This is a genomic window from Lysobacter sp. HA35, from assembly GCF_054061195.1.
The window spans coordinates 2,501-57,755 of sequence record NZ_JBSSDY010000001.1; the positions used below are offsets into that span (position 1 = coordinate 2,501).

Genomic DNA, 55,255 nt, shown 5'->3' on the forward strand with positions numbered 1-55,255 from the left:
ACCCGGAGAACTGAAATATCTAAGTACCCGGAGGAAAAGAAATCAACCGAGATTCCCTAAGTAGTGACGAGCGAACGGGGACCAGCCCTTAAGCTGGATTAGTTTTAGCAGAACAACCTGGAAAGGTTGGCCATAGACGGTGATAGCCCGGTACGCGAAAAGGCTTTTCCAGTGAAATCGAGTAAGGCGGGGCACGTGAAACCCTGTCTGAACATGGGGGGACCATCCTCCAAGGCTAAATACTACTGACCGACCGATAGTGAACCAGTACCGTGAGGGAAAGGCGAAAAGAACCCTGGTGAAGGGAGTGAAATAGATCCTGAAACCGTGTGCGTACAAGCAGTCGGAGCCCGCAAGGGTGACGGCGTACCTTTTGTATAATGGGTCAGCGACTTACTGTTCGTGGCGAGCTTAACCGTATAGGGGAGGCGAAGGGAAACCGAGTCTGATAAGGGCGCATAGTCGCGGGCAGTAGACCCGAAACCGGGTGATCTAGTCATGCCCAGGGTGAAGGTCGGGTAACACCGACTGGAGGCCCGAACCCACTCCCGTTGCAAAGGTAGGGGATGAGGTGTGATTAGGAGTGAAAAGCTAATCGAACCCGGAGATAGCTGGTTCTCCTCGAAAGCTATTTAGGTAGCGCCTCATATGTATCCTCTCGGGGGTAGAGCACTGTTATGGCTAGGGGGTCATTGCGACTTACCAAACCATTGCAAACTCCGAATACCGAGACGGACTGTATGGGAGACACACGGCGGGTGCTAACGTCCGTCGTGAAAAGGGAAACAACCCAGACCCACAGCTAAGGTCCCAAATTCATCGCTAAGTGGAAAACGATGTGGAAAGGCACAGACAGCCAGGAGGTTGGCTTAGAAGCAGCCACCCTTTAAAGAAAGCGTAATAGCTCACTGGTCGAGTCGGTCTGCGCGGAAGATTTAACGGGGCTAAGCGATGAACCGAAGCTTGGGGTGCATACTTCTGTATGCGCGGTAGAGGAGCGTTCCGTAAGCCGTTGAAGGTGACTTGAGAAGGTTGCTGGAGGTATCGGAAGTGCGAATGCTGACATGAGTAACGATAATGCGGGTGAAAACCCCGCACGCCGAAAGCCCAAGGTTTCCTTGCGCAACGTCAATCGGCGCAGGGTGAGTCGGCCCCTAAGGCGAGGCTGAAAAGCGTAGTCGATGGGAAGCTGGTTAATATTCCAGCACCTCGCGTAAGTGCGATGGAGGGACGGAGAAGGTTAGGCAGGCCCGGCGTTGGTTGTCCGGGTGAGAGAGTTGAGGCGGTTCCCTTTGGCAAATCCGGGGGAGCAACGTTGAGACTAAGGACGAGCCCATTAGGGCGAAGCTGCCGATATCACGCTTCCAGGAAAAGCTCCTAAGCTTCAGCTTACGCAGACCGTACCGTAAACCGACACAGGTGGGCAGGATGAGAATTCTAAGGCGCTTGAGAGAACTCGGGTGAAGGAACTAGGCAAAATAGCACCGTAACTTCGGGAGAAGGTGCGCCCTTTTTGGTTAATAGCTGAGAAGGGCCGCAGTGACCAGGCCGCTGCGACTGTTTATCAAAAACACAGCACTCTGCAAACACGAAAGTGGACGTATAGGGTGTGACGCCTGCCCGGTGCTGGAAGGTTAAGTGATGGGGTTAGCCGCAAGGCGAAGCTCTTGATCGAAGCCCCAGTAAACGGCGGCCGTAACTATAACGGTCCTAAGGTAGCGAAATTCCTTGTCGGGTAAGTTCCGACCTGCACGAATGGCGTAACGACAGCGGCGCTGTCTCCACCCGAGACTCAGTGAAATTGAAATCGCTGTGAAGATGCAGCGTTCCCGCGGCAAGACGGAAAGACCCCGTGAACCTTTACTATAGCTTTACACTGAACGTTGAGTTCGTCTGTGTAGGATAGGTGGGAGGCTATGAAACCGAGGCGCTAGCTTCGGTGGAGCCATCCTTGAAATACCACCCTGATGTGCTTGACGTTCTAACCTGGCGCCGTTATCCGGCGCGGGGACCGTGTATGGTGGGTAGTTTGACTGGGGCGGTCTCCTCCCAAAGAGTAACGGAGGAGCACGAAGGTACGCTCAGCGCGGTCGGACATCGCGCACTGTGTGCAAAGGCATAAGCGTGCTTGACTGCAAGATCGACGGATCAAGCAGGTACGAAAGTAGGTCTTAGTGATCCGGTGGTTCTGTATGGAAGGGCCATCGCTCAACGGATAAAAGGTACTCCGGGGATAACAGGCTGATACCGCCCAAGAGTTCATATCGACGGCGGTGTTTGGCACCTCGATGTCGGCTCATCACATCCTGGGGCTGTAGTCGGTCCCAAGGGTATGGCTGTTCGCCATTTAAAGTGGTACGCGAGCTGGGTTCAGAACGTCGTGAGACAGTTCGGTCCCTATCTGTCGTGGGCGTTGGAGATTTGAGAGGGGCTGCTCCTAGTACGAGAGGACCGGAGTGGACGAACCTCTGGTGTTCCGGTTGTCACGCCAGTGGCACTGCCGGGTAGCTATGTTCGGAAGCGATAACCGCTGAAAGCATCTAAGCGGGAAGCGCGCCTCAAGATGAGATCTCCCGGGAGCTTGACTCCCCTAAAGGAACGTTGAAGACTACGACGTTGATAGGCAGGGTGTGTAAGCGCAGCAATGCGTTGAGCTAACCTGTACTAATGATCCGTGCGGCTTGACCATATAACCTCAAGACGCTTTGGGTTAACCAAAGCACCTTACCCTCGTGACACGTCACGACATTCACTGCTCGCTACATCCAACTTATTCCGCTCAGATCGCAAGGTCTGTCCGGTAACCGTCGAGAGCGTGGCGCCGAAAGGCGACCCTCCACCCTCTCCCTGGTGACCATAGCGGTGTGGAACCACCCGATCCCATCCCGAACTCGGAAGTGAAACGCACCCGCGCCGATGGTAGTGTGGCATTTGCCCATGCGAGAGTAGGTCATCGCCAGGGTCTTTATCCCGCAAACCCCCGCCTGTACATACAGGCGGGGGTTTGTCTTTGCGCGGGCGGAAATGTTGAACGGCTACCTCGGCAAAAGTAATGTTGAGCGGCAGGCTTAGGTAATGCGTACGGGTTCCGATGTCGTCCTGAGCCTGTGACGCGCCGCGGTAGCTGGCGACGCCGCATCTAATATCCCAAGGCGGCTTAGCTAACTGTTCTCGGTTCAGCCACTTGGTCGTGCATTGTGCTCGACCGCGCGTCGAGCTATCGGCGGCACCGATGTCTTACCGGGCGGCAACTACGCTTCGGAACAGACCCCAGCGCAGCCGTACCGAGGCTCATGAAGCTGCTGGCTCAAAGCCCGAGCCAATGGCGCGGTCGGCGGAAAGCACCGCTGCCGGCATGCTGTGGACCATGGTTACGCAACGAACATTGCCAAGCGCGCGCGATTTTGACGAGACGTCGCCTAGCGCGGGTCCGGCGCTCCGGGCGGCCAGGCCGAGTCGATCAGAGCTGTCAGAGAACGCGCGGCGTCTCGCCGCCGACGATGACAATGTCCGCGGCCCGACGTGCGAACAGGCCAACGCTGACGACGCCGGGCGTCTGGTTCAGCGCCGTCTCCATCGCGACGGGGTCGCTGATGCGAAGGCCGTGCACGTCGAGGATCCAATTGCCGTTGTCCGTGGTCACGCCCTCGCGCCAGACCGGCTGGCCGCCGGTGGTCGCGACGATCGCGCGTGCCACGAGGCTGCGTGCCATCGGGATGACTTCGACGGGCAACGGGAAACGGCCGAGGACGTCGACCTGCTTGCTCGGGTCCACGATGCAGACGAATCGGCCGCTCGCCTGGGCGATGATTTTTTCGCGCGTTAGCGCTGCGCCACCGCCCTTGATCAACCGTTTGGACGGGTCGCACTCGTCGGCGCCGTCGACATAGAGCGCGAGTGGGCCGGTCGCGTTGAGATCCAGCACTTCGATGCCGTGGGATCGCAGGCGTTGGGTGCTTTGGTCGGAGCTCGAAACCGCGCCACGGATGCGGTCGGGCTCACGGCCCAGCGCATCGATGAAGTAAGCGACGGTCGAGCCGGTGCCGACGCCGACGATCATGCCGTTCTCGACGTAGTCCATCGCCTTTTCGGCGGCCAGGCGTTTCGCTTCGGTCACGGGCTTACTCGAGGGAAAGAAGAAGTTTCCACTGCGCGGCGGAGACCGGCAGGACGGACAGGCGGCTGCCGCGGCGAATCAGCTCGAATTCCTCGCCGAGTTCTTCGGCGTGCAAGCGAATTTCGTCGAGCGGAATGATGCGCGAAAGCTTGCGCTCGAAGCTCACGTCGACGTTGAACCAGCGCGGTTCTTCCTGCGTGGCCTTCGGATCGAAGTAATGCGATTTGCGCTCGAACTGCGTCGGGTCGGGGTACGCGTTCGTCGCGACCGTCGCGACACCGACGATGCCCGGGGGGCTGCAATTCGAGTGATAAAACAGCACGCCATCGCCAACGCGCATGCCGTTGCGCATGAAGTTGCGTGCCTGGTAATTGCGCACGCCCGTCCACGGTTCGGTGCCGACACGCTGGAGATCGTCGATCGAAAAAGCGTCGGGCTCGGACTTCATGAGCCAGTGTCGGCGGCGGGTCGTCATTCGTGCGCCATGTAGGTATCGGATTCGGTGCAGACCGCATCGAGTGGGACGTCCCATTCGGCGGGTGTGAGCGCGTCGACGCGCTGGAGCTCGTAGGCAACGCCGACCAGCAGCGGACGCGCCGCACGTTCGCGCAGGCCTGTGAGGCTGCGGTCGTACCAGCCGCCACCCATGCCGACGCGATTGCATGCGGTATCGAACGCGACCAGCGGCATCGCGATCAACGCGAGGTCGGCGGGTTCTAGCAGCGACGATGCCGCAACGTCGGGCTCCGGAATACCGAAGCGATTGGAGACGAGTGCATCGCCACTGCACCATGGTGCGAAGCGCAGCCGTGAATCGTCGCCGAGCACGGGCAGGCAGTAGATGCAGTCGGCCGGCAGACCGAGCTGCCACACATGCAAAGGCATTTCGCCATCGACCGCCCAGTAGCCCGCGACGTAACCCGACGACGGATGAGCAGGCAGCGCGCGCAATCGCGCAGCGACCTGCTGGGCCGCAGCGATGCGATGAGCGGGAGAGAGTGCCGCGCGGCGTGAGCGGATGTCGCGCCGGAGACGACGCAGATCGTCGGTGGCGACGGTCATCGCGCGGCGCCCAGGAGGGCGCGACGCGACGAGCGGAAAAGAGTGTCCTCCACCATGCCGATGCGTGCGAAACGACCTTGAACCCTGGGTTCAAGTGGGAACGCTCGGTCACCTTCGGGCTTCCCGCTCGCGGGCGGGCATGCACTCCGGATGACGGTCACGTTCCCAGTGTCGTTTTTAAGGGCCAAGGCGAATGTTTGCACACGCCGTCGCACACAGCAGAGGACGTGCGAGAAGTATACCGCCCGATGTCGTGTGCAACCGGTCATTCGTCGTACCGACTCGGGTGTAATTCAGTCGCGTCGTGAAACGCGGGCGCGGCGCGGGATGACCGTCGCTCAACCGGCCGGAAGATCGAGCAGATCGTCGAGGCGACGGTTCAGCATGCCGAGCGAATGCGCGATATCGCGCTCGCTGTGCGTGTCCTGCTTCACCTGCAGCAGCTCGTGCGCGATGTTCAATGCCGCGAGCACCGCGATGCGATCGACGGCCGCCATCTTGTTACTGCCACGGACTTCGCGCATCTGCTTGTCCAGCAATTTCGCCGCCGCGAGCAGGCCTTCGCGCTGTTCTGGTGTGCAGCCCACGGTGTACTCGCGATCGAGCACGCGGATGTTGACCGGCTCTGTCGGATTCGCGGTCATGTGTGCTGCTCGAGCGAGCGCAGGCGCGCGATCATCGCTTCGACGCGCACGCGTGCCTGTTCGTTCTTCGCAAGCAGCGACGCGCGTTCTGCGACGAGTTCGTTCTGCTGATGTCGCAGACTTCGGTTCTCGTCCTGCAATCGACGAAGACGATCGCCGAGTTCGTCGATGCGCCGGGCCAGCCGGTGGATCAGCTCGAGCGTCTGGGGCCTGTCATCCATGCCGCCACGATAGCAGCGCGACCGGCCGAATCAAGGCGCGGGCGGCACGCCGTCTTCCCAGCGCCATTCGCGCATGAAGCGCTCGCAGTCGTCGGGCAGCAGCGGACGCGCGAGCCAGTAGCCCTGGATCTCGTCGCAGCCGTGGCGGCGCAGGAATTCGAGCTGGCCGTCCGTCTCGACGCCCTCCGCGACGACATTAAGGCCCAGCGAATGGCCCATCGCGATGACCGCACTGGTGATCGCTTCGTCGTCCGGGTCGCGGGTGAGATCGCCGATGAATTCGCGGTCGATCTTGAGCGCGTTGATCGGCAGGCGCTTGAGGTAAGCGAACGACGAGTAGCCGGTACCGAAATCGTCGATCGACATATGCACGCCGAGGTCGCGGATCGCCTGCAGGGCCGACCACGTTTCCTCGGCCATGATCACGCTCTCTGTGAGCTCGAGTTCCAGGCGGTCCGGCGGCAGGCCGGTGTCGGTAAGCAGGCGTTCGATGACGCCGGCGAGATGTCCGCGTCGCAACTGCAATGCAGAGACATTGACCGCCATCGCGATGTCGAGACCGCCTTCGCGCCAGGCCTGCAGTTGCTCGCAGGCATTGCGCAGCGCCCATTCGCCGATCTCGAGGATCAGGCCCGACTCCTCGGCGAGCGGAATGAACTGCGCGGGCGATACCGCGCCGAATTCCGACGAGTTCCAGCGCAGCAATGCTTCGACGCCGACGATGCGCTGTTGCGACAACGACAGCCGTGGCTGGTAGACGAGATGCAGTTCCTCGCGATCGATCACCTTGCGTAGCGCCGCGGACAACGTGGCGCGACGCCGGATGTCCATGTCCATCGCGCCGCTGTAGCGCATGTAGGTGCGACGCCCGAGCGCCTTCGCCTGGTACATCGCGGTGTCGGCGTGCTTCAGCAGATCCGACGGCGTGTCCGAATCGTCCGGATACAGCGCCACACCGATCGACGGCGAGATGATGACGTCCCGCAGGTCGCCTGCGTCGAGCGGTGCTTCGAAGGCGGCAAGCAGTTGTCGTGCGACGGTTTCGGCTTCCTCGGCGTCCTCGACGTGTTCCATCACCACGGTGAACTCGTCGCCGCCGAGTCGCGCCACCACATGCCGGCCGCCGAGTGCATGACGCAAACGCCCCGCGGTGGCGCGAAGAATCGCGTCGCCCGCCGCGTGGCCGAGCGAATCGTTGATGTCCTTGAATCGGTCGAGATCAAGGAACAGCACCGCGATGCGCGTTTCCTGGCGCTTCGCGCGCGCGATCGCACGTGACAGGCGTTCCAGTAGCAATGCGCGATTCGGCAGGCCGGTCAGCGTGTCGTAGTTGGCGAGGTAGCGAAGTTCCTGCTCGGCGCGCTTCTGGTCGGTGATGTCCGACAACACTGCAACCCAGTGACCGCGCTGGCCCGCGTTGTCGAGCACCACGCTCGCCTGCAGCCAGCAGAGGAATTCGCTGCCGTCCTTGCGACGCTGCCACAGCTCGCCCGACCACCGGCCTTCGCGCTGCAATTCATCGCGCATCTGCCGGTAGACGATCTCGTCGTGCTGGCGGCTGTCGATGAGGCTGGTTTTCTGTCCCGCGAGTTCGGCTTCGGTGTAGCCCGTCATGCGGGTAAACGCGGGGTTGACCGAAATGAAGTTGAAGTCGTCGTCGAACACCGCGACGGCTTCGGCCATGCTGCGCAACACTTCGCTGGCGACGCGGCGATCGCGTTCGGCGCGGCGTGTGGAGGTGATGTCGCGTGCGGTGCCGGCGATGCGCAGCGCGCGTCCCGTATCGTCGCGCTCGACCACGCGGCCGCGTGCACGCACCCAAACCCACTCGCCGTTCTCGCCGATCACGCGGTGCTGCGATTCGAACACGGGCAACTCGCCGCGGAGGTGTCGACGCAACTGGCCGAGCACGCGTTCGGCATCGTCCGGATGGATGCGATGCGCCTGTTCCTCGATGGTGTCGACCCCGATGTCCGCTTCGCCGACGTCGCCCACGCGGGCCTGCGTGCGATGCATCAGTTCGCGTTCGAGGTCGTAATCCCAGAACTGTTCGCCGGAGGCCCACAACGCGAGCTTGAGGCGCTCCTCGCGTTCGCGGAGATCGGCGAGGTGCACGCTTTCGCGGCGACGACGCTGCACCCACTGCCACGCGGCGAACACGAGCGGAGCGAGCAGGAGGAACGATGCGAACGCGATGACCAGCGGGTGCCGCCACAGCGGACGCGCGACGTCGAGCGGCAGCGTGAGTTCGCCCGGCGACCAGCGTCCATTGCGATCAGTCGCCTGCGCGCGGAACGTGTAATGGCCCGGCGGCAGATGCGTGTAGGTGATCTCTCGCTGCGTGCCGTTGTCGATCCAGTCGGCGTCGAAACCGTCCATGCGGTAGCGGTAGCGCGGACGCGTCGACGGTGCGAAGTCGAGCGCGCCGATGCGCAGGCGCACAATGTCCTCGCCGGCGCCGATGTGCAGCGACGTCGGCGGCCATAGCGCGCCTTCGGCGCTTTCGCGATTGCCGACGCGTACCGACAGCAGGCGCAGCGGCGCGGCGTAGGCCGGTGCGTCGGGACGGCGTGGGTCGACCAGGTTGATGCCGCGCACGCCACCGAATGCGAGGCGGCCGTCGGCGAGCGTGCCGGACGCGCCGCCGTTGAACTCCAAGTCCTGCAGGCCTTCGCCGAGGCCGAATAGTCGCGCATCGCCGCGGTCGGGACGGAAGCGCAGCAGGCCGGCGTCCGTACCCGCCCACAGCGTGCCGGCGGGCGCCTCGCGCAGCGAGAAGATGGTGACGGTGCGCCGGTCGGGCAGGGCGGTGTCGAGCGGCCGACGGAACAGCAGGCCGTTCGCGACATCGGGCACGGCTTGGCTGAGGCCCGCATGCGTGCCGACCCAGATGCGTCCCGCGGCGTCCTCGTACAACGCGCGCACGACGTTGCTCGGCAGGGAATCCTCGCGATCGGGGTCGTGACGGTAATGACGGATCGTGCCGTCAGATGCGCGCACGTCGAGACCGTCGCCGGTGCCGAACCACACGCGGCCTGCGTGGTCGACCAGCAGCGCATGCACGTTCGGATGCGAGAGCTGCGTGCCGGGCGCAAGGTGATCGATCGTCGCGTGGACGGGGTAGTAGCGATAAGCGCCGTCGCCCGACGTTCCGATCCAGATCACGCCGTCGGCACCGCGATAGATCGAGCGTGCGACCAGCTGCACGCCGTTCGGCAGAGTGATGCGGCGGATGCTCCGGGTCGCGGGATCGAGATCCATCAGCCCATTGGCGGCCGCGAGCAGCAGATGGCCGTCGGGCTGGCGAAGGAAGGCGGCGACGCGTGTCGGCCCGCCCGGCAGGCGGTCGGTGATGTCCTGCGGCGTGCGTGTCGCGAAGTCGTAGCGGACCAAGCGGTCGCCGTCGGTGCTGTACCAGAGCGCGCCCGGCGTGCCGATCACCGAGCGCACGCTGTCGTCGGCCGCCGCGTTGGCGTCGTTGTGCGGCGTGGTGTCAGTGATGAAGGCGAACTCGGCACCGCGCGGATCGCCGACCGCCGCACCCCGGAACTGCCCGCCCAGCCACAGCAGCCCACTGCGGTCGACCAGCATCGTATTGACGCTGTTCTCCGGCAGCGTGCCCGCGACGGAGCGATCCTCGTTGAGTGCGAGCGACTCGCCGGTGGCGGGGTCGAAGCGGCGCAGGCCGTGCGGGTAGACGGAGAGCCAGAGGCGGCCGTCGGGCGTCTGCACCATCGCGCGAATCTGCGCGGGCTGGTTGTCGGCCGGCCAGACGTGAGTGCGGCCGGCCGCGGTCACGAGGTCGAGGCCGTTGTCGCCGCCGACCCAGATGCGACCGTCGCGGCCTTCCTGCGCGGCATAGGCGGGCTGCGCGCCGGCCACCGAGATGACCTGCGTGCCGTCGATGCGGAACAGCCCGGCGCCGGTCGCGTACCAGAGGTGCCCGGCGCGGTCGCGCACCAGTCGCTGGTTGGCGACGCCACCCGGGTTGCGGCGGGGTAGGTCCAGGACGCGTCGACGCGTCCCGGTCTTGGTGTCGAGCCGATCCAGACCGCTGACCGTGCCGATCCACAGCGCATCGCGATCCGCATGCAGCGCGAGCACCTGGCGGTCGTCGCGACGATCGGGCACCACGCCGAGGTAGCGCCGGATCTCGCCGGTACGCAGGTCGAGCCGCGCCACGTACTGCGAAAACGTGCCGACCCACAGTGCCGGCGACTCGTCGACCGCGAGCGCGGTGACGAAGCTGTCGGGCAGGCTCCTGGGGTCGCGCGGGTCGTGGCGGTAAACGCGATAGCGCTCGCCGTCGTAGCGATGCAGGCCGCCCTGCGTGCCGACCCAGACGAAGCCCAGCGGGTCCTGCGCGATCGCGCCGACGGAGTTCTGGGTCAGGCCACGGTCGCTGCCGATCGGTTCGAAATAGAACTCGCGCGTCGCCGCGGTAGCCGGCCCCTGCGGCACACCCAGCAGCGCGGCGATGAGCAGCGGAGCGAGGAAAGCCCGGAGCCGAACGGTGACAGGCGTGCGCACGGCACTCGCGACCGGGAGGATGAGCCAGTGTAGGCGTCGCCAGCGCGCAGCCTCAACCGGCAAACGGGTCGGGGTTGTTACACTCGCGAACCCCGTCGCGCTTTCGTTCGCCCGTGTCCGAATCCGAACTGCCGTCCGTTGCCGACATCGATGCCGAATCCGTTCGCTACGGGCTCGCGACGTCGCCTTTTGAACTTCATGGTGCGCTCTGCGGCTGGCTCGCCGGTGGCGGCCAGAACGAACGCGCCTGGCTCGCGCCCGTCTTCGCCGACCCGCAGCTGCCGGCGCCTGGCGCGGGTTCGCCGCTGGATCGCCTCCGCGAAGCCACCGCCGCCCAGCTGGCCGATCGCAGCTTCGAGTTCGAACTGCTGCTGCCGGATTCCGACGCGCCGCTGATCGAGCGAAGCGGTGCGGTCTTCGACTGGTGCCGCGGCTTCGTCAGCGCGTTCGGGCTGGCTTCGGGCGCGAAAGCGCCGCTGTCCGACGAAAGCAGCGAAGCGCTCGCCGACCTCGCCAAGCTCGCCGCCGCCCAGCCGCAGGACGAGGGCGACGAAGAGGACGAGGAAGCGCTGGTCGAGATCGAGGAGTTCGTGCGGGTGGCCGCGCTGCTGCTGCATGGCGACTGCGTGCTCGCCCGCGAACATCGTCAGCGCCTGAACTGACCGCGTAGCCATCCGCGCCGCGCTGGACCTACCATCGGCGCGATGGCCAAACCGTCCACTCCCCGCACGACGACGCGAACGCCCGCGTCCCCGTTCGCCCGCCGCCGTCGCCAGCTGATGCGCATGGCGGGCGACGATGCGATCGTGATCGTGCCCGCCGCGGCTGAGCGCGTGCGCAGCCGCGACACCCATTTCCCGTACCGGCAGGACTCCGACCTGCTGTACCTCACGGGCTTTCCCGAGCCTGACGCGGTGCTCGCGCTGATTCCGGGCCGCAAGCACGGCGAGGCGATCCTGTTCTGCCGCGAGCGCGATCCGGAGCGCGAAGGCTGGGACGGCCCGCGTTTTGGCCCGGATGGTGCCGTCGATGCATTTGGTCTAGACGACGCGTATCCGGTCACCGATCTCGACGACATCCTGCCGGGCCTGCTCGAAGGCCGGTCGCGCGTCTACTACCACTTCGGTCGCGACGCCGAGTTCGATCTCAAGCTCATCGGCTGGCTCAACCGCGTGCGCGCGCAGGTGCGCAGCGGTGCACAACCGCCGCACGAGTTCCTCGAACTCGGCCATCTGCTCGACGAGCTGCGCCTGTTCAAGGACGCCGGCGAATTGAAGCTGATGCAGAAGGCCGCCGACGTCAGCGTCGCCGCGCACCAGGCCGCGATGCGCGCCGCGCGGCCCGGCATCACCGAGTACGAGTTGCAGGCGGAAGTCGAATACGTTTTTCGTCGCCATGCCGCCGTGCCCGCGTACAACAGCATCGTCGGCGCCGGCGCGAATGCCTGCGTGCTGCACTACAACGCGAACCGCGGCAGCGCGCGCGATGGCGACCTCGTACTGATCGACGCGGGCGCCGAAGTCGACGGTTACGCTGCCGACATCACTCGCACGTTTCCCGTCAGCGGACGCTTCACGCCCGCGCAGCGCGCACTGCACGACCTCGTGCGCGATGCACAGTCGGCCGCGCTTGCGAAGGCGATGCCGGGCGCACCTTGGGATGCGATCCACGAAGCGGCGGTCGCGACGCTCGCGGAAGGCCTGCTTCGACTCGGTCTGCTCAAAGGCAAGCTCGAGAAAGTTATCGCCGACGGCAGCTACAAGCGCTTCTATCGCCACAAGACGGGTCACTGGCTCGGCCTCGACGTGCATGACGTCGGCGACTATCGCGTCGATGGCCAGTCTCGCGTTCTCGAGCCGGGCATGGTGTTCACCATCGAGCCCGGTCTCTACGTCGACGCGGACGACGCGACGGTCGATGCGAAATGGCGCGGCATCGGCATCCGCATCGAAGACGACGTGTTGGTGACGAAATCCGCGCCGCGCGTGCTCACCGATGCACTCGCACGCTCGGCAGACGAGATCGAAGCCTTCATGGCCGACGCGCGCAAGGTCGGCTGATTGCATGGATTTCGCGATCCGCGCCGCGACGGAACACGATCACGACGCGATCCTCGCGCTGGTTCCGCGACTTGCGGCAACCGGAACGCCGGCCGGTCGCGATACCGAACAGGTGCGCAGCGCTGACATTGCCGCCGTTACCGAAGCTCTGCAAGAAACCGACGGGCGCAGCGCATTCTTCGTCGCCGAACTCGATGGCGCGATCGGCGCATTCATCCACGTGCGCCGCATCCGCGACTACTACACGCAGTCGGACATCGCGCATGTGTCCGATGTGGTCGTCGGACCGCATGCGGAAGGTCACGGCATCGGTCGTGCATTGATGGCGACGGCGGAAGACTGGGCGAAGGCGCAGGGCTTCGCGCTGATCCAGCTCTATGTGTTGCCGGAGAACGACTCCGCGCGCCGGCTGTACGAGCGCGTCGGCTATACGCCGGAGTGGCTGAAGTACGTCAAGCCGCTGGACTAAGCGTCACCAGCTCGCGCCATCGGCGACCAGCGCGCCTGCATGCGCGGCGGCCGATTCGGCGAGCGCCTGCAGGTCATAACCGCCTTCGAGCATCGAGACGATGCGGCCGTCGCAATGGCGACGCGAAATCTCGCGCAGCTGGCCGGTGATCCACAGATAGTCGACCGCCTCGAGTTCGAGCTGTGCAAGCGGGTCGCGTTGGTGCGCATCGAACCCCGCCGAGATCAGCAGCAGCTGCGGCGCGAACGCATCGACTGCCGGCAGCAGCGTTTCGCTCCACGCGCGACGGAAGCCTTCGCTGCTCGTGCCCGGCGGCAGCGGCGCATTGAAGATGTTGCCGATGCCGCGCTCATGCGCATGCCCGGTCTCCGGATACAGCGGCAGCTGGTGCGAGCTGCAGAACACGACGCGCGGATCGTTCTCGAAGATCGCCTGCGTGCCGTTGCCGTGGTGCACGTCGAAGTCGACGATCGCAACCCGGTCGAGCCCGTACGTATCGAGTGCATGCGCGGCGGCAACCGCGATCGAGTCGAAGAAGCAGAAGCCCATCGCGACGTCGCGCGTGGCGTGGTGGCCGGGCGGGCGCACCGCGCAGAACACACGACGCGCCTGGCCTGTCATCACCGCATCGACCGCGGCGACGCCGGCACCGGCGGCGCGCAACGCGGCTTCCGCGGCGCCGGGCGAGAGGAAGGTGTCGGGATCGAGCTGCACTGTGCCTTCCGCGACGGCGGTATCGAGCACCTGCGCAATCAGCGAGTCGTCGTGCACGCGCGCGAGCTGCTCCCGCGTCGCGAGCGGCGCCTCGGCCCAGGGCAGGTCGGGGTAGGTGTCGCGGATTGCGTCGACGACGGCAGCAAGCCGCTCGGGACGCTCGGCATGGCCCGGCGGCGGCACGTGCGCGGCGCAGGCGGGGTGGGTGAGGAGCAGAAGCGGGAGGGTGTCGGCCATCGGCGGATTCTCGCTCGAACGTTCCCGCGCGTCGCGGGCGGTCAGGCCACGGCTTCGCGAAGCTGGAACACGTTGCCTTCCGGGTTCATCGCATTGCAGGCGATAAAGCCGGGGCCCTTCCAGCGCTCGTCGAAGAGCGCGCCACCGAGGTCGGTCGCAGTGCCGGCTGCCGCCTCGAGGCTGGCGATGGTGAAGAAGAACTTGAGCGCGCTGTCCTCGCGGCGCTCGGGCGGCGAGGTGATCACGATATCCACGGCGTACTCGTCGGGGATGCGATGCACCAGCAGCTGCAGGTCCGGTGTATCCAGCACGACGATCTCGTCGCGCGCATGCAGCCGCGTCATCCCGAGCAGCCGTTCGTAGAACGACGCGACGCGTTCGAGATCCTTGGCGTAGACGAACAATCCGGCGCGTGCGGGTCCTGCCATGGCGGCGTTCCTCTGAGGAAGACGCGGAGTCGATGCAGCGACGCTCAGCCGTGGCGACGCTCGTGGTTCCACAGCACTTCGCCGTGGCCGCTCGCACGCGCGAGCACTCGCGCCAGCACGAATAGCAGGTCGGACAGGCGATTGAGATAGCGCACCGCTTCCGGCCGCACGGTTTCCACGCGCGCCAGCGCGACGCATTCGCGCTCGGCGCGTCGCACGACGGTACGCGCGATGTGGCAGCGCGCTGCAGCCTCGCCACCGCCCGGCAGGATGAAATCCTTCAGCGGCGGCAGCGGGTCGTTGAAGCGGTCGAGCTCGCGCTCGAGGCGGTCGATGTCGGCATCGAAAATTGCGGCGTGGCCCGGAATGCACAGCTCGCCGCCGAGGTCGAACATCTGGTGCTGGATCGATGTCAGCAGTTGCGCGACCTCATCGGGCAGCTGCGCCGCCAGCACCAGGCCGATGCAGGAATTCGCCTCGTCGACCGTGCCGTAGGCATCGACGCGCGGCGAATCCTTGCCGGTACGCGAACCGTCGCCGAGGCCGGTGGTGCCGTCGTCGCCGGTGCGCGTGTAGATCTTCGAAAGGCGGTTGCCCATCAGCCCGCGGCGAGCGCGCGGTCACGCGACAGCGAGGTCGCGACGACGTGCACCACCGCCGCGCCGGCGACGTACATCGCGGCCGTCTGCATGTACGGGAACAGGTACTGCACGTAGTTCTGCCACCAGCCTGCGAACGACGGCGACGACACCGAGGCCGACACCCAGTAGAAGCTGCCCTGCGCGATCAGCTGGCATACGATCGAAGACGCAACCACCGACACCGCGAGCAGGCCGAGCGAGCGGACGTCGGTCGCGACATTGCGACGGCGCAGCCACATGCCGCCCGCCCACATCGCGAAGTACGCCGGCGCCAGGCACCAGTACGCGGCGGACACGCAGTAGTGCTGCCAGAAGTTCTGGCCGCTGCTGCTGATCACCGCGTAGTCGACGACGACGGCCAGCGCCATCAGCACCGGGAACGCCCAGCGCGTCCACGTCGACAGGTAGAAGCCGCCGATGAAGAACACGGCCCACGACGCGTCAGGAATCGGCGCGAAATGATTGATGCGCGTCGCCGCCATGAGCGCGGCGAGCAGCGTGAGGATCAGGGTGCGCTGGGCGGTGGCAGTCATCGGTCGCTCCGGGAAAACGGGGCCGGCTCGGAGCCGGCGAGCCCCGCATTCTAACGGACCCCGCGCGGGCAGGCCGTATCATGGCCGCATGAACGACGCCGCCTTGCGCACGCACGACCTCGTCATCGTCGGAGGCGGTCTGGTGGGCGCGAGCCTCGCCCTCGCGCTCGAGCCGCTGGGCCTCGACGTCGCGCTGGTCGACGCGACGCCGGCTGGCGAAATGCCTGCGGTGTTCGACGAGCGCTCGCTGTCGTTTGCCGAGGCGACCGTCAACGCGCTGGACGCGCTCGGCGTGATGCCGAAGCTGCGCGCGGCCGGCGGACCGATCCGCCGCATCGTCGTCACCCGGCAGGGCGATTTCGGACAGGCGCGGCTCGACGCCGAACGCTACGGACGCACCGCGTTCGGGCAGGTCGTCGTTGCCCGCGATTTCGGACATGCATTGGAAGCGCGACTGGAGACCGTGCGCGGACTCACGCGTTATCGCCCGGCGCGACTGGTTGCAACGTCGCTCGATGGCGCGATGCGTCGGGTCACGCTGCAGGGTTCGGATGGCACGGTCGAACTCGCAGCGCCGCTGGTCGTCGGCTCGGACGGCACCGCGAGCGCGCTGCGCGCTGCGCTCGGCATCGACACGACGGAAACGGATTACGGCCATGCCCTGTTCGTCGCGCGCCTGCGTACCGAGCGCGCGCCTGATGGCACCGCGTACGAACGACTGACGGACGACGGGCCGACCGCACTGTTGCCGCGCGCCGATCGACATTACGGGCTGGTGCACGGTGTCGCGCATGACGAAGCGGACGCAGTCGAAGCTCTGGATGACGACGCCTTCCTCGCGCGCCTGCAGTCGCGCCTGGGCTGGCGTCACGGCCGGCTGCTGAGCTGCGGTGCACGCAGTCGTTACGCGGCACGACGAGTGATCGCGAACGCCACCGTGGCGCCGCGCGCAGTGTTGATCGGCAATGCCGCGCAGACCATCCATCCGCTCGGCGCGCAGGGTTTCAACCTCGGCCTGCGCGATGCGCTCACGCTCGCCGAGGCAGTCGGCGCCGCATTGCGCGACGGCCGCGATTCGATCGCTGACGACGTGATGCTGCATCGCTACGCCGAACGCCGCGTCGAAGATCGCCGTCGCACGCTCGCGTTTTCCGACCGGCTGCTGCGCATCGGCACCGCGCGCGGCGCGCTGATGCGTCCGCTGCGATCCCTCGCATTGCTATCGCTCGATCACCCGTCGTGGCTGCAGGCGTGGCTGGTCGGCGGTGCGATGGGGTATCGCGGTGACGTGCCGGCACTCTGCCGCGGCAACGACGGACGACGCAGCGCATGAGCCGTCGCGACGTGGTCGATATCGCAGTCGTGGGCGGTGGCGTGGTCGGCGCGGCCGCAGCGCTCGCGTTCGCGCGTGACGGCTGGAGCATCGCGCTGCTGGAAGCACGCGAACCGCCGCCGTGGCGCAACGACTCGCCGGACCTGCGCGTCTACGCGCTCGCACCGGACGGCATGGCGCTGTTCGACACGCTCGACGTCGGCACGTCGATCCGTGCGGCGCGCGCATACCCGTATCGCGGCATGGATGTATGGGACGCCGCCGGTGGCGGCGCGCTGCGTTTCGATGCCGACCGTTTCGCGCGTCGCGAGCTAGGCTGGATCGTCGAACACGCGTTGCTGGTCGATCGCCTGTGGCAGGCGCTGCAACGCGAGGACGTGGCGTTGCATGTGCCGGCATCCGTCGCCGGATTCGAGCAGGACGATGCACGCGCGACGCTGCGGTTGGAGGACGACCGGCGCCTGCAGGCGAAGCTCGTTATCGCAGCCGACGGCGCGGCATCGTCGCTGCGTGCCTTCGCGAACATCGACGCACCGGTGCACGACTACGCGCAGGGCGGGCTTGTCGCGTATGTCGAAACCGAATTGCCGCTTGATGCGACCTGCTACCAGCGCTTCCTGCCGACCGGCCCGCTCGCGTTCCTGCCGGTAGCGGAACACCGCGCGTCGATCGTTTGGTCCGCGCCAATCGATGAGGCGAAGCGGCTGCGTGATCTCGACGACGATGCACTGGCCGTCGCGCTGACCGATGCATCCGGCGCGCGTCTCGGGAGTGTTCGTCCGGTATCGCCGCGTGCCGTTTTTCCGCTGCGACGCCAGCTCGCCGGGCGTTATCGCGAAGGCCGCCTGCTCCTGGTCGGCGACGCCGCGCATGTCGTGCATCCACTGGCGGGGCAGGGCGTGAACCTCGGGCTGCGCGACGTCGCTGCGCTGCGTGCAGCACTGCCGCGTACCGGGCGTGATACGGATCCTGCGACGTCGCGTCTCGCACGATGGGCGCGCGAACGACGCAGCGCGAGCGCCCGCGCCGCGTACGCGTTCGAAGCGATCAACCGGGTGTTCTCGAACGACGCGCCGGTGCCGACGATGCTGCGCGGCTCGTTGCTGGGACTCGCGGGTCGCATCCCGCCGTTGCAGCACGCGCTCTGGCGCGAGGCGGCGGGGCTGTAATTACCGCGGGCGCGCCGGGTCGGTCGCGGATGGAGCGATTGGCCGGAGTTCGTTGACCCCGCCTGCGGATCGCAAGTTGCCAAAGCGCGCGTTCGTCATGGAAAAAAAAGATGCCCCGCATGTGCGGGGCATCGAGTACAAGTGACCTGCGCTCAGCGACCGCTGCCCATCGCGGTGCCGCTGAACTTGTCGAGTTCGGCGCGCGACAGGCGGCCGTCGCGATTCGTGTCGATGCGCTTGAACGCGGCGTTGTATTCCGCGCGCGTGACCGAACCGTCGCTATTGCCGTCGAACAGCGCGAAGTCGTTGCCCGACGTGCCGGTCATGCCCGACGTCGACATCGAGCTGCTGCCGTTGCTCATGCCGGAATTCGACATCGAACCCGAACCCGAACCCGTGCCGGTGCCGCTGCTCGCGGTGCTGCCGGATGTCGTGCCCGACGTGCGGCCGGACGCAGTCGTCGCGCCGGTGCGACCCGTACCGCGCGCGTCGGTCGTGCTGCCGTTTGCATCGGTGCTACCCGATTGCCCGACGACGTTGGTCGAATGGCCGTGCGCGTCGGTGTTCTGCTCGGTGGTGCCCCAGGCGCTCGTGCTCGTGCCTGCGCTGCTCACGCCGGTGCGCGCGCCGGTGTTGGACTGCGAACCGCTGGTACCGGTGGAGCCCGTGGAGCCGGTCGAACCGGACGTGCTCTGCGCGAACGCGGGGGCGGCAATGCCCAGCGTGGCGAAAACGGCGGCAGTGATCAGTGTGTTCTTGATGGTCATGGTCGTGCTCCTCATTGAGAGGTGCGCGACGTTAGGCCTCGCGTGATCAAGCCCACGTCCAAGCGGCGCGGTTTTCCCGGGGAAAACCGCCGCTGGAGTCATGCAACGCTCAGTTACTGATACGCGCGAAAACGGTGATCTCTTCGCGGTCGTGATAGAGCTGCTTCGCACGCCACTCGACCGGTCGACCGACTTCGCGCTCGAACAGTTCGAGGCACTGTCGCGTTTCATCCCAGCGCTTCTTCATCGGCAACTTGAGGTTGAAGATGGTGCGGCGGCACCAGCCTTCGCGCAGCCACGTGGCCATGCGTTCGGCGACGCGTCGCGGCTGCTCGACCATGTCGCAGACCATCCAGTCGAGCGTGCGTCGCGGTTGCCAGACAAAACCATCCGCACGCACGTGTTCGACGTAACCGCTGTCGAGAAGGTGCTGCGCGAGCGGGCCGTTGTCGACACTGACCACGCGGACGCCGTTGCGCATCAGCACCCAGCTCCAGCCACCTGGCGCGGCGCCGAGATCGGCCGCGTGCATGTTGTCGCGCAGCCAGGTCTCGCGTTCTTCCGCATCGAGCAACGTCAGCAGGGCTTCTTCGAGCTTGAGCGCGGAGCGGCTTGGCGCCTGCGGATTCATGCGAAGCCGCGGGATACCCATCGGAAAGCTGCTGCGATCCTTCGGCGCGGTCACAGCGAGATGCGCGTGGTCGCCCGACTCGAGCAGCACGTGCAGGTGCGGACGATCGGGCGAATCGATGTGGGTCAACCAACCGGCTTCGCGCAGCGCGGGACGCAGCGCATTGCCGAGGGCGCGCGCGAGTGCGGCGAGCGGCTTGCCTTCGTCGCTGTCGGGATGCTCGACATGCACTTCGCCGAAGTGAAGCTCCGGCGTGCCGAGTGTCGCGGCCATCGCATCGATGATCGCGCCGACGCGATCGGGTTTGACGCCCGGTCGCGCACCGAGCGTCGGCAATTCGGCGAACGCGACGAGCTTCTGTCGCGCGAAGATCAGGTCGCGCAGCGGCAATGCGTCCGACAGTGCTTCGGCGTCGTCGCAGACGAAACGGACGAAGCCGGTGCCGCGCTCGGTGCGCGCATAACCGGCGAAGCTGAGCATGCCGGCGCGTTCGCTCAGTTCCGCCGCGAGTTCCGGCTCGAAGCCTGCGCGGCAGTAGCCAAGCAGTGCGGGCTGCGCGATCGCGGTCGTGTTGGAGGCGGCCATGGCGGCGTCAGTAACGCGCGCCGCCGGACGACGAATAGTGGCGGAGCACGTCGCAGGCGGCGTCGCGCTGCACGTCGCGCACCACCGAAACGCCGCGGCGTTCGAGTTCGCCGACCCAATCCACCGGCAGCGGGCCTTCGTCGAATTCCGTCAACGCTTCCACGTCTTCGCTGCGCGCGCCGATCAGCAGGCGGTCGATGCCGGCCCAGACCGTCGCGCCGTAGCACTGGCAGCACGGCTGCGCGGACGTCGCGAGTGTGATCGGGCCGACGCGCTGGCCGGTGTCGTCCTCGTTGAGGCGCGGCCGCTGCGTGCGCTGCTGCGCGAGCATGTAGGCCATGGTTTCCGCATGCGCGACCGAGCACGTATGCGGCAGCACGCGATTGACGCCGACGGCGATGACGCGATCGTCCGGCCCGAACACCGCGGCGCCGAATGGGCCGCCGCTGCGTGCATCGACATTGCGACGCGACAGATCGATCGCCAGCGCGACCTTCGCGTCGTCGCCTTCATAAGCGCGTGCGGTATCCACCGCGTCATGCACCCACGCGGGAAGCGTGAGGTGCACCTGTGCGTACAGCATCATCGTCATTGAGCCACCGGTGTGGAGCTGCTGCCCGAATCGCGGCACGTGCCGGCGACGCAGCTGCAGCTCTGGATGTCCTTGAAGCCGCAGGTCGACGACATGCCCTGTCGCGCGCAGTCGGCCTGTACCGCCGCCGGATCGACCGGCGAATTCTTGTTGACGCAGGCCGGCATCGCGCCGCAGCAACTGCCGACGTTCTTGACCGTGCAATCCGAATCGCTCGCGCAGCTCGTCACCAGCTTCGGCGCGCCGTGCATCTCGACGCGTTGGGGCGGCAGGCCAGTGCTCTTGATTGGGTGATGTGCCGGCGCCGTGTTCTGCGCTGCGCTCGCGGGTGTCGACTGCGCGGGTGGCGCATCGCGCGATGCAAGCGACGCATCGTTCGACGTCATCGCCTCCGGTGCACCACTCGCCGTCTGCGGACGTGCGCAACCTGCGGCGAGCAAGAGCGCGCACAGGATCGGAACGAACGTGGACAGGCGCATGGCGATGCTCCGGTGGGGAATGCTCAAGCCTTGCCCGACCACGTGTCACGCAGCGTGACGCTGCGGTTGAACACCGGGCGATCGGCGCGATGGTCGTAGCGGTCGGCAACGAAATAACCGATGCGCTCGAACTGGAAGCTCGTCTCCGGCGCAGCCTGCGCGGCGGACGGCTCGACGTAGCCCGTCACCACGCGACGCGATTCCGGATTCAGGTAGTCGCGATAGGTCTTGCCGTCTTCGTCGACGTCCGGATCCGGCACGGTGAACAGGCGGTCGTACAGGCGGATCTCCGCTTCGACCGCGTGCTTCGCGCTGACCCAGTGGATCGTGCCCTTCACCTTGCGGTTCGCGCCTTCCATGCCGGGGCGCGATTCGGAATCGAGCGTGCAACGCACTTCGACGACACGGCCGTCCGCATCCTTGATCACCTCGTCGCAGCGCACGATGCCGGCGCCACGCAGGCGCACGTCACCGCCGACGGTGAGACGCTTGAAACCTTTCGGCGGGACTTCCTCGAAATCCTCGCGCTCGATCCACAGCACGTTCGAGAACGGCACGCGGCGGTCGCCGGCGGATTCGTCCTTCGGATGGTTGGAGAACGTCAGCGATTCCTCGTGCCCGTCGGGCAGGTTGGTCAACACGAGCTTCAGCGGATCGACCACGCCCATGCGGCGCTGCGCCGCGGCGTCGAGATCGTCGCGCAGCGCGCCTTCAAGAATGGAGATGTCGAGCAGCGAGTTCTGCTTCGAAATGCCCACGCGGTCGACCATCAGCTTCAGCGCGCCCGGCGTATAGCCACGACGACGAATGCCCTGCAGCGTCGGCATGCGCGGATCGTCCCAGCCGTCGACCAGGCCGTCGTTCACCATCGCGAGCAGCTTGCGCTTGCTCATGACGAGGTAGTTGAAGTTCAGGCGCGAGAACTCGATCTGCCGCGGCTTGGCGGCTTCGCGCGGGAAGCCCTTGTCGAGCAGCGGCTTCAGCAGTTCGGCGTGATTGACGAGGTCGACCTTGTCGACGCACCAGTCGTACAGCGGGCGGTGGTCCTCGAACTCCAGTGTGCACAGCGAATGCGTGATGCCTTCGATCGAATCGCTCAGCGAATGCGCGAAGTCGTACATCGGATAGATGCACCACGCGTTGCCTGTGTTCTGGTGCTCGACGTGCTTGATGCGGTACAGCGCGGGGTCGCGCAGGTTGATGTTGCCGCTGGACATGTCGATCTTCGCGCGCAGCGTTCGTGCGCCGTCAGCGAACTCGCCCGCGCGCATGCGGCGGAACAGGTCCAGGTTCTCGTCGACGCTGCGGTCGCGGAACGGCGACGGGCGGCCCGGCTCGGTCAGCGAGCCGCGATACGCGCGCACCTCCTCGGCGGTGAGGTCGTCGACATAGGCATCGCCCTGCGCGATCAGCTTCTCGGCGGCGAGGTAGAACACCTCGAAGTAGTCGGACGCATGGCGCAGCGAGTTCCACTCGAAGCCCAGCCAGCGCACGTCGTCCTGGATGGCGCGCACGTACTCGGGGTCTTCCTTGGCCGGGTTGGTGTCGTCCAGCCGGAGGTTGCAGCTGCCGCCGAACTCGGCCGCGACGCCGAAGTCCAGGCAGATCGCCTTCGCATGCCCGATGTGCAGGTAGCCGTTGGGCTCCGGCGGGAACCGCGTACGGATCGCCTGGTGCTTCCCGGCCGCGAGGTCCTCGCGGACGATCTGGCGGATGAAGTCGTTCTTGACGCCGGTTTCAGGCGCGGCGTTCTCGGGCGATGCGGACATGCGGGCTTGCAACCACGTGGGGAAGCCCGCAGTTTAACGAAGAAGGCCGTTCCGGCCCGCCGCGAGGCCGCCATGAAGCCCGTTTACGACGCAGCGAACCTCATCGACGCCCACCTCGTGCGCCATGCGCTCGAGGACGCGGGCATCCCGGTGTTCATCCGCGGCGAGGCGTTGACCGGTGGCATGGGCGAACTGCCGCTGTACGGCGTCGTGCAGGTCTGCGTGCCGGAGGTGGCGTGGCCGCAGGCGGATGCCGTCGTGCGTGCGCTCGATTTCGGCACGCCGCCCGATGCCGACGCCGAACCCGACTGGGACGCCGGCCTCGTGCCGATCTGACGCATCCGTCGCCGCGCGCGCGACGTATCCATCGACGCCGCATTCGCATCGCGGGTGCTGCGCTGTCCACATTGCCGGCGGGGCCGGTCGAAGGAGTCCACATGCTCGAGAAACTGCTCGGAATCGGCGCGCACAAGCAGCGCCTGCCACGCGCCGGCGAAGCGCTGCCCGGCCGCGACACCGCGATGCGAGTGCACAACGCGCATCACGTCCACGGCCGCCCGATCCAGGGCGACTTCGCCGGCTTCGAGCAGGTGCAGTTCGGCCTCGGCTGCTTCTGGGGCGCCGAGCGGCTGTTCTGGAAGATCCCCGGCGTGCACACGACGGCCGTCGGCTATGCCGGCGGCGAAACGCCGAACGCCACCTATCGCGAAGTCTGCAGCGGCCAGACCGGCCACACCGAAGCCGTGCTCGTCGTCTACGACCCCAAGCAGGTCACCTTCGACGTATTGCTCAAGGCGTTCTGGGAAGGCCACGACCCCACGCAGGGCATGCGCCAGGGCAACGACACCGGCACCCAATACCGCTCCGCCATCTACTGCACGACGCAACCCCAATACGACGCCGCCATCGCCAGCCGCGACGCGTACGCCGTGAAACTGCGCGACGCCGGCCTCGCGGACATCACCACCGAAATCCGCTACCCGGCGCCCGAGTTCTACTACGCCGAAGACGACCACCAGCAATACCTGTCGAAGATTCCGAACGGGTACTGCGGACTTGGTGGCACGGGTGTGAGCTGTCCGATTGGTTCGGGTGTTGAAGCGGGTTGATGGGATGCGAGTGCAGCGGTGCTGGCAACACGCATAGTCGCTCCCGCATTCGTTCGCGCGAATCCGAACGCGAGTGTGTTTTGCAGTCCATCAAACGCTACAACCGCCAACAAGAATCGTGAGACCCGAAGGGCAGCGCGCAGGACGCGCGCTGTCCGCACCCGAGCCAGGATGGCGAGTGTGCGGATCGCGTCAGGCGAACCCGATCGCAGGCTGTAGATCCGTCGGGGAAGGCGCTTTCTTTTGGTTACTTTTCTTTGCGCCCGCAAAGAAAAGTGACTCGGTCGCGAAGCGAACGAAAGCCTTTGCTCAATCTTCGACGTCATACGGTGACCGGCGCGCAGTCACCGCGAAACCCTCCGCAAAGAACAAACGTAAATCACCTCACACGCCCCATCCCCACTGTCATCCCGCGACATCGAACTCCGCCACGTCCACCCATCAGGCGCATCCGCCTCGACCAGCCACCCGTCGATACGCACCCGATCCCCCGCATGCACATCCGCAAGCGCGGACGCCGCATCGAGATTCGCCGGAATCATGTGCATGTTCGCGCTCGATCGCACGATCTCGTCCGCCGGAATCGGCGGATCACCGCGCCAGCGATACATATACCAACGCCCCGACTGCGAGATGTCCAAGCCTTTGAGTACGGAGTCATCGCGCATCCGTCCCCAGCCGAGCGCGAGATCGGTAGGCGACAGGTCCGACTCGCGACCCATCGAATAATCCTCGCGGGACAGCACGCGCGCATCGACGCTGAAACCCGCGAGCGGTTGCAACGTAGCCGCACGCAAGCGGAACGGTCCGACACCGGAACGAACCTCGCTCTGCAACGGCTCGCCGAACGCAGCGACGCTCGGCGGCATCGGACAACTGACCGCGCCGACTGCTTCCGCAGCGCGAGCGCGATGGTGACTCGGCCCGATCGGCGAGAACCACCAGCCGACCGCGACGACCGCAAGTGCGATGACCAAGCTGCGACGCATGCGTCAGCTCTTGCGACGTCGCGACGCGGGTTTTGCGGCGGGCGGCGTGAGCAGGCCTTCCGGCAGGCGCCGGAATTCCGCCGCGAGTTGCTCAAGGAATGTGCTCATCGCGGAACTGCGTCTCCACACCATGGCGATGCGCCGATGTGGCACGTCGCCGGAAAACGGCAGCAGCACGAGGTCCGGCGACGGCGGCACCGGCGGCTGTACCGCGAGCATCGGCAACAGCGTCATGCCGACGCCGGCTGCAACCATCTGCCGCAGCGTTTCCAATGACGTCGCGCGAAAACCCTGACGCTCGCCCGCGCCAGCGAGGCGGCAGACATCCAGCGCCTGGTCGCGCAGGCAATGGCCTTCTTCGAGCAGGAGAAGATCGGCATCGCGCAGGTCGTCGCCATGCAGCGTGCCGCGCGAGGCGATCGGATGCGTGCGCGGCGCGGCGAGCACGAACGGTTCGTCGAACAGCGGCTCGATACGCAGCTGGTCGTCGTGCAGCGGCAGCGCGAGGATGGCGGCGTCGAGGCGGCCGTCGCGCAGTCGCTGCAGGATCTGGTCGGTCTTCTCTTCGACGAGCAACAGTTCGAGGCGCGGGAAACGTGCGCGAACGCCGGGCAGCACATGCGGCAACAGGTAGGGGCCTAGCGTGGGGAACAGGCCGAGGCGCACGCTGCCGGCTTCCGGATCGCGGCTGCGACGCGCGAGTTCGATCATCTGGTCGACTTCGGCGATCACACCGCGCGCGCGTTCGGCAACTTCGCGGCCGATGGGCGTGAGCATCACGCGGCGCGGGGCGCGTTCGACGAGCGATACGCCGAGCTCGTCTTCGAGCTTGCGGATCTGGGTGGAGAGGGTGGGTTGGCTGACGAAGCTCGCCTGCGCGGCGCGGCCGAAATGGCGGTGGTCGGCGAGGGCGACGAGGTATTTCAGGTCACGCAGGTTCATTGCTCGATGGTAGGGGCGCTGGGGGCGGTTTTCCATCGAAAGCAGTGGATCGATTCATTGCATCGATAGGCGGCATGCGGCGCGATGTCGCCTGGCGGGTTGGGGGCAAAGGCGTTTCGTGCGCTGTCGCGCCCGAGTCACTTTCTTTGCTGGTGCAAAGAAAGTAACCAAAGAAAGCACCTTCCCCGACGGATCTACAGCCTGCGACTGGGCGAGCCTTACGCGATCCGCACACTCGCCATCCTGGCTCGGGTGCGGGCGGCGCGCGTCCTGCGCGCCGCCCTTCGGGTCTCACGATTGGTTCGGCTGTTGTGGCTCGGTAAGCCGCTGCGATTGGCGTGACGTCACCTTGCGACGTGACGACTGGACGGTCAGGCCGCTGCGTCGATCGGGCGCAACGAACGCGCCCGCGCCCAGCTCGAACAGAGCTTCACGCTGCCTGCGATTGCGATTGCGCCTGCTCCGCCGGCGCCGACGATCGAATCAGGTGATCGAACGCGCTTAACGCCGCGGTTGCACCGGCACCCATCGCGATGACGATCTGCTTGAACGGCACCGTGGTTGCGTCACCAGCAGCGAACACACCAGGAATATTCGTTGCGCCGCGGTCGTCGATGATGATTTCGCCGCGCGGGGTGAGTTCGACGGTGCCCTTCAGCCATTCGGTGTTGGGCAGCAGGCCGATCTGCACGAACACGCCTTCGAGCTCGATCGTGCGCGCATCGCCGGACACGCGATCCTTCATCACGAGGCCGGTCACCTTGGCGCCGTCCCCGAGCACTTCGGTGGTCTGCGCGCTGACGATGACGTCCACGTTGGGCAGGCTGCGCAGCTTGCGTTGCAGCACGTCGTCGGCGCGCAGCTTGGAATCGAATTCGATCAGGGTGACGTGGGCGACGATGCCGGCGAGGTCGATCGCGGCTTCCACGCCCGAATTGCCGCCGCCGATCACCGCGACGCGCTTGCCCTTGAACAGCGGGCCGTCGCAGTGCGGGCAATAGGCCACGCCCTTGTTGCGGTACTGGTCTTCGCCGGGCACGCCCATCTGCCGCCAGCGCGCGCCGGTGGTGACGATCACCGACTTCGACTGCAGCGATGCGCCGTTCTCCAACTCGACCGTGATCAAACCGCCCGGCTGTGACGCCGGCACGAGCTTGGTCGCGCGCTGCAGGTTCATCACGTCGACTTCGTAGTCGCGCACGTGCTGTTCAAGCGCGGTCGCGAGCTTCGGTCCTTCGGTGTACGACATCGACACGAAGTTCTCGATCGCCATGGTGTCGAGCACTTGGCCGCCGAAGCGTTCGGCGGCGACGCCGGTGCGGATGCCCTTGCGCGCTGCATAGATCGCGGACGCGGCGCCTGCGGGACCACCGCCGACGACGAGCACGTCGAACGCTTCTTTATTCGCAATCGATTCCGCTGCACGCGATGCCGCGCCGGTGTCGAGCTTCGCAAGTACCTGTTCGACCGTCATGCGGCCCTGGTCGAACGGCTGGCCGTTGAGCAGGATGGTGGGCACCGACATGATGCCGCGCGCTTCGACTTCGTCCTGGAACAGCGCGCCGTCGATGGCGACGTGGTGGATGTTCGGATTCAGCACGCTCATCAGGCTCAGCGCCTGCACCGTGTCCGGGCAGCTCTGGCACGAGAGCGACATGTAGGTTTCGAAGCGGAACTCACCTTCGAGCTGGCGCACCTGGTGCGCGACGTCGTCTTCGATCTTCGGCGGGTGGCCGCCGACCCACAGCAGCGCGAGCACCAGCGAGGTGAACTCGTGGCCGAGCGGAATGCCGGCGAAGCGCACGTCGACATCAGTGCCGTCGCGCACGATGGCGAACGACGGGCGACGCTCGCAGTCGTCGGTGCGTTCGTACTCGACCTTGGCGGACAGCGTGGCGATGTCGCGCAGCAGGCCTTCGAGCTCGCGCGAGGCGTCGGAATCGTCGAGCGACGCTTCCAGGCGGATCGGCTGCTGCAGGCGCTCGAGGTAGGTGGAGAGCTGGGACTTGAGGCTGTCGTCGAGCATGGGTAGAGGCTCCATGGCGAACGGGAAAACACAGGGCGCACATCGCCACAACGCCGTGCAAGACGGCGTCGACGATGGCGGGGAAGGAGTCGAACGCTGGCGGCAGTGTCGTGTGGCGCGACGCCGCTGCCGTCAGCCGTCGATGGACGCCGCGCGACGTGCGCGGCGTCCCCGATGGGTCAGATCTTGCCGACGAGGTCGAGCGACGGCTTGATCGTGTTGGCGCCCTGCTGCCACTTGGCCGGGCAGACCTCGCCCGGATGCTCGGCCACGTACTTGGCGGCCTTGAGCTTGCGCAGCGCTTCCTTCATGTCGCGGGCGATCGCGTTGTCGTGCACCTCGTAGGCCTTGATCACGCCTTCCGGGTTGACGATGAACGTGCCGCGCAGCGCGAGGCCTTCCTCGTCGATATGCACGTCGAACGCGCGGGTGAGCTGGTGGGTCGGGTCGCCGACCAGCGGGAACGTCGCCTTGCCCACGGCCGGCGAGGTTTCGTGCCAGACCTTGTGCGAGAAGTGCGTGTCGGTGGTGACGATGTAGACCTCGGCGCCGTTGGCCTGGAACTCGGCGTAGTTCTCCGCGGCGTCCTCGACCTCGGTCGGGCAGTTGAAGGTGAAGGCGGCGGGCATGAACACGACCACCGACCAGTGGCCCTGCAGGCTCTTGTCGCTGACTTCGATGAACTTGCCGTTGTGGAACGCCTGGGTCTTGAACTCCGGAACCTTCTTGTTGATCAGGGACATGCGATCTCCTGTGGATGGGGGAAATGGACCGACGAGCATCGTATCGGCCACCGGATGGTCGATCAAATCGATTGATCCGATACGGCCGATAGGCGCAGGCAATGGATGAGCCCGCTCGAAGCGTGACCGCCGCCGCGAAACCGGGACTTTCGACCTACGCGGCCGGTGGGCGCGGCCCCGTACGCTCGGGAGTTCATCTCCGGGGAGCACCACCGATGCACCGACCGCGCCGCCATGCCCTTGCCATCGCCCTCGCACTCGCCACCTGTGGCGCCGCGCAGGCGGCCGACACGACCGTCCCCACCGGCCCGTTGCCGCGTACCGTCGTGCCGACGCTGGTGCAGCTCGAACTGAAGATCGATCCGAAGCAGGCCAACTTCAGCGGCAGCACGCACATCGATGCGGACATCGCCGAAGCGACCGACACCGTGTGGATGCACGGCCGCGGCCTGAAGATCGCCAGCGCGCAGGCGCATGTCGGGAAGAAGGCGTATCCGCTGACGGTGACCGAAGCCGATCCGTCGGGCGTGCTGAAGCTCGTCTCGAAGACGCCGCTACCCGCCGGCAAGGCGACCTTCGACATCGCCTTCGACGCACCGTTCGGCGAGCTGCAGGGCGCGTACAAGGTCAAGCCGGACGGCCGCGACTACGTGATGACGCAGATGGAGCCGCTCGGCGCGCGCACCGCGTTTCCGTCGTTCGACGAGCCCAGCTTCAAGCAGCCTTGGGACATGACGCTGATCGTCCCGCAGGACGATGTCGCGGTCGCCAACGGTCCGGAAACGAAGACCGAAGCTCTGCCCGGCGGCTGGAAGAAGGTGACGTTCAAGCGCACCCAGGCGCTGCCGAGCTATCTCGTCGCGTTCGCGGTCGGCCCGTGGGATGTGGTGCCGGGTCCGGACATCGCGCCGAACGGTGATCGCACCGCGCCGGTCCACCTGCGCGGCGTCGCCGCGAACGGGCAGGGCGGCAAGATGAAGTACACGCTCGCTCATACGCCGGAGATCGTCACCGCGCTCGAGAACTACTTCGGCATCCCGTATCCGTTCGACAAGCTCGACAATCTCGCGGCGCCGGATTTCTGGGCGGGCGCGATGGAGAACGCGGGCCTTATCGTCTATCGCGATTCGCTGATGTTCCCCGACGAAACCTCGTCGGTCGGCCGTCGACAGAGCTTCTGGGGCACCAGCTCGCACGAGCTCGCGCACCAGTGGTTCGGCGACCTCGTCACCACGCGCTGGTGGGACGACATCTGGCTCAACGAAGGTTTCGCCACTTGGATGGGCAACAAGATCCACGGCCAGCTGCAGCCGCAGGCGCATACCGACCGCGGCCTGCTGGAAGGCGCGATCGGCGCGATGGGTGCGGACAGCCTGGCATCGACGCGTCGCGTGCATGAGCCGATCCGCGACTACCGCGACATCGAATCCGCGTTTGATGGCATCACCTACCAGAAGGGCGGCGCGACGCTCGCGATGTTCGAGCGCTATATCGGCGAGGACAAGTTCCGCGAAGGCATCCGCAACTACCTGAAGGCGCATGCGCGCGGCAACGGGACGAGCGCGGACCTCATCAGCGCCGTCGCTGCGCAGAGCAATGATCCGGCCGCGGTATCGAAGGCGTTCTTCGGCTTCATCGATCAGCCGGGCGTGCCGTACGTGAAGGTCGACCTCGACTGCTCGGGTGCGAAGCCGGCGTTGTCGATCACCCAGCAGCGCTACCTGCCGATCGGCTCGACCGCGAGCGCAACAGGCGAGTGGGGCATTCCGATGACGATCCGCTACGCCGACGGCACGACCGTGCGCGAGCAGAAGTCGCTGGTCACCGGCGCGCAGTCGCGTGTGGAACTCGCCGAAGCCACGAGCTGCCCGAAGTGGGTGATGCCGAACGGGTACGGCGCGGGTTACTACCGCTTCGCGCTGTCGCCGAAGCTGCAGGCGTCGCTCAACGATGCATTCGCCACGCTCGACGAACGCGAGCAGCGCATGGTCGCCGACTCCGCCGTTGCCGCGTACGGCGCGGGCACGCTCACGCCGTCGCAGCTGCTCGCCGCACTGCCGCGCTTCGCGAACGCGAACGTGCGCCAGACCGCGACCGCCGGCATGGGGTCGACGGAATGGATGAGCGAACGTCTCCTCGGCGACGACAAGGCACGCGACGCGTTCCACACCAAGGTCGCGGCGATCTACCGCCCGCGCCTGGAACGCCTCGGCCTGACGCCGAAGCCCGGCGAGGCCGAAGACGACGCGTTGCTGCGCAGCTCGCTCGTCGACTTCTTCGCGCTCAACCTGAAGGACCCGGCGGTGCGCAAGGAAATGAACCGCGTCGGCCGCCAAGTGCTCGGTCTCGACGGGGACGGCCAGCTGCATGCCGACGCCGCCGCACGCGACCTGCGCGACACCGCGCTCGTCGTCGCCCTGCAGGAGGGCGGCGCCCCCGCGTTCGATGCCGCGGAGAAGTACTTCCGCGCCAGCCAGGACGCGGTGCTGCGCAGCGAACTGCTGACCGCGATGGGCGCCACGCACGTGCCGGCGCTTGACGACCGGGCCCGCGCGCTGGTGTTCGAGAAGGGCCTGCTGCGTCGCAACGAGATCTTCCCGATCGTGGGCGGGCAGACCGATACGGTGGCCACTCGCACCGCGTTGCGTGACTGGGTCGACGCGCACTTCGCCGAACTCGAGGCGCGCCTCGCCCCGGCGGGTGCGTCGCTGGTCCGTCTGTACTCGGCCGGCATGTGCAGCGATGCCGATGCCGACGCCCTGCAGGCGAAGTTCACGCCGCGCATGGCGCAGGTCGAAGGCGGCCCGCGCGAACTGGAGCAGACCGTCGAAGGCATCCGCCTCTGCGCCGCTCAGCAGAAGGCCCGCAACGGCATGCCGCTGGACTTCGCGACGCGCTGATCGCTCGTCAGTACCACCGGCGACGGGCGGCCTTCGGGTCGCCCGTCGTCGTTTAGCGATCGGAGGTCGCCGGATGCCGCGTCAAGCAGCCGTTCGGCACAAACATTGCATCGCATCGGGCGGGAACCAAGGAGCCGGATGGACCTGATCGGCCAACTCGACAGCGCGACGCTCGCCTTCGTCACGGGGCTGGCCGGGCTGTTGCTCGCCGCGACCATGGCCGGCATCCGCACGGCCGGCATGCGCAACGACGCCCTCGTGTTCTGGGGCGTCGCCGGGCTGGCCGCGGGCATCGCCCACCTGCTCGCCCACCTGACCCTCGGCTTCCACATCCAGTTGCCGCGCCGCGAGTCGCTGGCGGTCGCCAATGCACTGGTGACGCTGGTGCATGTCTCGCTGCTCGCCGGCGTGCGCGTCTTCCTCGGCAAGCGTTCGTACTGGTTCCCGCTCGCGCTGCTCGCAGTTGCGACCGGAAGCGCCGGCTACATCGCGCCGCAGGAATGGACCGTCCTCTCCAACCGCGTGCTGGTGCTGGCGCCGATCTACCTTGCGCTGGACCTCGTGGCCGGCTTGATGCTCTGGCGCGCCGGCACCTCGCATGGCGAGCGCTTCCAGAACCTCGCCGCGGCGTCCTTCCTGTTCAACAGCGCGGTGCTCGCGATGCGCATCGTGCACGCGCTGGTCTACCGCACGCCGGTAGGCATCTTCGACCGCGATCCGTTCCAGACGCTGGTCTTCGTGCTCGGCCTGGTGTTCATCGCCGTGCTGACGATGGGCCTGGCGCTGCTGATGTTCCGTTCGAAGGAACTGGAACTGCGCCGACTCGTGCATTCCGATCCGCTGACCGGCCTGTTCAATCGACGTTCGCTGTTCGACTACGCACAGCGCGAGCAGGCGCGCAGCGAACGCTACGGCACGCCGCTGGCGCTGGTGATGGTCGACATCGACGCATTCAAGTCGGTCAACGACACCTACGGTCATGCGGCGGGCGACGACGTGATCTGCGAGACCGCCGTGCGCGTGGCGTGCGGCCTGCGCGACGTCGATACCGCGTTCCGCCTCGGCGGCGAGGAATTCCTGCTACTGCTGCCGTCGACATCACTCGACGATGCGGTCGCGGTTGCGCAACGTCTGCGTCGCGCCATCTGCGAAACGCCGATCCCCGCGATCGGTCGCGCGGTCACCGCGAGCTTCGGTGTGTCCGAACTCGTACGCGGCCACGAGGACTGGGAGTCGGCGATGCGTCGCGCCGACGCCGCGCTCTATCGCGCCAAGGACGAGGGCCGCAATCGCGTGGTCGCGATGTCCGCCGCGCAGGCCGCGGCGGTCGCGGGCGCCGCGAACGGCGTAGTGCTCGACGTACCATAAGCCCCCGTTTTTCCGGAACCGACGCATGCGCATCGACGCCCTGTTGCGCGACGCACGCACGCGGCTCGACGCCCGAGAAGCCGAGCACCTGATGGCGCACGTGCTCGGCCGTCCCGCATCGTGGTTGTTCGCGCATGGCGACGACGAGATCGATGGCGCGAAGCGCGATGCCTTCATGCATCTGGTCGAGCGACGCGTCGCCGGCGAACCCGTCGCCTACCTCGTCGGTCGACGCGGCTTCTGGACCTTCGATCTCGATGTCACGCCGGCGACGCTGATCCCGCGGCCGGAAACCGAACGCCTCGTCGAACTCGCGCTCGAACACGCGGCACCGAATGCATGCATCGTGGACCTCGGCACCGGCAGCGGCGCGATCGCACTAGCACTGGCGAGCGAGCGACCGAACGCAACAGTGATCGCCACCGACGCGAGCGCCGATGCACTCGACGTCGCGCGTCGCAATGCCGCACGCCTGCAGCTCGACCGCATCGATTTCCGCCAAGGCAGCTGGTACTCGCCGCTGGCGGGCGAGCGCTTCAATGTCATTGTGAGCAACCCGCCCTACATCGCCGACGGCGACCCGCACCTGCAGCAGGGCGACCTGCGACACGAACCTGCCACCGCGCTCGCGTCAGGCCGCGATGGCCTCGACGACATCCGCGTGATCGCCAGCGGCGTGCGCGCGCATCTCGTCGCGGACGGCTGGCTGCTCGTCGAACACGGCTACGACCAGGGCGACGCCGTGCGCCGGATATTCGTCGACGCAGGCCTCGTCGAGGTGCACACCGCGCAGGACCTGGAACATCGCGATCGCGTCACGCTGGGCCGAGCAACGTAGCCCGGACGGCACATGCCGCCGCGTCATGCGGGCGCCTAGACTGCCGGACTCCTCCGAGACAGATCGCCATGCGCAGCCTGTATCCAGAGATCGAACCCTTCGACAGCGGCATGCTGCAGGTCGACGATCGCCACACGCTGTACTACGAACAGTGCGGCAATCCGAACGGCAAGCCCGTGGTGATCCTGCACGGCGGCCCGGGCGGCGGATGCAGCCCGAAGATGCGGCAGTTCCACGACCCGGCGAAGTACCGCATCGTGCTGTTCGACCAGCGCGGCTCCGGTCGTTCGACGCCGCATGCGGACCTCGTCAACAACACGACATGGCATCTCGTCGCCGACATCGAAACGCTGCGCGAGAAGCTCGGCATCGATCGCTGGCAGGTGTTCGGCGGTTCCTGGGGTTCGACGCTCGCACTCGCGTACGCGCAGACGCATCCGCATCGCGCGACCGAGCTCGTGCTGCGCGGCATCTTCATGCTGCGTCGGTGGGAACTGGAATGGTTCTACCAGCAGGGTGCATCGCGACTGTTCCCCGAAGCGTGGCAGCAGTACATCGCCGCGATTCCGCCGGTCGAACGCCATGACCTGATCAGCGCCTACCACCGGCGTTTGACCAGCGACGATCCGGCAACGCGCCTCGCAGCCGCGCGCGCATGGAGCGTGTGGGAAGGCGCGACGTCGTTCCTGCATTACGACCCCGACTTCACCGCCGCGCACGACGAAGCCGAGTTCGCGCTCGCGTTCGCGCGCATCGAGAACCACTACTTCGTGCACAGCGGTTTCTTCGAAACCGACGACCAGCTGCTGCGCGACACGCCACGCATCGCACACATTCCCGGCGTGATCGTGCACGGCCGTTACGACGTGGTCTGCCCCGTGCAGAACGCATGGGACCTGCACCAGGCGTGGCCACTCGCGCAGCTGGTGATTACGCCGGCGTCCGGGCATTCGGCGTTCGAGGTCGAGAACATCGATGCGTTGATCGCGGCGACGGATCGATTCGCCAGCTGACGACTGCATCGCGGCTGCAAAGAAAAAGGCGAGCTACGGCTCGCCTTTTTCGTTCGATCAGTACGCGGGCGAGCGATGCCATGCCCACGCGGTTTCGATGATCGGTTCGATGCGATCGAACTTCGGCGTCCAGCCGAGCTTCTCGCGGGCCTGCGCGCTCGATGCGACCAGCACCGGCGGATCACCCGCGCGACGCGGGCCGATCTCGTAGGGAATGTCGCGACCGCTGACCTTGCGCGCGGCCTCGATCACTTCGAGCACCGAGAAACCATTGCCGTTGCCGAGGTTGAAGCGGTGCGCGCCCGGCTCGCGATCCATCCAGTCGAGTGCGCGCAGATGCGCGTCGGCGAGGTCGAGCACGTGCACGTAGTCGCGCACGCAGGTGCCGTCGGGTGTCGGGTAGTCGTTGCCGAACACCTTGAGTCCTGCGCCTTCGCCGTTCGCCGCCTTCAGCGCGTTCGGGATCAGGTGCGTTTCCGGCTCGTGCGATTCGCCGATGCCTTCGTCCGCCGCCGCGCCCGCGGCGTTGAAGTAGCGCAGCGCGACCGAGCGCAGGCCGTACGCGTTCGCGGCATCGGCGAGCACGCGTTCGACCATCAGCTTCGACGCGCCGTAGGGATTGATCGGATTGGTCGGATGCGTCTCGTCGATGACATCGCTGACCGGGTTGCCGAACACCGCGGCGGTCGACGAGAACACGAGTCGGTCGACGCCGTGGTGGCGCATCGCCTCCAGCATGTTGATCGTGCCGGTCACGTTGTTCTGGTAGTAGGCGTACGGGTTTGTTACCGATTCGCCGACCAGCGATCGCGCGCAGAAATGCATGACCGCATCGACCTTGCGATCGAACGCGGCGTCAAGCGTTTCCGGTTTGAGGATATCGGCGTCGACAAGTCGACCCCAGCGCACCGCCTCGCGATGGCCGGTGAGCATGTTGTCGAGGACGGTGACTTCGTGGCCGGCGCGCGAGAGCGCGAGGCAGGCGTGCGAGCCGACGTAGCCGGCGCCGCCGCAGACGAGGATGTGCATGGTCGCTTCCGTGTGAGGCGTGCGGATTCTAGGCGGCGCTATCGTCAGCGGCCCGCGAAGGCGCGAGCGGCGAGCCGTCCGGATTGCGCTCGAGCATCCACAGCCCGCCCCACAGTTTGAGGTCGATTTCAAAGCCTTCCGCGTGCTTGCGCATCAGCCACGCGGGCGCTTCTGTGCGTGGCACGTGGTGCACGGTGATGCCTTCGTCGTCGATGCCGCCGCCTTCACCCACGCGAACAAGTCCGGTGGCACGCACGAACGCGATGCGCTCGCTGCTCATGCCGGCGGTGGTGGGGCCGACCAGCAGCACTTCGAGATGCGCGGCGTCCCAGCCGGTTTCCTCGATGAGTTCGCGACGCGCGGCGTCGATCAATGTGTCGTCGTCCTGCACGTCGCCGACGAGGCCGGCCGGCATTTCGATGGTCGACTTGCCGAGCGGCATGCGGAACTGCTCGACGAACAGCACGTCGTCGTCAGGCGTCGCCGCGATGATGATCACCGCCATGCCGTGGCCGTGCACGCGCTCGGCGTATTCCCAGCGGCCGCGCTTCACCAGTCGCAGCCAACGGCCTTCGTGCAGGGTTTCGAGCGGGGCGTCGCGATCGTCGGTCATGGTCTGCAGGCTTCGATTCCTGCAGCCGATGCTAGACGGTCTCGGATGCCACCGGTATGAAATCGATGCCGCAGGCGGCGTGGATGCGGCGACGCGTGAGCGGGCCGAATCGCAGGCGTTCGCAGAGATCGAGCAGTGCCTCGCGTTGCGGCTCGCCGCGACGGAACAGCGCGTCGGCACCTTCGCAGGGCGCATCGAGCGCGATGGTGGTGAGTTCGCGACACAGCAACGCCTGCTCGCGATGCGTCTTCAGCTGCTGCGCGCAACGTGCGGCGCCGCGCAGCGACGAGAGATACGGCACTTCCTCGACGCGACGCAGCAGCTCGTCCAGCGTGCCGAAGTGCCCAAGCAGGATCGCCGCCGACTTCGCGCCGATGCCGGGCACGCCGGGGATGTTGTCGATCGCGTCGCCGGTGAGCGCGAGGTAGTCGGCGATCTGGTCGGCACGCACGCCGTGACGCGCCGGCACGCCCGCCGCGCTCCAGCGCTGGGCACGTGCGAAGTCCCATTGCTCGTCCTCGTCAGTGAGCAACTGCGACAGATCCTTGTCGGCCGAGACGATCACGCCACGGAAGCCGTGCGCACGTGCGACATGCAACGCGCTACCGATGAGGTCGTCCGCTTCGTAATCGGTATGCCCAAGGATGGTCAGGCCCATCGCCACGCACAGCGACTTGCAGGCCGCGAACTGGCGCTTGAGTTCGTCCGGCGCGCGGTCGCGATTCGCCTTGTACGCCGGATAGACGCGATTGCGGAAACAGCTGTCGAGCGCTTCGTCGAAGGCGACGACGACATGCTCGGGGCGAGTGCGTTCGAGCAATTCCAAAAGGAAACGCGCGAAGCCGTGCACCGCATTGGTCGGCCAGCCGTCCGAGTCGGTGAACTCGTTCGGCATCGAATGCCAGGCGCGGAACACGTAGACGCTGGCGTCGACGAGATGCAGGGTGCGGGGCGTCGTCGACGCGGGTGTCATCAGGGTGTCCAGTCGGTGAGCAGAAGCGCGGGGTCGGGGCGGTCGCGCTCGGGCGCGTGTTGGCGGATCGACCCGAGATGGATGAAGCCCGCGACGACTTCGTGGTCGGCCACGCCGAGCACGCGACGCATCGCGGGATCGTAAGCGGCCCAGCCCGTCAGCCAGACGGCGCCGAACCCGAGCGCCTGCGCCGCCTGCAACAACGCAAAGCATACGGAGCCCGCGCTGAGCAGACGCTCACTGGGCGGAATCTTCGCGTCCTCGCCCTGGTCGGCGACGACCGCGATGATCACCGGTGCATGCAGGAAGCGTTGGCGATCCTTCTCGATCACCGCATCGCTGGCATCGGGATCGCGCTCGCGGCTTCGCGCGGCAAGACGCTCGCCCAGCGCCTCGCGCGCCGCGCCTTCGATGCGCACGAAGCGCCAAGGCACCCGTTTTCCGTGATCGGGGACACGAACCGCGGAGCGAAGCATGCGCATCACCTGCGCATGATCGGGACCGGGGTCACATAACTGCATCGCAGGCACGGAGCGTCGCGCGTCGAGCACGTTCAACGCTTGGAAATCACCGCCTGTCGGCGTCGTTTCGGTCGCTTGGGACATGGCGCACAGATCGGTAAAGGAAGTCAGGAAGTGACGCAGATTGCCACTATCCTGCATATCCAGTCGAACCCGTTACAGCGGCGACACCTGCTGGAGTAGCAAAAGTGACCAGCCCGTTTTTCGATCAGGGAATTGATCCGCGCCATGACCCGGCGCGCGTGCTCGAAGCATTGAAGCGGCTTGCAGTCGAGCGCCTGGGAACGTTCCCGACCGCGCTCTACGTCACTGCGGAGAAGGAACTCGCCGAGGCCGGCCCCGACGCATATCACGAGCTCGCCGGGCTCAACGTGCTGCGCACGCGTAGTGCGTCCGACACGATGAATTTCCGCCAGCAGATCGCGCAGGCGTTCGACGAGTTCCGCAATCCCTTCATCCGGTCGGGCATCACGCTGGGCCTGATAGAGGAAGAGATGATCGACCTGCACCTTCAGGCGCAGGCGCTCACTGAAATCCTCGACAAGCGTTATCAGCAGCCTCTGCAGGCGCTGCGCACGCAGATGGAAGAGCTCGCGCTCGCCATGCGCGTGCCGGCCGGTGCTAATCCGGTGTCGCCGAGCAAGCTGTGCTCGACGCTGATCGCATCCGTCAGCAACGCCGGCGTGTCCGAACCGCTCGGCCGCGTGCTGTTCCGCCAGTTCCAGCAGCAGCTCGTGCCGCTGCTCGACGCGCTCTATCCGAACCTGGGCGCCGTGCTTTCGCGCGCCGGTTACGGCATGTCGGCGTGGTCGCCGGCCGTGCTGGCGAAGTTCGACCGCGAAGAGGCCGAAAAGCCCGCGCCACTGCCGGAGCCGGAAGTCGAAGCTCCGCAGCAGACGCAGCAGACGCAGCCGTCTTTTTACGGTGCGCCGCAGGCAAGCCCGCAGTACGCGCCGCAGATGCCGATGCATCCGCAGGCGCCGTCCTATTCGCAGGCGCCGCAGCAGCGGGCGCTGGGCGATGGCCTTGGCGGCCATCGCCATGCCACCGAACTCGAGCCGCTGCGTGAGCAGCTGCGCATCTGGCGCATGGAGCGTCAGCATGGCGGCGTGCGCACGCTGGCGCAGGCGCCGGTCGGGCTGCAGTACGGCGTTCCCGGTTTCTCACCGACGGGTGCTGGCGCAGGCATCGGGGCAGGCGGCTTCGGTGCGGCGCCCGCGCTACGCGAATTCCAGCCGCGCGAGATCAGCAGCATCGCGTCGGTGCTGCAGGCCGAGCCGCCGGATGTGTTCGCTCGCGCGCTTGGCGTCACCGGCAAGCTTTCCGATGCGATGCGCAGCTACCTCGCCGAAGGCGCGCGTCGCATGGGCCTGCATCCCGAATACACCGCGCTGTCGGCGGAGGACGAGGACGCGGTCGACATGGTCGCGCTGCTGTTCGAATCCCTGTTCCGCACGCATGCACTGCAGGACCGTGCGCGTCGCGTCTATGCGCGCCTGGTGCTGCCGTACCTGAAGGTTGCGATCAATGACGACTCGATGTTCGTCGAGCGCAGCCATCCGGCGCGTCGACTGCTCGATGCGCTGACCGAGGCCTGCGAAGACAACACCGGTTCGACGCCGCAGGAGCGCGAGCTTCTCGAGCGCGCGTCGGCCGTGTCGCAGCGCATCGTCGCCGAGTTCAACGAAGACCTCTCGGTCTTCGAGATGGCCTACGCCGAGCTCGAGGACCTGCTGTCGCAGCAGCGTCGTCGCGTCGAGCTGCAGGAGCAGCGCGCAGCGAAGGCGAGCTACGGTCGCGAGCGTCTGGCGCAGGCGCGTACACGTGCCGACACGGTGCTGCAGCGTCGCCTCGCGCAGACGCCGCTGACGCAGGCGGTCGGCGATTTCCTGGTCACGCCGTGGCGCCACCATCTGGTGCAGACGCTGCTGCGTGACGGCGAGGACAGCGTGCGCTTCCGTGACGCGATCGCGATGGGCGACGCGCTTGCACACGCCGACATGCTGGCCTCGCGCGCCGATGGCGATGCGCTGGTGCGCCAGCTGCTCGAGCTCGAAGAGCCGCTGACCGAATGCCTCGCGTCGTCCGGTCTCGACGCCACCGCCGCGAGCCACGGCTTGGCCGGCATCGTGCGCGGCCTGGCCGATCCCGATGCCTCCCGCCGCGTGCGTGCCATGCCGGCGCCTGTGCGTGACGAGCCCGAGCAGGAAACGCGTCTGTGGCTCGCCGGCGGCACCGACGCCATGCGCGCCGATCCGCAGTGGGTGGCGAAGATCCGCAAGCTCGAAGTCGGCTCGTGGGTGCGCATGTCCGACGCGCAGGGCGAGCCGATCTCGGCGAAGGTCGCCTGGGTCAGCCCGCTGACCTCGCGCCTGCTGCTGGTCAACCGTCGCGGCATGCGCGTGCTGGCCGCGAGCGTCGAAGAGCTTGCGCTGCTAGGCGCCGAAGGGCGCCTGACGGTCGCGACCGGCCAGTCGCCGTTCGAAGCCGCGATGGAGCAGTTGCAGCAGCAGCTGCAGGCTGTCGGCGGCAACTGAGCCTCGGAGTTCGGGGTACGGAGGGCGGCTTCGGCCGCCCTTTCGTTTTGCGGCAGTCGGAACCCAACTGCCGCCGGCCGCGATTGCCCGCTAGGATGCTTCGAAGCACCGACGGAGCATGCGCATGACGGCAGTGACGGTAGGCATCCTGCGCGAGCGCGCACCCGGCGAACGACGCGTGGCCGCGACGCCCGAGACCGTGCGCAAGCTGGCCGCACGCGGCGCGCAGGTCCGCATCGAATCGACTGCAGGCGCGAGTGCGGGCTTCGTCGACGACGCCTACGTGCAGGCCGGCGCGACGATCGCCGACGCCGCATCCATCGTGCGCGACAGCGACCTGCTGCTCGCCGTGCAGTCGCCCGGCGACGACGTGCTCGCTGCGATGAAGCCCGACGCGACGCTGGTCGGCCTGCTCGCGCCGCAGGCATCGGAATCGCGCGGCACGCTCATCCGCGATCGCGGCATCGTCGCATTCCCGCTCGAGCGTCTGCCGCGCACGACACGTGCGCAGGCGATGGACGTGCTGAGTTCGCAAGCCGGTATGGCGGGTTACAAGGCGGTGCTGATCGCCGCCACGCTCGCGCCGCGCTTCTTCCCGATGCTGACCACCGCCGCGGGCACGATCCGTCCCGCGAAGGTGCTGGTGATCGGCGCCGGTGTTGCGGGCCTGCAGGCGATCGCAACGGCGAAACGCCTCGGCGCGCAGGTCGAAGGTTTCGACGTTCGCCCCGAGACGCGCGAGCAGATCGAATCGCTGGGCGGCAAGTTCCTCGACCTCGGCGTCAGTGCCGCGGGCGAGGGCGGTTACGCACGCGCGCTCACCGACGAGGAGCGCGCCGAGCAGCAGAAGCGCCTCGGTGCGCATCTGGGCTCGGTCGATGTCGTGGTCTGTACCGCTGCGGTGCCGGGCCGACCCGCGCCGAAGATCGTGACGTCGACGATGGTCGCCGGCATGAAGCCCGGCAGCGTGATCGTCGATCTACCGGCCGAAAGCGGTGGCAATTGCGAGGCGACGGTGCCGGGTCAGACCATCGATGTCGGCGGCGTCGTCGTCGACGGGCCGCTCGGGCTTGCCAGCATGGGCGCGGTGCATGCGAGCGAGATGTACGCGCGCAACGTGCTGAACTTCGTCAGCCTGTTTCTCGACGGCGGCGCGATGTCGTTCGACTGGAGCGACGAGCTGCTCGCGAAAACCGTATGGCCGGAGCGTCCGGCCGAGGCCGCGATCGCCGCGGCCTGAGCCTGATCAGCGACAGATCGATCCGATCGATCCGTCGCGATGCATCAGTGCTGCGCCGACTGAGACTGCAGCCACGCCTTGCGCTGATCCGGCGTCATCCCGCGCAGTTTTTCGCGCAGCGCCTTCTTGTCTTCAGGCGCCATCGAGCGGAAGCGCTCGAACGCGGCGCGCGCCTGCTCGCGCTCGGCGGGCGACATGTCCTGGAACTTCGCGAGCCCGTGTCGCGCCTGCTTGCGCTGGTCCGGCGTCATCGTCTTCCAGCGCTGCGCGTGGCCGAACATGCGCTGGCGCGTTTCCGGACTCGCATTCCAGCGCTCGCGCATCGGCGCGATCAGCATGTCACGCTGCGCCTGCGTGAGGTGATCCCAGTCGGGCAGTGCGGCCGTCGTGCTCTGCGCGTGCGACGGCAGCGCGGCGACAAGCAGCACGACCGGGGCGAGGGAAAGGGCGAAACGCTTCATGGCTTACTCCGTTTGTGCCGAGCGCTCGGCGCCCAGCCACAGGTAGAACTCGGGATCTTCGGTGAGGTCGGGTGCGACGACGTCCGCGTCCGTTGCGGTCGGCAGGCGCGTGGCCGGCGACGGCGTGACCGCGGCGATGCGCGGCTGCGGTGCATTCATCGCAACGCGCGTGTTCGTCGCTGCGACCTGGCCATGCGACACGCCGCCCGCAGCGGATCCCGGCGGACGCAGCTGCACGACCAGTGCGAGCGCGAGGCCCGCAGTCGCGACGCCCGCCCAGCGCAATACGCCGTGCGAACTGCGCCGCGTCTCACCCTTCAACGCGGCGCGGCGGCGCTGCGCGAGTTGCGCGTTGACGCGCGTCGACAGTTGGTCGAGCGACGCCGCATGGACGCTGCGGGCGCGCGCGTCGAAAGCGTCACCGGCGTTGCCGTGCATGCTCATCGGAAATCCTCCAGTTTCTTTTGCAGGGCGTCTCGCGCGCGCGACAGGTGCGTCTTGACCGAGCCGTCGCTGCAACCCATCACGCGTGCCGTCGTTTCGACGTCCAGTTCCTCCAGCACCCGCAGGGTGAATGCCTCGCGTTGTCGCGCGGGCAGGCTCTGCAGGGCTTCGACGAGGCGTTCGTATGCCTCGCGCGAATCGTTCGCCCGTGACGGATCCGGTCCCGGATCCGCCCAGTCGATCGGTCCATCGTCGTCCGCCGGCGGTGGCGCGAGCCACTTCAGGCGGAACGTGCGGCGGCGCTGCAGATCGATGATCCGGCTGCGCAGCACGCTCCAGAACAGCGGCGTCCATTCCGCTGGCGGCCGGTTCGCGTAGGCGAGCATCTTCACCATCGCGTCCTGCACTACATCCAGTGCGTCGTCGCGATGACGCAGGCCCATCTCGGCGAAGCGGAAGGCGCGGCCGGAGATCGATGCGAGGAATGCATCGAGCGTCTGCGGCTCACCGCCATCCAACCCGGCGTCGAGGGCCTGCGCCATCGGGAGCGTCATCCGTGGTGACGATCCCAGCGGCGGTCGATGCGCTCACCCTTGCGGTCAAGGCGGTGGTCGATGCGGTCACCGCGGGCGTCGAGGCGGTTCTCGGCCCGGTCGCCGCGGCGGTCGAAGCGGGCGTCGGCGCGGTCGCCTTCGCGCTCCAGGCGCGCGGCGCGCTGCTCGTGGCCCGCGGCTTCGGCCTTGGCGGCGCGGTTGTCGAAGCGCTGTTCGACACGGTCACCCTTGTTGTCGAAGCGTTGGTCGATGCGGTCGCCCCGGGCGTCCAGGCGGTCCTCGATGCGGTCGCCCTTCTGGTCGAGGCGGTGTTCGATGCGGTCGCCGCGGTCCTGGGTGGACTGGGCATGGGCGACGGGCAGCACGGCGATCAGCGCGGGCAGGGCGTAAGCGACGATCTTCTTCATGGCGTTCTCTCCTTGGTCATGTCGTGGACCGGCGTCCCGGTGATGTGCCGCGCAGCACATACGGAAACGCCCGGCCTCGACCCGGGTTGACGAACGCCCGGAAGAATTCAGCCGTCGTTATGATGGAACGAACGGGGCAGTGGAGGGGAGCATGGGCGACGGGTTCGTGGCGCTGTACATCTTCATGCTCGCGGCGATCGCGGGCCACGTGATCATCTCGCGGGTGCCGGTGATCCTGCATACCCCGCTGATGTCGGGGTCGAACTTCATCCACGGCATCGTGCTGATCGGCGCGATCGTGGTGCTGGGCCAGGCGGACACGACGGTGGAGAAAGCCATCGGCTTCCTGGCCGTGCTGCTCGGTGCCGGCAACGCCGCCGGCGGTTACGTGGTGACCGAGCGCATGCTCGACATGTTCAAGGCCTCGCGGAAGCCCGGAGGCCGCGCATGAGCGGCGCGATCGATCCGCGCGTGCTGCTCGCATCCGCCAGCTACTTCGTCGCCGCCACGCTGTTCCTTCTGGGACTGCAGCGCATGGCCTCGCCGGTCACCGCGCGCAGCGGCATTCGCTGGGCGGGCGCCGGCATGCTCATCGCGACGGCCGCCACGTTCCTGTTGCCGGGCCTGCACAACCTGCCGCTGATCGTGCTGGCGCTGGTGATCGGCACGCTGGCGGCGTGGGTATCCGGCAAGAAGGTCGCGATCACCGACATGCCGCAGATGGTCGCGCTCTACAACGGCATGGGCGGTGGCTCGGCGGCGGCGATCGGCGCGGTCGAACTGCTGCGGCTCAACGCGGGTGAACCGGCGACGTCGATGACGTCGGTCGTACTCGCGGTCATCGGTGCATTGATCGGCGCGGTCTCGCTGTCGGGCTCGGTCATCGCCTGGGCCAAGCTCGACGGACGCATGGACAAGCGCTACACGTTCCCGGGCCAGCAGGCGTTCAACGCGCTGGTGTTCCTCGCGACGCTCGCAGCCGGCGTGCTCGCGGTGATGTGGCTCGGCCACAACGTCGACGGCGCCGCGTACGGCCTCGTGCCGATCATCGCGTTCTTCGTCGGCGCGTTGCTGGTCGGCGTGCTGATGACGTTGCCGATCGGCGGCGCCGACATGCCCGTCGTGATCTCGCTGTTCAACGCGTTCACCGGCCTCGCCGTCGCGTTCGAAGGCTACGTGCTCGGCAACGAAGCGCTGATCATCGCCGGCACGATGGTCGGCGCGGCCGGCATGTTGCTGACGCGACTGATGGCGAAGGCGATGAATCGCCCGATCAGCGGCGTCATCTTCGGCAGCTTTGGCGGTGGCGGCGAAGCGCAGGAAATCACCGGCAGCCAGAAGCCGATCGAAGCCGGCGACGTCGCTGCATTGATGGGTTTCGCCGAGCGTGTCGTCATCGTGCCGGGGTACGGCATGGCCGTCGCGCAGGCGCAGCACAAGATCTGGGAGCTCTCGCAGAAGCTCATGGATCGCGGCGTCAAGGTGAAGTTCGCGATCCATCCGGTCGCGGGCCGCATGCCCGGCCACATGAACGTGCTGCTCGCCGAGGCCGGCGTGCCGTACGACCTCATCGCGGACATGGACGACATCAACCCCGAGTTCAAGAACACCGACGTCGCGCTGGTGATCGGTGCGAACGACGTCGTGAACCCCGTGGCGAAGACCGATCCGGCGAGCCCGATCTTCGGCATGCCGATTCTCGATGTCATCGACGCGAAGAACGTCGTGGTGATCAAGCGCGGCCGCGGCACCGGCTTCGCGGGCATCGAGAACGCGCTCTTCTATGCCGACAACACGCGAATGCTGTTCGGCGACGGCGCCGAGATGGCGGCGGCGCTCGTCAGTGAGCTGAAGACGCTGGACGGCGGCGGGCACTGATCGCCGGCCAGGCGCAGGCGACGGCAAGCGCGAGCACGACCCACACCGCGTCGCGCCAGTCGTTCGCGAGGCCGGCAAGCGTCTGCGCGTGGTGCACCCCGAGCTTGCCCAGCGCCTCGATCGTGCCGCTGCCCAGCGGCACGCCTACGTTGATGGCGATGATCGCCCAGTTCGCGAGCGCGACCATCACGACGGTGGCGAGTGTCGCGGCGACCGCGCGCATGCCCGGCCGCAGCGTCGGCGCGAGCCCGAGCACCCACAGCACGTCCACCGCGCCGACTACCGCCATGAAGCTGCACTGGCGGCTCGAATAAAGCGCGGCCAGTGTCCACAGCGCGGCGAAGCCGAACACGACGAGCGGAAGCAGGAACCAGGCGAGCCAGGCGGAGCGGGGCAGGGGCATCGGATCGAACTGGAAAGCGGCCGCACAGGATAGCTGGCGGACAGGGAAGGGCCGCGAAAGTGGACTAGAATGGTCCGAGTTAAAAGGTGACACGTCCGATGTATTCCCGTTCCAGCGAACCCGTCCGCTTCGAGCGCGACTGCGCCGCCGTGCTCGTGCCGCAGGGCGAGGCCGTGAACCTGCCGGCCGGCAGCGTCGGCTACATCACGCAGGCATTGGGCGGCAGCTTCACCGTGTTCGTCGAAGGCAACCTGTTCCGCATCGCCGGCCGCGACGCCGACGCGATCGGCAAGGAGCCGCCGTCCCCGCTGGAACTCGCGGAAGGCGCCGACGACGCGGCGGTCGAAAAGCTCGTCTGGCAGCAGCTGCGGACGTGTTTCGACCCGGAAATCCCGATCAACGTGGTCGATCTGGGCCTGGTCTACAACGTGGACGTCGAGCGCAACGACGAAAAGCCCGGCGAGCGCGTTGTGCGCGTCGAGATGACGCTGACCGCTCCGGGCTGCGGCATGGGCGACGTGCTGGTCGCCGACGTCCGCGACAAGCTCGAGTTGATCCCGACGGTCACCGATGCGGACGTCGAACTGGTGTTCGACCCGCCGTGGAACCGCTCGATGATGTCCGAGGTCGCGCGCCTCGAGACCGGGATGCTTTGAGGCAGTGACGCCGCCGGGCGACACGCCGGCAGCGATCCATTCATTTCCGAGCGTACCTGCGCGACTCATTCGTGCTGGCGTGGCGCCGTGCGCGTCGCCCGTGCGCTCAGTTTTGCGGCGCTCCGTCCGGACGCAAAAGGCGCATGCTCGATGTGCGGGCGGGGTAACCGTGTCGCGAAAAGCCTTTCGCGGCTTGCGTCGGATAGGCAGAAGGGCGGCATAAAGCCGTTCGTCAGCGCGCTCGAGCGGCCGGACGCGCGGTCGCCGGATCTGGAACGACAACGGCAAAATTTGTGGACGCCGGACACGCTACTGTCGCAATTTCATGCTGCGACGCGCCATAAAACGGGGCGCAAAAGGCTTCACAAAGCCATAACGGGCGCGGCGACGGTCTTGAAAATCAGCAGGTTACGTCTCGGAACGTAAACCGCTCATCGGACCGGACAAAAAATTTCAAACTTTTTTGCGTGAAGGGCCGGGGACGCATCCACCTTCGCTGGACGGACGCAGACGGATCGCGTCCGCCCGTGCCCCAGTTTGCTTCGTATGAGTCAGACCCGGGGCTTCGCCGTCCACCTTCCGGCGTTCCCACGTCCAAGGATTTCTCTCCGATGTCGCACTCGACTTCCCGCTCCTGTCTCCTCGCGCTGTCCCCGCTGGTCCTCGCGCTCGCCGCGGGCAGCGCAGGCGCCGCTACCCGGATCGACCTGCAGAAGGTTTCGATCGCCAAGGCTGCCGGCCAGTACAAGGCCGCCACCGCGACGCTCGGCGTCGCCGCTGCTGCAAAGGATCGCCACGCCGAACTGATCGGCATGGATTCGCTGTCGTCGCTCAACCAGATCGGCCTCGTGCAGGATCGCGACGGCACCAAGCACTACCGCTACCAGCAGACGTTCCGCGGCATCCCGGTGTTCGGTGAGAACATCGCGGTCTCCGAGCAGAACGGTGCGGTCAAGTCGATGTTCGGCCGCAAGGTCGACGGCCTCGCCGCTGAAATCCCGGCCGGTGCGGTCAAGCTCTCCAGCGCGCAGGCGCTCGACGTCGGCAAGCGCGTCGGCCTCGGCCAGGGCATCGCCAAGATGGCGACGCGCAACGAGAAGTCGGACCTGATGATCTACGTCGACGACGCCGGCCACGCGCACCGCGCGTATGTCGTGTCGTACTTCGCTGATCGTTCGGGCACCGGCGGCGACGCCACCCGTCCCTTCATCATCGTCGACGCCAACACCGGCACGGTGCTGAAGCGTTGGGAAGGCCTGACCACCGCGCTCGTCGGCACGGGCCCTGGCGGCAACGCCAAGACCGGCCAGTACGAGTGGGGTTCGGGCGGCCGTTACGGCTACCTCGACGTCGCGCAGTCGGGCACGACCTGCACGATGAACAACACCAACGTGAAGTCGGTCAACCTCAACGGTGGCACGACCAGCACGACGGCGTATTCGTATACCTGCCCGCGCAACACCTACAAGGCCATCAACGGCGCGTACTCGCCGATCAACGACGCCCACTACTTCGGCGGCGTGATCACCAACATGTATCCGGCGTACACCGGCTACAACGCGCTGAACTTCCAGCTCGTCATGCGCGTGCACTACTCGTCGAGCTACGAGAACGCGTTCTGGGACGGCGCCACCATGTCGTTCGGTGACGGCGCCACGACGTTCTATCCGCTGGTCAGCGCGGACGTCGCCGGTCACGAGGTCTCGCACGGCTTCACCGAGCAGCACTCGAACCTGACGTACTCCGGCCAGTCGGGCGGCATGAACGAAGCGTTCTCCGACATGGGCGGCGAAGCGACCGAGTACTACTGGAAGGGTTCGTCCGACTTCAACGTCGGCACCGAAATCTTCAAGAACACCGGCGCGCTGCGTTACATGTGCAACCCGACGCAGGACGGTGGCTCGATCGACAACGCTGCGAACTACAACAGCGGCCTCGACGTCCACTACTCGTCCGGCGTCTACAACAAGGCGTTCTGCACCCTGGCGAAGACCTCCGGCTGGAGCGTCCCGACCGCGTTCAAGGTGTTCGCCCGCGCGAATGCCGTGTACTGGACCGCTAGCAGCACGTTCAACTCCGGCGCCTGCGGTGTTGAAACCGCTGCAACGGATCTCGGCCTGAACAAGGCGGACGTCACCGCGGCGTTCAACGTCGTGGGCGTCAGCTGCGCCGGCGGTGGCGGTGGTGGCGGTACGACCACCCCGATGACCAACGGCACGCCGATCACGGGTATCTCCGGCGCCGCCGGCAGCGACAAGTTCTACTCGCTGGCCGTTCCGAGCGGTGCGACCAACCTCGTGTTCACCACCTCGGGTGGCACGGGCGACCTCGACCTGTACGTCAAGGCTGGTTCGGCCCCGACGACCACGTCGTACACCTGCAAGTCGGAAGGCAGCACCACCGCCGAGACCTGCACGATCGCGGCTCCGGCTGCGGGCACGTACTACGTCCTGCTGCACGGCTACGCGGCCTACTCGGGCGCCACGCTGAAGGGTAGCTACACCACCGGTGGTGGTGGCGGTGGCGGCACGGTTCTGACCAGCGGCGTGCCGGTGAGCCTGCCGTCCGTTGCGACCGGTGGCGTCTCGTCGAACTACACGCTGAGCGTGCCGGCCGGCAAGACCAGCGTCGTGTTCACGATCTCGGGTGGCACGGGTGATGCCGACCTGTACGTCAAGGCGGGTTCCGCCCCGACGACCACGTCGTACACCTGCCGTCCGTACCTCAGCGGCAACGCCGAGACCTGCACGATCAACGCGCCGGCTGCTGGCACGTACTACGTGAATGTCCGCGCCTACGCTGCGTACTCGGGCGTCACGCTGAAGGGCACCATCAACTGATGTAAGCGGGCGCCGGCTTCGGCCGGCCCCGTCGCTGCACATCAAGACCCCGGCTTCGCAGCCGGGGTCTTTTTTTGTGGACGCGACGAGTGGACTACACGGCGTGTCGTCTCGCGCCGCGCAACCGAACTCGCGTTGCAGTCATCCGGCCGTCGATGTCCGGGCGCTACGGGCACAAAAAAACCCGGCACACGGCCGGGTTTTTTATGTCACTTGTTCGCGCGATCAATCGATCGACTCGAACCGGTTCGCGTCGACGTTCTTGCGCACCTTCATCGGATCCCAGATGCGCCCGTTCATCGCGATGTAGACGCCCGGCGGCAGGCATTGCACGGCGCCGACCGCGGTACCGATGTTGAACTCGGCATCCGAGCCGCGGAAGCGTGCGGGATTCAGTGCGCCGGTCAGCACGATGGTCTTGTCGGTCAGCGACGCCAGCACGCGTGCGGTCTGCACCATGCTGTCGGTCCCGTGCGTGACCAGCACGTGGCGCGACGGCTGCGCCGCGATCGTTGCGCGCAGCAGCTCACGGTCGGCCTCGGTGATGTGCAGCGAATCCTTGCGAAGGATCGGGATCACGCTGAAGCGGAACGCGACGCCGAGCTCCTCGAGGATGCGCCCGATCTGCGGCTCGCCGACCTGGAAATCCGACTTGTCGTCGAAGTAGATCTTGTCGATCGTCCCGCCGGTGGTGACGATGCAGAGCGAATCCATGGCGCGGTCCAGACGTCGGGGACGCGAATTATAGGACGCCGCCCGCTCAGCCCCGCCGCGCGAACCGCGAGCGCAGGCCGGGAATGCTCGCGGCCGCCACGATCACCAGCGAAAGCACGACCTCGCCCCAGGCGTAGCCGCGCTCGATCGGGCGGGTCCAGGCCACCATCACCCCGTGGCTGAACCAGAGCAGCGCCAGCACGCCCGACCAGAACGCCGCGGTGCGCCCGCGTGCGATCAGCGCCGCGACGCACATCACCGGCGGAATCGCGAAGACCGCCAGCGCCACCCATTCGGCGCGAGTCCCGAACCACGCCGCGAACAGCAGCGCGAGCGCCGCGAGCGCGACCATCAGCACCATGCGCGCGTTCATGCGAGCTTCGCCGCGAGCATCGCGATGCGACGCCCGAGCACACGCGCCAGATGCGCTTCGTCCTCGTCGACCGGCTGATCGTCCCGCACGCCGGCGACATGGCTCGCGCCGTAGGGCGTGCCGCCACTGCGCGTGCTGCTGAGGCGCGGCTCCGTGTACGGAATTCCGGCGATCACGCAACCGTGGTGCAGCAGCGGAAGCATCATCGACAGCAGCGTCGACTCCTGCCCACCGTGCATCGTCGACGACGAGGTGAATGCGCCCGCGGGCTTGCCGACCAGTGTGCCGCTGGCCCAGTCGCCGCCGAGCCCGTCGATCCAGTGCTTGAGTGGCGCGGCCATGTTGCCGAAGCGCGTCGGGCTGCCGATCAGCAGGCCGGCGCAGTCCTGCAGGTCGCGTGCGTCGACATAGGGCGCACCGTCTTCGGGTACCGGCGGCGCAGCCGTGGTGGTGACCGCCGCGACCGGAGGCACCGTGCGCAAGCGCGCCTGCATGCTCTCGACCTCTTCCACGCCACGGGCGACATGCCGCGCAAGGCGCGCGACCGAGCCGTTGCGGCTGTAGTACACGATCAGGACGTCGGGCATCGGAAGGCGTGGCGTTGGTGGACGCGGAGGATAGCGCGGCCGTGGCCTGACGCCGCGCCACCGGCCGTTCGGTTAGGCTGCGCCGCGATGGAGCTGCCTTATCTCTTGAGTCTCGTGAGCCCGCGCCTGCGTGATCGTGCGCGGGCGATCGCGTTCTTCCGGTTCCTCGGTCGTCGGTTCCTCGACGACGAGCTGTTCCAGGCTGCGGGCGCCCTGGCGTTCACCACGCTGTTCGCGCTGGTGCCGCTGTCGATGGTGGTGTTCGGCGTGCTGTCGGCGTTCGACGCGCTGCGTCCGCTGTCGCGTGGGTTGGCTGACTACGTGTTCGCGAATTACGTTCCGGGCGTCGCGCGCGCGGCTCAGGACTACCTGCTGCAGACCGCCGCGGCGAACACCGGCAAGCTGACGTCGACCGGCGTGGTCGCGTTGGTGGTGTCGGTGCTGGTGACGCTCACCAGCATCGAAAGCACGTTCAACAACATCTGGCGGGTGAAGGCGGCACGGCCGAAGTTCGGTCGCTTCCTCGTGTACTGGACGGTTCTTACGCTCGGCGCGTTGTTCGGTGCCGCGAGCCTTGCGATCTCCGCACGCTTCTTCGCGATGGCTATGTTCGCGACGCGCGCCGGCCACGTGCTCGAGTCGGTGATGCTGCAGCTCACGCCGCTCGCGCTCGAAGTGGCGGCATTCGCGACGATGTATCGCGTCGTACCGCATCGCACGGTCAAATGGCGGCATGCGCTGCCCGGCGCGATCCTCGCCACGTTCGGCTTCGAGATGGCGAAGTGGGGCATGGGCTGGTATCTCGGCAGCTTCAACAGCTACGCGCGCATTTACCAGCAGCTCGCGATCATCCCGATCTTCCTGCTGTGGGTGTACGTCGGCTGGGTGGCGATCCTGCTTGGCGCGTCGTTCGCAGCGTCGCTGTCGGCCTTCCGCTATCAGCCCGTCAGTCAGCGCCTGCCGCCGGGCTACGAGATCTACGGCCTGCTGCGCATGCTCGCGCGGTTCGACCAGGCGCGTCACAACGGGCGTGGCCTGCATGCCGACGACATCCTGCGCATGGAGCCCATGCTCACCGACGCGCTCGTGCAGCAGATGCTCGCGCAGCTCTGCACCATCAACGTGGTGCGACGCGCGGAAGACGGGGAATGGCTGCTCTCCCGTGACCTCGATGAGCTCACGCTGGCCGAGCTCTACGACGCCTGCAACCTGCGCATTCCGATCGCCGAAGCGCATCTGCCATGCCGCGACGACACGCTCGGCGCGCAGGTCACGCGCACCATCGACGACCTGCGCATCCCGCTTCGCGACCTACTCAAGCGTCGCGTCAACACCGTCTGGTCCGGAGACGCGCCATGAACCGTCGAATCCTTCCGTTGCTGCTCGCGCTCGGCGCGGTGGCCTGCAGCCCGCAGTCGACGACGCCTGCGTCGAACACCGTGAGCGCGCCGAAACCCGCAGCTGCGAAGCCCGCCGAAACGAAGCCCGATCGCGAACATCCGCAGCTGAAGATCGACCTCGTCGACGGCGGCCATTACGACCTCGCGCAACATCGCGGACGCTGGGTCGTCGTCAATTTCTGGGCGACGTGGTGCGGCCCGTGCCTGAAGGAAATGCCGGAGCTTTCCAAGCTCGCGCAGCGCGGCGACGTCGACGTGCTGGGCCTCGCGTACGAGGACATCACCAAGGCGGACATGCAGGCCTTCCTCAAGCAGCATGCGCCGACCTATCCGATCGCGATCCTTGACACCTTCAGCCCGCCGCGCGACTTCGACACGCCGCAGGGCCTGCCGATGACCGTGATCGTCGCGCCGGACGGGCGCGTCGCGAAAAAGGTGCTCGGCCCGGTGACGATCGCTGCGATCGACGAGGTCGTCACCGCGAAGCCCGCTGCGAACGGATGAGCGCGGCGCGCTTCCTCATCGAAGGACGCGTGCAGGGCGTGGCGTTCCGCGCGTATACGCGGCACGAAGCCCAGCGTCTCGGGCTCAGCGGTCACGCACGCAATCTGCCTGATGGCCGCGTCGAAGTGGTCGCGCATGGCGACGCCGCCGCGATCGATGAACTTGCCGCATGGCTTGCGCACGGGCCGCCGCTTGCACGCGTCGAAGCAGTGCATCGCGAAGCTTTCGACATGACGTCCACGCCCGCTGGCTTTTCAATCGGCTGACTCCGCTTCACCGTGTTCCGACGTCGCGCCGGCGACGCTCGCTGCATGCGAATCCGCCCACGACATCCATGAATCTCACCGACGCCATCGGCTGGGCCGCGTCCGCAGTGCTGATCGCCACGCTCGCGCGACAGGTCTACACGCAGTGGCGCGAGCGCACGACCGAAGGCGTGTCGCGCTGGCTGTTCATCGGGCAGATGTGCGCGAGCGTCGGCTTCGTGATCTACAGCTGGATGCTCGGAAATGGCGTGTTCGTGTTCACGAATGCCGTGCTGTTGCTCACCGGCGTCGTCGGGCAGCTGATCTATCGACGCAATCGGAAGCTCGCGGAACGCGAAGGCGCGGGCTAGGCAAGGATCGGCTGCGGCGGGTTGCCATCGCGCCACGTGGTTGCCATGCGCGATGCGAGAGTTGCGAAGTCCCGAGCGAAACGCGGCATGTCGAATAGTGGCGAGGTGCGCCGCGCATGGTCGAGGCGTCGTCGCAGTACCGCGCGTGCATCCGCATCGCGCCCGAGAGCAATAGCCGTCGCGACGAACTGCGCGTCATCCGGCGCGATCAATTCGTCGAGCCCGAGCGTATGCAGCAGACTCGCGGCGACGCGCGATGCGAACGTCGTGCCGGGAAGCGTAAGCACCGGGCAGCCCGCCCACAGCGCATCGGATGCGGTGGTGTGCGCGTTGTACGGCGAGGTGTCGAGGAACAGGTCCGCTACACCGAGACGTGCGAGATACGCCGGCTGTGGCTGCTTCGGCATGAAGATTAGGCGCGATGGATCGACGCCCGCTGCGCGCGCGGCTTCGCGTAGGCGGTCGTCCGCACGGCCCGGTCCGCGCAGCAGCCACAGAACGCTGCCGTCGACCGCGCGCAGCACGTCGAACATGCGGCGCATGCTCGCAGCATTGAGCTTGTAGCTGTTGTTGAAGCACGCATACACGACGCCGTGCTCGGGCAGTCCGCACTCGGCGCGGCTTGGCTCGGTCAGCGGCGCGCGCGTGGTGTCGGACGGCTGGAACGCATGCGGCATCCATGCGGCGCGCTCGCTGAAGTGCAGCACGAGCTCGCGCGGCAGCACGTTGCGATCGGCGATGACGTAGTCGATCCACGGTGCGCCCGACGTGCCGGGATACGCGAGCCAGTTCACCTGCACGGGGGCAGGCCGCATCGCGAGGACTTCGGGCACGCCGCCACCACCCCAGCCGCGCAGGTCGAACAGCACGTCGATGCGGGCGTGGCGGATGGTCTGTGCGACTTCGCCATGGGAACGATGCGAAACGTCGTGCAGCTGCGTGGCGGCGACGAGTCGCGACCGGATCAGGCTCGAATCATCCGGCGTCGATGCGAACGTGTGGGCTTCGATGCCTTCGATGCCGGACAACGCCTCGAAGAACGCGACTGTCAGCAATCCGGTCGGATGCGCGCCGAAGCCGTTCGACAGGAAGCCCAGTCGCAGCGGTTCGCCTGCACGTGTCGCGCGATCCACCGGCGGAAGCGGGTGCACCGACTGCGCGATGATCGATGCGCGTAGTTGCGCACATTGCAGCTGCTCGGCTGGCGTCGCATCCTCGCTGAGGAATGAAAACGGCTCCACCGGCGCCTGCCGCGTGAGCACTGCACCCCGCACCTGCGACGACAAGGCATCGACATCACGCCAGTCGCACAGCCGACGACGCGCCGCGAGGAGATACGACGCCACCATCGGCTCATCCGGCATCAATCGATGCGCATGCGCGAACGCATCGGCGGCTTCCTCGACGCGCTGCACGTCCTCGAGCGCATGTCCGAGCCACACGGCAATGCCCGGATGTTCCGGCGCGGCATGCGCGGCACGCAGCAGACTGTCGACCGCCTCGTCCATGCGCCCGAGCATCGACTGCGCACGACCGAGTCGAGCCAACGCTTCGGGATGACCCGGTCGCAATTGCAACGCACGTCGCGACGCACGC

At 66.8% G+C, this 55,255-nt stretch carries 53 protein-coding genes, 2 rRNA genes and 1 other RNA gene (2 of these 56 cut by a window edge); 23 read left to right on the forward strand and 33 right to left on the reverse strand.

The window, feature by feature from the left end; translation table 11 throughout:
* Both ACVWZN_RS00020 and rrf read left to right on the forward strand, forming a co-directional pair.
* Positions 1-2,689: ribosomal RNA gene (locus ACVWZN_RS00020) — 23S ribosomal RNA — on the forward strand (it extends 176 nt beyond the left edge of the window).
* A 157-nt stretch (positions 2,690-2,846) separates the two neighbouring features.
* Positions 2,847-2,962: ribosomal RNA gene (gene rrf, locus ACVWZN_RS00025) — 5S ribosomal RNA — on the forward strand.
* A gap of 507 nt (positions 2,963-3,469) precedes the next feature.
* Here rrf and rpiA read toward each other — a convergent pair.
* From rpiA to ACVWZN_RS00060, 7 genes are all read right to left on the reverse strand, one after another.
* Positions 3,470-4,117, reverse strand: coding sequence for a ribose-5-phosphate isomerase RpiA (gene rpiA / locus ACVWZN_RS00030; RefSeq protein WP_456952118.1), 648 nt, complete (start codon positions 4,115-4,117; stop codon positions 3,470-3,472).
* A gap of 4 nt (positions 4,118-4,121) precedes the next feature.
* Positions 4,122-4,592, reverse strand: a complete 471-nt coding sequence (locus tag ACVWZN_RS00035; protein WP_456952119.1) for an EVE domain-containing protein — start codon at positions 4,590-4,592, stop codon at positions 4,122-4,124.
* On the reverse strand, positions 4,589-5,179 hold the full coding sequence (locus ACVWZN_RS00040) for a 5-formyltetrahydrofolate cyclo-ligase (RefSeq protein WP_456952120.1): 591 nt from the start codon (positions 5,177-5,179) through the stop codon (positions 4,589-4,591). Before ACVWZN_RS00040 ends, ACVWZN_RS00035 begins: the two co-directional genes overlap by 4 nt.
* Positions 5,180-5,221: 42 nt before the next feature.
* Positions 5,222-5,407, reverse strand: a non-coding RNA gene (gene ssrS / locus ACVWZN_RS00045) — 6S RNA.
* Between the two features lie 110 nt (positions 5,408-5,517).
* Positions 5,518-5,823, reverse strand: a complete 306-nt coding sequence (locus ACVWZN_RS00050; protein ID WP_456952121.1) for a cell division protein ZapA — start codon at positions 5,821-5,823, stop codon at positions 5,518-5,520.
* Positions 5,820-6,044 (reverse strand): TIGR02449 family protein, encoded by a 225-nt coding sequence (locus ACVWZN_RS00055; protein WP_051234900.1) that lies wholly within the window; start codon positions 6,042-6,044, stop codon positions 5,820-5,822. The genes ACVWZN_RS00050 and ACVWZN_RS00055 overlap by 4 nt, the downstream gene beginning before the upstream one ends.
* A gap of 30 nt (positions 6,045-6,074) precedes the next feature.
* Complete coding sequence (locus ACVWZN_RS00060; RefSeq protein ID WP_456952122.1) at positions 6,075-10,574, reverse strand: EAL domain-containing protein; 4,500 nt, start codon at positions 10,572-10,574, stop codon at positions 6,075-6,077.
* 113 nt (positions 10,575-10,687) lie between these two features.
* On the opposite strand from ACVWZN_RS00060, the gene ACVWZN_RS00065 reads away from it, so the two are divergent.
* From ACVWZN_RS00065 to ACVWZN_RS00075, 3 genes are read left to right on the forward strand one after another with little or no spacing between them, the layout of a single operon-like run.
* Positions 10,688-11,236 carry a UPF0149 family protein gene (locus ACVWZN_RS00065; RefSeq protein ID WP_456952123.1) on the forward strand — a complete coding sequence of 183 codons (549 nt, stop codon included), beginning with the start codon at positions 10,688-10,690 and terminating at the stop codon, positions 11,234-11,236.
* A 42-nt stretch (positions 11,237-11,278) separates the two neighbouring features.
* Positions 11,279-12,634, forward strand: a complete 1,356-nt coding sequence (locus tag ACVWZN_RS00070) for an aminopeptidase P N-terminal domain-containing protein (protein WP_456952124.1) — start codon at positions 11,279-11,281, stop codon at positions 12,632-12,634.
* 4 nt (positions 12,635-12,638) lie between these two features.
* Positions 12,639-13,103, forward strand: a complete 465-nt coding sequence (locus ACVWZN_RS00075) for an N-acetyltransferase family protein (RefSeq protein ID WP_456952125.1) — start codon at positions 12,639-12,641, stop codon at positions 13,101-13,103.
* Between the two features lie 3 nt (positions 13,104-13,106).
* Here the strand turns inward: ACVWZN_RS00075 and ACVWZN_RS00080 are convergent, their stop codons facing one another.
* The 4 genes from ACVWZN_RS00080 to ACVWZN_RS00095 are packed head-to-tail and all read right to left on the reverse strand — an operon-like array spanning position 13,107 to position 15,656.
* The gene (locus tag ACVWZN_RS00080; RefSeq protein ID WP_456952126.1) at positions 13,107-14,054 is read right to left on the reverse strand and encodes a histone deacetylase family protein; all 948 of its coding nucleotides are present in this window, start codon (positions 14,052-14,054) and stop codon (positions 13,107-13,109) included.
* A gap of 41 nt (positions 14,055-14,095) precedes the next feature.
* Positions 14,096-14,482 (reverse strand): VOC family protein, encoded by a 387-nt coding sequence (locus ACVWZN_RS00085; RefSeq protein WP_456952127.1) that lies wholly within the window; start codon positions 14,480-14,482, stop codon positions 14,096-14,098.
* Between the two features lie 44 nt (positions 14,483-14,526).
* The gene (locus tag ACVWZN_RS00090; protein ID WP_456952128.1) at positions 14,527-15,081 is read right to left on the reverse strand and encodes a cob(I)yrinic acid a,c-diamide adenosyltransferase; all 555 of its coding nucleotides are present in this window, start codon (positions 15,079-15,081) and stop codon (positions 14,527-14,529) included.
* On the reverse strand, positions 15,081-15,656 hold the full coding sequence (locus ACVWZN_RS00095) for a hypothetical protein (RefSeq protein WP_456952129.1): 576 nt from the start codon (positions 15,654-15,656) through the stop codon (positions 15,081-15,083). Before ACVWZN_RS00095 ends, ACVWZN_RS00090 begins: the two co-directional genes overlap by 1 nt.
* Before the next feature lie 88 nt (positions 15,657-15,744).
* On the opposite strand from ACVWZN_RS00095, the gene ubiH reads away from it, so the two are divergent.
* Entirely contained in the window at positions 15,745-16,989 is a 1,245-nt protein-coding gene (ubiH, locus tag ACVWZN_RS00100) for a 2-octaprenyl-6-methoxyphenyl hydroxylase (RefSeq protein ID WP_456952130.1), read from the forward strand.
* Positions 16,986-18,158 carry an FAD-dependent oxidoreductase gene (locus tag ACVWZN_RS00105; RefSeq protein ID WP_456952131.1) on the forward strand — a complete coding sequence of 391 codons (1,173 nt, stop codon included), beginning with the start codon at positions 16,986-16,988 and terminating at the stop codon, positions 18,156-18,158. The genes ubiH and ACVWZN_RS00105 overlap by 4 nt, the downstream gene beginning before the upstream one ends.
* Positions 18,159-18,310: 152 nt before the next feature.
* Here the strand turns inward: ACVWZN_RS00105 and ACVWZN_RS00110 are convergent, their stop codons facing one another.
* From ACVWZN_RS00110 to ACVWZN_RS00130, 5 genes are all read right to left on the reverse strand, one after another.
* Positions 18,311-18,925 carry a hypothetical protein gene (locus ACVWZN_RS00110; protein WP_456952132.1) on the reverse strand — a complete coding sequence of 205 codons (615 nt, stop codon included), beginning with the start codon at positions 18,923-18,925 and terminating at the stop codon, positions 18,311-18,313.
* A gap of 109 nt (positions 18,926-19,034) precedes the next feature.
* A complete protein-coding gene (gene rlmM / locus ACVWZN_RS00115) occupies positions 19,035-20,141 on the reverse strand; it encodes a 23S rRNA (cytidine(2498)-2'-O)-methyltransferase RlmM (protein ID WP_456952133.1) in 1,107 nt (368 codons plus the stop codon).
* Positions 20,142-20,148: 7 nt separating this feature from the next.
* On the reverse strand, positions 20,149-20,724 hold the full coding sequence (locus ACVWZN_RS00120; RefSeq protein ID WP_456954667.1) for a nucleoside deaminase: 576 nt from the start codon (positions 20,722-20,724) through the stop codon (positions 20,149-20,151).
* Between the two features lie 5 nt (positions 20,725-20,729).
* On the reverse strand, positions 20,730-21,212 hold the full coding sequence (locus ACVWZN_RS00125; protein ID WP_456952134.1) for a hypothetical protein: 483 nt from the start codon (positions 21,210-21,212) through the stop codon (positions 20,730-20,732).
* A 23-nt stretch (positions 21,213-21,235) separates the two neighbouring features.
* The gene (locus ACVWZN_RS00130) at positions 21,236-22,981 is read right to left on the reverse strand and encodes a glutamine--tRNA ligase/YqeY domain fusion protein (protein WP_456952135.1); all 1,746 of its coding nucleotides are present in this window, start codon (positions 22,979-22,981) and stop codon (positions 21,236-21,238) included.
* A gap of 72 nt (positions 22,982-23,053) precedes the next feature.
* On the opposite strand from ACVWZN_RS00130, the gene ACVWZN_RS00135 reads away from it, so the two are divergent.
* On the forward strand, positions 23,054-23,317 hold the full coding sequence (locus ACVWZN_RS00135) for a putative signal transducing protein (RefSeq protein ID WP_456952136.1): 264 nt from the start codon (positions 23,054-23,056) through the stop codon (positions 23,315-23,317).
* Positions 23,318-23,430: 113 nt separating this feature from the next.
* Positions 23,431-24,090, forward strand: a complete 660-nt coding sequence (msrA, locus tag ACVWZN_RS00140; RefSeq protein WP_456954668.1) for a peptide-methionine (S)-S-oxide reductase MsrA — start codon at positions 23,431-23,433, stop codon at positions 24,088-24,090.
* A 344-nt stretch (positions 24,091-24,434) separates the two neighbouring features.
* Here the strand turns inward: msrA and ACVWZN_RS00145 are convergent, their stop codons facing one another.
* The 4 genes from ACVWZN_RS00145 to ahpC form a co-directional block, all read right to left on the reverse strand.
* Positions 24,435-25,079 (reverse strand): hypothetical protein, encoded by a 645-nt coding sequence (locus ACVWZN_RS00145; protein ID WP_456952137.1) that lies wholly within the window; start codon positions 25,077-25,079, stop codon positions 24,435-24,437.
* Between the two features lie 3 nt (positions 25,080-25,082).
* Complete coding sequence (locus tag ACVWZN_RS00150) at positions 25,083-26,021, reverse strand: LysR substrate-binding domain-containing protein (protein ID WP_456952138.1); 939 nt, start codon at positions 26,019-26,021, stop codon at positions 25,083-25,085.
* Positions 26,022-26,451: 430 nt separating this feature from the next.
* The gene (gene ahpF / locus ACVWZN_RS00155; protein WP_456952139.1) at positions 26,452-28,047 is read right to left on the reverse strand and encodes an alkyl hydroperoxide reductase subunit F; all 1,596 of its coding nucleotides are present in this window, start codon (positions 28,045-28,047) and stop codon (positions 26,452-26,454) included.
* A gap of 179 nt (positions 28,048-28,226) precedes the next feature.
* Complete coding sequence (ahpC, locus tag ACVWZN_RS00160) at positions 28,227-28,790, reverse strand: alkyl hydroperoxide reductase subunit C (RefSeq protein WP_027082370.1); 564 nt, start codon at positions 28,788-28,790, stop codon at positions 28,227-28,229.
* A 215-nt stretch (positions 28,791-29,005) separates the two neighbouring features.
* Here ahpC and ACVWZN_RS00165 point away from each other — a divergent pair, with 215 nt between their 5' ends.
* The 4 genes from ACVWZN_RS00165 (at position 29,006) to pip (ending at position 34,909) form a co-directional block, all read left to right on the forward strand.
* The gene (locus ACVWZN_RS00165) at positions 29,006-31,690 is read left to right on the forward strand and encodes a M1 family aminopeptidase (protein ID WP_456952140.1); all 2,685 of its coding nucleotides are present in this window, start codon (positions 29,006-29,008) and stop codon (positions 31,688-31,690) included.
* Positions 31,691-31,828: 138 nt separating this feature from the next.
* Positions 31,829-33,058, forward strand: coding sequence for a GGDEF domain-containing protein (locus tag ACVWZN_RS00170; protein ID WP_456952141.1), 1,230 nt, complete (start codon positions 31,829-31,831; stop codon positions 33,056-33,058).
* A gap of 25 nt (positions 33,059-33,083) precedes the next feature.
* Positions 33,084-33,896 carry a peptide chain release factor N(5)-glutamine methyltransferase gene (gene prmC, locus ACVWZN_RS00175; protein WP_456952142.1) on the forward strand — a complete coding sequence of 271 codons (813 nt, stop codon included), beginning with the start codon at positions 33,084-33,086 and terminating at the stop codon, positions 33,894-33,896.
* 68 nt (positions 33,897-33,964) lie between these two features.
* Positions 33,965-34,909, forward strand: coding sequence for a prolyl aminopeptidase (pip, locus tag ACVWZN_RS00180; protein WP_456952143.1), 945 nt, complete (start codon positions 33,965-33,967; stop codon positions 34,907-34,909).
* Between the two features lie 57 nt (positions 34,910-34,966).
* On the opposite strand, the gene galE is transcribed toward pip, so the two are convergent.
* The 4 genes from galE to ACVWZN_RS00200 are packed head-to-tail and all read right to left on the reverse strand — an operon-like array spanning position 34,967 to position 38,129.
* Positions 34,967-35,938, reverse strand: coding sequence for a UDP-glucose 4-epimerase GalE (galE, locus tag ACVWZN_RS00185; protein ID WP_456952144.1), 972 nt, complete (start codon positions 35,936-35,938; stop codon positions 34,967-34,969).
* Between the two features lie 28 nt (positions 35,939-35,966).
* Positions 35,967-36,551: an NUDIX hydrolase gene (locus tag ACVWZN_RS00190; RefSeq protein ID WP_456952145.1), complete on the reverse strand. Its 585-nt coding sequence runs from the start codon at positions 36,549-36,551 to the stop codon at positions 35,967-35,969.
* A gap of 31 nt (positions 36,552-36,582) precedes the next feature.
* A complete protein-coding gene (locus ACVWZN_RS00195) occupies positions 36,583-37,524 on the reverse strand; it encodes a 5'-3' exonuclease (protein WP_456952146.1) in 942 nt (313 codons plus the stop codon).
* A complete protein-coding gene (locus ACVWZN_RS00200; RefSeq protein WP_456952147.1) occupies positions 37,524-38,129 on the reverse strand; it encodes a nitroreductase family protein in 606 nt (201 codons plus the stop codon). Before ACVWZN_RS00200 ends, ACVWZN_RS00195 begins: the two co-directional genes overlap by 1 nt.
* Before the next feature lie 104 nt (positions 38,130-38,233).
* Between ACVWZN_RS00200 and ACVWZN_RS00205 the strand changes: the two genes are divergently transcribed.
* Positions 38,234-40,582 carry a DUF1631 family protein gene (locus ACVWZN_RS00205; RefSeq protein WP_456952148.1) on the forward strand — a complete coding sequence of 783 codons (2,349 nt, stop codon included), beginning with the start codon at positions 38,234-38,236 and terminating at the stop codon, positions 40,580-40,582.
* A 124-nt stretch (positions 40,583-40,706) separates the two neighbouring features.
* Positions 40,707-41,822 carry an NAD(P) transhydrogenase subunit alpha gene (locus ACVWZN_RS00210; RefSeq protein WP_456952149.1) on the forward strand — a complete coding sequence of 372 codons (1,116 nt, stop codon included), beginning with the start codon at positions 40,707-40,709 and terminating at the stop codon, positions 41,820-41,822.
* Between the two features lie 44 nt (positions 41,823-41,866).
* On the opposite strand, the gene ACVWZN_RS00215 is transcribed toward ACVWZN_RS00210, so the two are convergent.
* The 4 genes from ACVWZN_RS00215 to ACVWZN_RS00230 are packed head-to-tail and all read right to left on the reverse strand — an operon-like array spanning position 41,867 to position 43,688.
* Entirely contained in the window at positions 41,867-42,283 is a 417-nt protein-coding gene (locus ACVWZN_RS00215) for a DUF3106 domain-containing protein (protein WP_456952150.1), read from the reverse strand.
* A 3-nt stretch (positions 42,284-42,286) separates the two neighbouring features.
* A complete protein-coding gene (locus ACVWZN_RS00220; RefSeq protein WP_456952151.1) occupies positions 42,287-42,727 on the reverse strand; it encodes a hypothetical protein in 441 nt (146 codons plus the stop codon).
* The gene (locus ACVWZN_RS00225) at positions 42,724-43,269 is read right to left on the reverse strand and encodes an RNA polymerase sigma factor (RefSeq protein ID WP_456952152.1); all 546 of its coding nucleotides are present in this window, start codon (positions 43,267-43,269) and stop codon (positions 42,724-42,726) included. The genes ACVWZN_RS00220 and ACVWZN_RS00225 overlap by 4 nt, the downstream gene beginning before the upstream one ends.
* Before the next feature lie 8 nt (positions 43,270-43,277).
* A complete protein-coding gene (locus tag ACVWZN_RS00230) occupies positions 43,278-43,688 on the reverse strand; it encodes a hypothetical protein (RefSeq protein WP_456952153.1) in 411 nt (136 codons plus the stop codon).
* Positions 43,689-43,839: 151 nt separating this feature from the next.
* On the opposite strand from ACVWZN_RS00230, the gene ACVWZN_RS00235 reads away from it, so the two are divergent.
* Together ACVWZN_RS00235 and ACVWZN_RS00240 are read left to right on the forward strand one after the other, a co-directional pair.
* On the forward strand, positions 43,840-44,139 hold the full coding sequence (locus tag ACVWZN_RS00235) for an NAD(P) transhydrogenase subunit alpha (protein ID WP_027082384.1): 300 nt from the start codon (positions 43,840-43,842) through the stop codon (positions 44,137-44,139).
* Positions 44,136-45,566 carry an NAD(P)(+) transhydrogenase (Re/Si-specific) subunit beta gene (locus tag ACVWZN_RS00240; RefSeq protein ID WP_456952154.1) on the forward strand — a complete coding sequence of 477 codons (1,431 nt, stop codon included), beginning with the start codon at positions 44,136-44,138 and terminating at the stop codon, positions 45,564-45,566. Before ACVWZN_RS00235 ends, ACVWZN_RS00240 begins: the two co-directional genes overlap by 4 nt.
* Here the strand turns inward: ACVWZN_RS00240 and ACVWZN_RS00245 are convergent.
* Positions 45,529-45,969, reverse strand: coding sequence for a hypothetical protein (locus ACVWZN_RS00245; protein WP_051234914.1), 441 nt, complete (start codon positions 45,967-45,969; stop codon positions 45,529-45,531). The two genes, ACVWZN_RS00240 and ACVWZN_RS00245, sit on opposite strands and share 38 nt — an antisense overlap.
* A 98-nt stretch (positions 45,970-46,067) precedes the next feature.
* Between ACVWZN_RS00245 and sufT the strand changes: the two genes are divergently transcribed.
* Positions 46,068-46,625 (forward strand): putative Fe-S cluster assembly protein SufT, encoded by a 558-nt coding sequence (gene sufT, locus ACVWZN_RS00250; protein WP_027082386.1) that lies wholly within the window; start codon positions 46,068-46,070, stop codon positions 46,623-46,625.
* Positions 46,626-47,236: 611 nt separating this feature from the next.
* On the forward strand, positions 47,237-49,465 hold the full coding sequence (locus ACVWZN_RS00255) for a M4 family metallopeptidase (protein WP_456952155.1): 2,229 nt from the start codon (positions 47,237-47,239) through the stop codon (positions 49,463-49,465).
* 225 nt (positions 49,466-49,690) lie between these two features.
* Here the strand turns inward: ACVWZN_RS00255 and ACVWZN_RS00260 are convergent, their stop codons facing one another.
* From ACVWZN_RS00260 to wrbA, 3 genes are read right to left on the reverse strand one after another with little or no spacing between them, the layout of a single operon-like run.
* Positions 49,691-50,179: an asparaginase domain-containing protein gene (locus ACVWZN_RS00260; protein WP_027082388.1), complete on the reverse strand. Its 489-nt coding sequence runs from the start codon at positions 50,177-50,179 to the stop codon at positions 49,691-49,693.
* Between the two features lie 46 nt (positions 50,180-50,225).
* Entirely contained in the window at positions 50,226-50,552 is a 327-nt protein-coding gene (locus tag ACVWZN_RS00265) for a DUF2069 domain-containing protein (RefSeq protein WP_456952156.1), read from the reverse strand.
* Positions 50,549-51,139, reverse strand: a complete 591-nt coding sequence (wrbA, locus tag ACVWZN_RS00270) for an NAD(P)H:quinone oxidoreductase (RefSeq protein ID WP_456952157.1) — start codon at positions 51,137-51,139, stop codon at positions 50,549-50,551. Before wrbA ends, ACVWZN_RS00265 begins: the two co-directional genes overlap by 4 nt.
* A gap of 87 nt (positions 51,140-51,226) precedes the next feature.
* Here wrbA and ACVWZN_RS00275 point away from each other — a divergent pair, with 87 nt between their 5' ends.
* The 4 genes from ACVWZN_RS00275 to ACVWZN_RS00290 all read left to right on the forward strand — a co-directional run bounded on the left by ACVWZN_RS00275 (position 51,227) and on the right by ACVWZN_RS00290 (position 53,659).
* A complete protein-coding gene (locus ACVWZN_RS00275) occupies positions 51,227-52,498 on the forward strand; it encodes a YihY family inner membrane protein (protein ID WP_456952158.1) in 1,272 nt (423 codons plus the stop codon).
* A complete protein-coding gene (locus tag ACVWZN_RS00280) occupies positions 52,495-53,043 on the forward strand; it encodes a TlpA family protein disulfide reductase (RefSeq protein WP_456952159.1) in 549 nt (182 codons plus the stop codon). The genes ACVWZN_RS00275 and ACVWZN_RS00280 overlap by 4 nt, the downstream gene beginning before the upstream one ends.
* Entirely contained in the window at positions 53,040-53,309 is a 270-nt protein-coding gene (yccX, locus tag ACVWZN_RS00285) for an acylphosphatase (protein WP_456952160.1), read from the forward strand. Before ACVWZN_RS00280 ends, yccX begins: the two co-directional genes overlap by 4 nt.
* Positions 53,310-53,377: 68 nt before the next feature.
* Complete coding sequence (locus ACVWZN_RS00290; RefSeq protein ID WP_027082394.1) at positions 53,378-53,659, forward strand: SemiSWEET family transporter; 282 nt, start codon at positions 53,378-53,380, stop codon at positions 53,657-53,659.
* Here the strand turns inward: ACVWZN_RS00290 and ACVWZN_RS00295 are convergent.
* Positions 53,656-55,255: the 3' portion of an O-linked N-acetylglucosamine transferase, SPINDLY family protein gene (locus tag ACVWZN_RS00295; RefSeq protein WP_456952161.1), read on the reverse strand. Its footprint extends 113 nt past the window's final position; 1,600 of the gene's 1,713 nt are visible here — the last part of the coding sequence; its start codon lies off the right edge, out of view — the gene reads right to left on this strand; it ends in the stop codon at positions 53,656-53,658. The two genes, ACVWZN_RS00290 and ACVWZN_RS00295, sit on opposite strands and share 4 nt — an antisense overlap.

Bases quoted from the DNA above. Each gene is read 5' to 3' on its own strand.
- ACVWZN_RS00035 (WP_456952119.1), bottom strand. From the start codon at position 4,592: ATGACGACCCGCCGCCGACACTGGCTCATGAAGTCCGAGCCCGACGCT.
- ACVWZN_RS00040 (WP_456952120.1), bottom strand. From the start codon at position 5,179: ATGACCGTCGCCACCGACGATCTGCGTCGTCTCCGGCGCGACATCCGC.
- ACVWZN_RS00050 (WP_456952121.1), bottom strand. From the start codon at position 5,823: ATGACCGCGAATCCGACAGAGCCGGTCAACATCCGCGTGCTCGATCGC.
- ACVWZN_RS00055 (WP_051234900.1), bottom strand. From the start codon at position 6,044: ATGGATGACAGGCCCCAGACGCTCGAGCTGATCCACCGGCTGGCCCGG.
- ACVWZN_RS00070 (WP_456952124.1), top strand. From the start codon at position 11,279: ATGGCCAAACCGTCCACTCCCCGCACGACGACGCGAACGCCCGCGTCC.
- ACVWZN_RS00075 (WP_456952125.1), top strand. From the start codon at position 12,639: ATGGATTTCGCGATCCGCGCCGCGACGGAACACGATCACGACGCGATC.
- ACVWZN_RS00080 (WP_456952126.1), bottom strand. From the start codon at position 14,054: ATGGCCGACACCCTCCCGCTTCTGCTCCTCACCCACCCCGCCTGCGCC.
- ACVWZN_RS00085 (WP_456952127.1), bottom strand. From the start codon at position 14,482: ATGGCAGGACCCGCACGCGCCGGATTGTTCGTCTACGCCAAGGATCTC.
- ACVWZN_RS00090 (WP_456952128.1), bottom strand. From the start codon at position 15,081: ATGGGCAACCGCCTTTCGAAGATCTACACGCGCACCGGCGACGACGGC.
- ACVWZN_RS00095 (WP_456952129.1), bottom strand. From the start codon at position 15,656: ATGACTGCCACCGCCCAGCGCACCCTGATCCTCACGCTGCTCGCCGCG.
- ubiH (WP_456952130.1), top strand. From the start codon at position 15,745: ATGAACGACGCCGCCTTGCGCACGCACGACCTCGTCATCGTCGGAGGC.
- ACVWZN_RS00105 (WP_456952131.1), top strand. From the start codon at position 16,986: ATGAGCCGTCGCGACGTGGTCGATATCGCAGTCGTGGGCGGTGGCGTG.
- ACVWZN_RS00110 (WP_456952132.1), bottom strand. From the start codon at position 18,925: ATGACCATCAAGAACACACTGATCACTGCCGCCGTTTTCGCCACGCTG.
- rlmM (WP_456952133.1), bottom strand. From the start codon at position 20,141: ATGGCCGCCTCCAACACGACCGCGATCGCGCAGCCCGCACTGCTTGGC.
- ACVWZN_RS00120 (WP_456954667.1), bottom strand. From the start codon at position 20,724: ATGCTGTACGCACAGGTGCACCTCACGCTTCCCGCGTGGGTGCATGAC.
- ACVWZN_RS00125 (WP_456952134.1), bottom strand. From the start codon at position 21,212: ATGCGCCTGTCCACGTTCGTTCCGATCCTGTGCGCGCTCTTGCTCGCC.
- ACVWZN_RS00130 (WP_456952135.1), bottom strand. From the start codon at position 22,981: ATGTCCGCATCGCCCGAGAACGCCGCGCCTGAAACCGGCGTCAAGAAC.
- ACVWZN_RS00135 (WP_456952136.1), top strand. From the start codon at position 23,054: ATGAAGCCCGTTTACGACGCAGCGAACCTCATCGACGCCCACCTCGTG.
- ACVWZN_RS00145 (WP_456952137.1), bottom strand. From the start codon at position 25,079: ATGCGTCGCAGCTTGGTCATCGCACTTGCGGTCGTCGCGGTCGGCTGG.
- ACVWZN_RS00150 (WP_456952138.1), bottom strand. From the start codon at position 26,021: ATGAACCTGCGTGACCTGAAATACCTCGTCGCCCTCGCCGACCACCGC.
- ahpF (WP_456952139.1), bottom strand. From the start codon at position 28,047: ATGCTCGACGACAGCCTCAAGTCCCAGCTCTCCACCTACCTCGAGCGC.
- ahpC (WP_027082370.1), bottom strand. From the start codon at position 28,790: ATGTCCCTGATCAACAAGAAGGTTCCGGAGTTCAAGACCCAGGCGTTC.
- ACVWZN_RS00165 (WP_456952140.1), top strand. From the start codon at position 29,006: ATGCACCGACCGCGCCGCCATGCCCTTGCCATCGCCCTCGCACTCGCC.
- ACVWZN_RS00170 (WP_456952141.1), top strand. From the start codon at position 31,829: ATGGACCTGATCGGCCAACTCGACAGCGCGACGCTCGCCTTCGTCACG.
- prmC (WP_456952142.1), top strand. From the start codon at position 33,084: ATGCGCATCGACGCCCTGTTGCGCGACGCACGCACGCGGCTCGACGCC.
- pip (WP_456952143.1), top strand. From the start codon at position 33,965: ATGCGCAGCCTGTATCCAGAGATCGAACCCTTCGACAGCGGCATGCTG.
- galE (WP_456952144.1), bottom strand. From the start codon at position 35,938: ATGCACATCCTCGTCTGCGGCGGCGCCGGCTACGTCGGCTCGCACGCC.
- ACVWZN_RS00190 (WP_456952145.1), bottom strand. From the start codon at position 36,551: ATGACCGACGATCGCGACGCCCCGCTCGAAACCCTGCACGAAGGCCGT.
- ACVWZN_RS00195 (WP_456952146.1), bottom strand. From the start codon at position 37,524: ATGACACCCGCGTCGACGACGCCCCGCACCCTGCATCTCGTCGACGCC.
- ACVWZN_RS00200 (WP_456952147.1), bottom strand. From the start codon at position 38,129: ATGTCCCAAGCGACCGAAACGACGCCGACAGGCGGTGATTTCCAAGCG.
- ACVWZN_RS00210 (WP_456952149.1), top strand. From the start codon at position 40,707: ATGACGGCAGTGACGGTAGGCATCCTGCGCGAGCGCGCACCCGGCGAA.
- ACVWZN_RS00215 (WP_456952150.1), bottom strand. From the start codon at position 42,283: ATGAAGCGTTTCGCCCTTTCCCTCGCCCCGGTCGTGCTGCTTGTCGCC.
- ACVWZN_RS00220 (WP_456952151.1), bottom strand. From the start codon at position 42,727: ATGAGCATGCACGGCAACGCCGGTGACGCTTTCGACGCGCGCGCCCGC.
- ACVWZN_RS00225 (WP_456952152.1), bottom strand. From the start codon at position 43,269: ATGGCGCAGGCCCTCGACGCCGGGTTGGATGGCGGTGAGCCGCAGACG.
- ACVWZN_RS00230 (WP_456952153.1), bottom strand. From the start codon at position 43,688: ATGAAGAAGATCGTCGCTTACGCCCTGCCCGCGCTGATCGCCGTGCTG.
- ACVWZN_RS00235 (WP_027082384.1), top strand. From the start codon at position 43,840: ATGGGCGACGGGTTCGTGGCGCTGTACATCTTCATGCTCGCGGCGATC.
- ACVWZN_RS00240 (WP_456952154.1), top strand. From the start codon at position 44,136: ATGAGCGGCGCGATCGATCCGCGCGTGCTGCTCGCATCCGCCAGCTAC.
- ACVWZN_RS00245 (WP_051234914.1), bottom strand. From the start codon at position 45,969: ATGCCCCTGCCCCGCTCCGCCTGGCTCGCCTGGTTCCTGCTTCCGCTC.
- sufT (WP_027082386.1), top strand. From the start codon at position 46,068: ATGTATTCCCGTTCCAGCGAACCCGTCCGCTTCGAGCGCGACTGCGCC.
- ACVWZN_RS00255 (WP_456952155.1), top strand. From the start codon at position 47,237: ATGTCGCACTCGACTTCCCGCTCCTGTCTCCTCGCGCTGTCCCCGCTG.
- ACVWZN_RS00260 (WP_027082388.1), bottom strand. From the start codon at position 50,179: ATGGATTCGCTCTGCATCGTCACCACCGGCGGGACGATCGACAAGATC.
- ACVWZN_RS00265 (WP_456952156.1), bottom strand. From the start codon at position 50,552: ATGAACGCGCGCATGGTGCTGATGGTCGCGCTCGCGGCGCTCGCGCTG.
- wrbA (WP_456952157.1), bottom strand. From the start codon at position 51,139: ATGCCCGACGTCCTGATCGTGTACTACAGCCGCAACGGCTCGGTCGCG.
- ACVWZN_RS00275 (WP_456952158.1), top strand. From the start codon at position 51,227: ATGGAGCTGCCTTATCTCTTGAGTCTCGTGAGCCCGCGCCTGCGTGAT.
- ACVWZN_RS00280 (WP_456952159.1), top strand. From the start codon at position 52,495: ATGAACCGTCGAATCCTTCCGTTGCTGCTCGCGCTCGGCGCGGTGGCC.
- yccX (WP_456952160.1), top strand. From the start codon at position 53,040: ATGAGCGCGGCGCGCTTCCTCATCGAAGGACGCGTGCAGGGCGTGGCG.
- ACVWZN_RS00290 (WP_027082394.1), top strand. From the start codon at position 53,378: ATGAATCTCACCGACGCCATCGGCTGGGCCGCGTCCGCAGTGCTGATC.